This window comes from Nocardia sp. NBC_01499, from assembly GCF_045040275.1.
GTDB lineage: Bacteria > Actinomycetota > Actinomycetes > Mycobacteriales > Mycobacteriaceae > Nocardia.
The window spans coordinates 1,666,852-1,723,318 of the sequence record NZ_CP109426.1 but is presented as its reverse complement, the minus strand read 5'-3'; the positions used below and the strand labels follow the sequence as shown (position 1 = coordinate 1,723,318).

The following is a 56,467-nucleotide window of genomic DNA, read 5'->3' as shown; positions in this document are numbered from 1 at the left end:
TCGTGATTCCGCGAGCGAGCATCCGAATCTTGTCCGCGTCATAGCAGCCCGGCTTTCCGGTGATCTGCTCATACGCGGCGTTGACCCGCTCGGCCACCTCCGGCCGCTTCCAATCCCGCTGCCGTATCAACTGTTCGAACTGGTGGTTCTCACTAGCCGGTTCGCGCATTGGATGCCCTCCCCACATCTACTCAAAAGGTATCGCGAATCACCCACCCGCGACTTCGTTCGAACAACTTGCGGGGCGAAGTTGCGGTTCCGAGACCAACGTCTGCCGACCAGGCTCGATCTTGCACGCGCCGCCGGGATGACACCGCGCCAATGCCCCGGCGGCAGGTGCAACCAAAGAATCTACCTAGGGGCCGCCGTGAACGCCGAAGGAACCTGCCACCCCTTTTCCCCACATGGCGTTTGTTTGCGTGGGACGAGCCGGATGAGCCGGAACAAAGGAATCGCTACTAGATATGAGGAAACATCATGTTGCACAACATTATTCGGGCCATCCTGCTCGCCCTCGCCGTGATCGTAGCCGTCGTGGTGAGTACCGGCCCAGCCGCTGCCGTCACTCCCGAACAATGTGAGAAGGAAGGCGGGGGCAAGGTGCATGTCGTCATCGACCCACACAACAGCGCCAAGGCCGTATGTACGTGTGAGGGCGGCTTCTACAAGGACTTGGAGGTGTTCGGGCCGCACGTGCTCATTGTCGGCTCAACCCCGCTGGCGATTCAGTGCGTCGGTCTTGACATCCCGGCTTAGGCTCACGTCATGACGAGCGAACACGACGAATGCCGGGTGACGATTGACGGTGTAGCGCCCGCGCTGGTCACCCTGTTTCGCCGAGCAGTGCAAATAGCCTCTGAACACGGCCGCAACTGGGTCGGTGTGGAGGACCTGCATGCGGCGCTGGCCAACAGTGACGAACACGCCCCGATCTGGTGGCCCCGCGTCGGTAAACCACGTCACACCCGCGACACGCAAGGTGGCATCACGCCCGACGACCTCGAAGGTGAAGTAATCCCGTTGTCGTACAAAGAGTTCCGAGATCTAGTGACCGCGTGGGTGCCCGGACCGACGCCAAGTGTCGGACCCGCGCAACCTGCGACAGTCACATACGAGATCAGCGGCCCACATGCTGAGGAATTCCGGAAGGTACTCGAACGATCCTGATACCCCTAAGCGCAAAAGAGTTGCCCCACTCAGGATTCCGGTCCTTTGTCGTGGTCGAACTGTCTACGCTTTGTGGTTGAACTCTCCAGTGTTGGTTCGCGCGATCGTCGCCGCGACGCCGTCGAGCACGACCTCCAGACCGAACTCGAAATCATCCTGGGCCGGGTCGGTTGTCGACGGTGGTGGCGCCGATTCGAACAGACCGGAGTGGAAGAGTTCGGCGGCGTCCGGAAAGCGCTCCGGATCGACCAGGCGAGCCATGTGTCGACCGTAGTCGTGGTTGGTCGCGGATTCATCTCTGGCTGCTCGCGGTGAGCGTCACCCTGCTGCGCACACCGACGGTCCGGACTACTTGAACGGCAGTGCCTGATTCATCCCGCCGACCTCGGTGATCTGCCACTCGGAATGCTGGTCGACCGTCACGGTGTAGGTGGCGGTCACCTGGCCGGTCTGCGGGTTCTGCACATTCGAGATGGTCAGGTTCACGAACACATCCACCGTGTACACACCGTTGTTTCGCGCGGTGACCTTGGCCGCCACCGGGGTCGCGGTCGAGGTCCACTTCAGCGGGGTGAGCAGGTCGCCCATCTTCGGGCCGACGGCATCGAACTTGCTCGCCAGCGCGGGCGCGGTGTTGGCCTTCAACTTGGTGATCCACGCGTTGATGTCGGCGTAGTTGATGGTCGAGGCGCCGACGGCGTAGTCGGCGGCGACCTGCTCGGCGTGCCGGTCGTCGGCCGCCGCGGCCCGGCCGTCGGCCAGGTCGCGGCGAGCGAGCACGAGGAGGACCGACAGCGTGCCGACGGCAAGCACGAGCAGTGCGATGACCGCACCACGGATGAGCGTCGGGATCTCGATCCGCACCGATCGATCGCTGATCGGCGGACGGTGAGCGGCGACGCCGGATGTCGCTGGCGCGGTGTCGGATTCGATCGTCTTCGTCAGCTGTGGCATGGCGTGGCAACTCCGTCTGGTCTATTTGACAGTGATCTGCAGGTTCAACGCGCCGTCCGGACTGGTGGCGTGCAGTGCCTGCGTGATGAGGGCGCCGAGGTCGATCCGGTTCGTCACGCCGGTGGCCGCCGCGACCACCGGCTGGAACACGGGAAGCAGGGTCTGCAGGTCCGGCCCGAGCAGTGTGATCTTCGCGGCGAGCTGCTTCAACAACGGGATCAGGCCGATGGACTCGTCGGTGTCGGTCAGGTAGTCGGCCGGGACGTCGCCTTTCCGTGCGATGCGCGCGACGGCGGCGGCGACTTCGGCGACCCGTGGCCCGAATTCGGCCCACGGCCCGGCCGCCTTCGTCAATTCCGGCCCGGCCCATGACATCTCGGTGGCCCGCGACTGCATGGCCACCAGCATCTGACGGATCACGTCGGTGCGACTGAGCAGCGTGGCCGCGAGCAGATCGGTGGACCGGGACAGCTGCGGAATGACGGCTTCGGTTCCCGCTAAACCCTTTTCGAACGTCTCGATGATGCTCGCGATGGCCTTCGGATCGAACTGCTCGAGCAGCTGCGTCGCGGTGCGCGCGACCTCGGGGATCGAGACGGGCTTGGCAACAGTGGTCGCGTCGACCCGCTGGCCGTTCTGTAGATACGGGCCACCTGCCGCGGTCGGCCGGAATTCGAGATAGGGCTCCCCGAGACCCGAAAGGGCCTCGATCCGTGCAGAACTCGCGATCGGCACCCGATACTCGGCATCGAACCGGAACGCCACCTCGACCGACTGCCCCTGATGCGCCACCGACGTCACCTGGCCGATCTCGATGCCCGACAGCAGCACCTTGGACCGTGGGATGAGCCCGCCGGAGTCCGCGAGCAGCATGGTCGCGCTGGTGCTTTCGGCGAACCAGTCGACCTTCACCACGCTGAAGGTGAGATACGAGCTGAAGAGAACCAGGATGGCGCCGATGGAGCCGAGCGACGCGATCGTTCCCGCGTTTCTGCGTGCGAAGCTCATCGAACGACTCCAATCATGCGCAGCGCGGCGATCATTCGCGCGACCTGCTCGTCGGTATCCAGCGGGCTCGGCGCGCCCTGGACATCGACATGCGTGACATTGACCTTCGGGCCGCGCTCGCCGAACGGGATGATCTTGTCCCGCAGCAGCGTGACCACCCGATTGAGGTTGGACGGCGCGTTCAGGTCGAGCGCACGGTTCGCGAGCAGCAGCGGCACCAGCGCTTTCGCCGTCGCGTCGCCGGCCGCGAGCAGCGGCGCCAACCACTGCACCGCGTGACCGACCACGCCGAGTCCGCCGACCACGCCGAGCGTCAACACCAGCGACTGCGCGTCCGCGGGGATCTCCACCGACCCGCGTTCGCTCAGTAGCGCGTCCAGCTGGGTCGGATTGTCCAGCACCGCACCGAGATCCTGCTCGATCGCGTCGAGCATCCGGTCGACCGAGCCGGTGTCGGCGGCCACGTCCTGTGCGTCGCGGCCGAGCGTCTGAAAGATCCGCGCGGTGTCGGTCGGCTGCGCAGGGAGCACCGCGTTCACGTGATCGATGATGTCCTTGGCTTGTTGGATCGCGCCGCCGCCGACGAAGGTCGACATGCCCGCCAGCAGATCCTCCACCTGCAACGCGGCCTTGGTCTGCCGCAGCGGGATGGTGCCGCCATCGGGGATCATGTCGGCGAAACCCGTTGCCGGAGTGGTGAGTCCGATGTAGACATCGCCGAGGAAGGTGTTCTGCCGCAGCTGGGCGGTGGTGCTCGCGGGCAACCTCACCGAGTTCGAGATCTCGACGATGGCATCGACGCGGCCGCTGTTCGACGCGGTCGGATCGACCACGTGCACCGAGCGCAGGCTGCCGATCTGCGCGCCATTGGCCACCACCTTCGCCTGGGTGGGGAGGTTGAGCGCGCTGGCGAGCTCGATGCGCACCTGATAGGTCGGGCCGGACACCGACGCGCCGGGTACCGGCACCGTGGCCGGGTCGAACGCGCAGCCCGACGCCGTCAGCAGCACCGCCGCGACAACGCCGGACGCGAGCCATGATCGTCGCCTGCTCATCGCACCCCCACCGATCCCAGGATCATCGGCACGAGATTCGCTGTGGCAAGCCCGTTCTCGGCCGAGCGGCACCCACCGGGGTTCAGCGCGTTGATTCCCGCGCAGATCTGATCCGCTTGTTCTTGTGGCAGCGCGACTTTCGGTGCCGCGTAGGTAATGCGCGGCCAGCCGGTCGCCGGGTCGATCGTTTGCTGGAAGGCGTCCATGATCGACGGGATCATGGACACGACCTGTTGCAGGGAACCGACATTCGCGGCCAACAGGCGCAACCCCGGCACCGCGCCGTCGAGCGCGCCGAGCAGTGGCCTGCCGTAGTCGTGGGCCAGGCGGTTGAGCCAGGGCAGCAGCACGAGCAGCGAATCGATGATCTGCACAACGCGTGACCAGATGCCGTTGATGAACGCGATGCCGGTATTCGCCCGTACCAATACCGTGGCGATATCGTCCCAGTTCATCGAGATGCTCGAGGTGATCGAGGCGAACGCATCGATGAGATGCCCGATATTGCCGATCGCGGCATCCGGTTGCCGCAACGCGGTGGCGAGATCCTTGATCAGGGCATTGAGCCGCGGTCCGGTGTTGGCGGTGGCAGCCTGAAAAGCGTTGACGCCGTCTTTGATTCGGGTCTGCTCCGCGGGGTTGCCGTCCCCGCCGAGCTGGGATGCGAGCTGCGAGAAGCCTTCCAACGTTTGGCTGATGCTCTTCGGCGTGAATGTCTTGGTGAGACAACGGCTCCGGTCCCATTCGGCGGGTGCGTTCGGCTCACCGAAGACGGCGAGCGTGCGGTCGGCGACCAGGCTGTCCGAGAGGGTGGTCGCGGTGGGCTGCCCACGCAGCGGGTGATCGGCTGCCACCTCGAAGTCGACCCGGACGGCGGTGCCCTCCGGCCGGATCCCGGTCACCTTGCCGACCGAAATGCCAAGGGTGGTCACCTGATTGCCGGTATACAGGCCGACCGCGTCCGGCATCAGCGCGCAGTAGTTCAGCATCTTCTTGGCCGGATCGACCACGATGACGTAGCCAACGACCGCGATCACGGCGAGCAGCAGCGCGCCGACGACGGTGACGAAACCCGGTGCGGCAAGCAGACGTTTCATCAGCAGGACCGCCCCGGCACCGGAACGCACACCTGGGGCGTCAACGCGGACTGATCGATCGCGATCCCGTCCTGTCCCGCGGTGGCGGCGACCAGCCGGTCGCGCAGTTCACGCCACGCCGGAATCGCGACGTCCAGCTGCGCACCCAGTTCCTTCAGCTGCGGCAACGTTTCGCGCAACTTCCCGGCCAGCGGCTCCAGGATCTCCCGCGAGGCGGGCTCGAGCGCGGCGATCCTGGACAGCAGCTGCGCGGCGATGGTCAACGCCTCTTCGATCTCCGCGCGCTTGTCCAGCCCGGTGACCAGCAGCATCCCGATCTGGCGGACGAACTCCCCGACGAGGCCCTTGTTGTGATCGATGGTGCCGAGGTATTCGGTCATCACCGTCAGTGCCCGCGACACCTCGGTGTTCTGCCGATTCAGGAGGTCGACGAAGGACTGCACGGCCCCGCCCATCTGGCGCAGTGCGTCCGGACTCTGATCCAGCGAATTCTCCAGGGCCGCCAGGTTTTTCCGCAGCGTCTCGCCGTCGACGTCGCGGGCGGGCTGCGCCGCGTCCTGCAGTGTGCGGATCAGACTGTAGGGCAGCCGAGCCCGATCGACCGGAATGACCTTGTCGCCGAGCGGCTTCGCGCCCGCGGGGAACAGCGCGACGTAGTGGCCGCCGACCGCGGTGAGCATGCGCAGCTCCAGCGATGTCGCGTCGCCGAGGAATACGCCACGCTTGACGGTGAACCGCATGCGCACCCGGTCCGGCTTCAGCTCGAGCGCGGTGACGGCGCCGACGGTGATCCCCGCGACGCGCACCTGATCGCCCACCTTCACCGACTGCGCCTCGGCCAGCTCGGCGGTGTAGCCGGACTTGCCGATCGGCGCGACATAGATGGCCGCGGTGACCAACAGCAACACCGCGACGAACCCGGCGCCGAGCAGGCCGAGCCGCAGTTCGCGCCGGTTCTTCGCCGCCTCGTGCCGGTCGTGGTCGGGAATCAGCTTGTGCAGCAGTCTCATCCGTTGCATATCGTGACCCGCTGTCCGCCAACGAGCACCTTCAGCACCTCGGGCAGTTCGGCGGCGCCCTTGGCGCACGTCAGGTTGACCTCGCCCGCCGCGGCACCGGCGGGCGGCAGCACGGCGCTCAGCGCCTGCAGCAGCCCAGGTAGCCTGCCGAGCGCGGCCAGCGCCGCCTGCGGGTCGGGGAACAGCCGCCGCAGATCCGTCATCAGGTCCGGGTTGGCGTTCTCGGTGAAGCCGAGGGTGTCCATGAGGCTGTTGAGCGGGCCGAGCGCAGACGGCGCCACGGCGGCGAAATCGAGGAGACCGTCGAGCTTTTCGCGGAATGCGGTGAACACGTCGGCGATCCCGCGCAGCAGTGTGACCAGATGCGGTGAGCGGCCACCGATTTGGCCGGAGATGGTGTTCAGGTTGGCCACGATCGTGCTGATCACCGCCTGGCGGTCGGTGGCGAAACGACTGAGCTTGTCCAGGGACTCCAGCGCGGGTCCGATGCCGGAGCCGTTGCCGTCGATCACCGCGAGAACGTTCTCGGTGAACTGGTTGAGCGCGCCGGGGGAGAACTGGGCGATGACCGGCTGTAGTCCGTTGAACAGCTGGGTGACATCGAACGAGGGAATCGTATTCGTCTCGGCGATAGTCGATTCCGGCCGCAGTCGAGTCGTCGGCCGGTCCGGCTGTTTGATATCGACGTAGCGCTGCCCGGTCAGCGACTGGTAGCGGATGGCGAGCACACTGGCGTCGTAGACCGGCCGAGCCCGCTGCACGGAGAAGCCGACCACCGCCGTCGCGCCGTCGAGGTCGATCGCGGTGACCTTGCCGACCTGCACGCCGAACACTCGAACGTCATCGCCGGTTTTGAGGCCGCTCGCGTCGGTGAATCGCGCACGGAAAGCATCGGTATCGCCGCCGATCGGGCGCGTGATCGCCTGCGCGACCACCACGAGCAGCACCACCATCGCGACAGTGAAAACACTGAGCCGCAACACAATCGAGCGGATAGGCAACTGCTTCACCGGCCACCTCCGAGTCCCTGTTGGCCGAACAGCGGCCCCGCGATCCCCGGCATGCCGCGCAGCACCACCGCCACGTTCACCGCGGGCCCGTCGGGGGTGTCGGTGAACATCCGGTTCAGCCGGTCGAGCAGTTCGGTGCTCTCGGCACCGCTGCGTTTCGGGTCGGACACCGTCGCGGCCATGGCTTGTAGTAGCGGCGTGAGCATTTGGGTGTAACCGAGGAGCTGGCCGCGTGCCGCGTCGCCCACCTGGCCGATCGCCGGGAACGCGTCGTTGACGACCATGCCGATGAACGCGTCGTACTTCGGCCGGTCGTTGACGAGCACCTCGATGTTCATGAGGGCGTCGAGCAGTCGGAAGGTCGACGAGGCGAACGTCCCGAGCCCGCCGAACAGGGAGGAGTACTGATCGAGCAGGTACGGCGTCGGATACCGCTGGGTGTCGGCGACCGCGCGGCTGAGCGTGACGATGGCCTCCAGCAGCGGTGTGAACGCGTGTAGATCGCCGTTGAACTGGGTGATCAGTTCGGTGAGCTTCGGGGTGAGCACCTCGGTGGAGGTGTCGGTGAGCGAGCGCAGCAGGCTGCCCATCGTCACATCGGTGACCTTGTTCGCGTTCTTGCCAGCCAGGTCGATGACCGCACCCGCGCGCAACGGCGTGCCGCCTGCCGACCGACGCAGGGTCAGCGCACTGATCCCGAAGAGGTTGTCGGGTGCGTAGTCGACGGTGAAAGTGTCGGTGAGGGAGGCGGTTTCGGTGCGATCGAGGTCAAGGGTGATCAGTTGGCGGCCCTGCTCGGCGCTGGCGATCGTCGCGATCTCGCCGACCGTCACGCCGTCCATGCGCACCTTGGTGCCCGGGATGACCCCTTCACCGATCTCTTCGGTATGCAACTGAATACGCACCTGTCTCGCGTCGGCGTCATCGAAGACACCACGCCAGCCGAAAGCGACGACGGAGGCGGTGACGACGACCAGCGCGCCGACCAGGAGGGAGCCGCGGCGGGTCATCGAGACGCCGGGCATGCTGTAGTTCGGCATCAGCTCACCCTGGGAATTCGATGGCGGAGTTGACGCCCCACAGCAGGATCGACAACACCATGTCCAGCGCGACGATCGCGACGAAGCTCGCCCGCACCGCGCGACCCGACGCGATACCGACGCCTTCGGGCCCGCCGGAGGCGAAAAAGCCGTAGTAGCAATGGATCAGGATCACCGCGACACCGAAGATCAGGATCTTCACCACGGCGGCGAGCACGTCGTAGCCGCTGGTGAACTGAAAGAAATAGTGGTCGTAGACCCCGCCCGCCTGGCCGTGCAGCAGCACAACCACCGTCGAGCACGCGACATAGCTGAGTACCAGCGCGATCAAGAAGGTCGGCACGATCGCCACCGCACCGGCGATCACCCGTGTGGTGACCACGAACGGAATCGACCGGAGCCCAAGGGATTCCAGCGCGTCGATCTCCTCGGAGATGCGCATCGAGCCGATCTCCGCGGTCATCCGGCAGCCCGCCTGCGCGGCGAACCCGACCGCCGCCGCGATCGGCGCCAGCTCACGGGTGTTCGCGAACGCCGACACCACGCCGGTCACCGGGCCGAGGCCGAGCAGATCCAGTGCCGCGAAGGATTGGATGCCGACGCCCGCGCCCATCGCGATGCCGAGCACGACCAGCATCGGCACGGTACCGCCGCCGACCAGGACCGACCCACGGCCCCAGGTCATATCGGTGATGGTGCGCATAGTCTGCGCGCGGTAGCGGCGCAGCGTGAGCGGGATCGCCCAGAGGGCCTGGCAGACGAAGCCGAGCATGAACCCGGTGGTCTCGATCGGCGCGAACAACCGATTACGTTGCCGGACAAGGCGATACGCCCAGGCGAGGCCTTTCGGAGCATACGGTGTCGCGGTCATCACGCCACCCGTAGCGGTAAGAACATCGCCACCACCTGGGTGATCACCAGGTTCACCAGGATGATCCCCGCGACGGACACGACAACGGCGGCATTCACCCCGTCGGCCACCCCGCGCGGCCCGCCCTTGGCCTCCAGCCCGCGCTGGCAGGCGACGATCACCACGATGAAGCCGAACAGCATCGCCTTTGCCAGGGAGATCCACACGTCGGCGAGCACGGCGAACGATCCGAACGTCGCCCAGTAGCTGCCCGGTGTCACGTGCTGCGCGCCGATCGCGACCGCGTAGCCGGAGACGATGCCGACGAAGATGATCAGGATGTTCAGCAGTGGCGCTACGAAGAGCATGGCCGTCACCCGCGGAATGACCAGCCGATGCACCGGACTGATCCCCATCGTGCGCAACGCGTCGATCTCCTCGCGGACGGTGCGCGCGCCGAGATCCGCGGCGATCGCGGAAGCGCCGGCGCCGCCGAGCAACAGCCCGGTGGCGATCGGCGCCCCCTGCTGGATCACCCCGAGCCCGCCGGCGGCGCCGATCATCGAGTCGGCGCCGAGCTGGTGAATCAGATTGCCAACCTGCACCGATACGACAACGCCGAACGGAATCGCCATCAGCACCGCCGGTATCGCGGTCACGGTGATCAGATACCAAGCCTGGCGCAGCATTTCCGCCCATGGGAACCGCAGCCCGAGCACGTCGGTCACCGTGCCGCGCACCGATTCGATGCCGAGGTCCACCGCGCGCCCGAAGGTGCGCAGGCTGGAAAGCGCGGTGCCGGTGAGGTTCTCGCGCACGATCTGTCCGGCTGAGGCGGAGCCTGCCTGCTCCGTGAGCGGTGGGGCGCCCTTCATTAATCCTCCTACCGCCTCGTGCACGGATCTCGGTGATCCGCGGCTGAGGTCTCTCCGCACGGTAGGTGGCACCGGTGGAGTTGCTCGTGGCTCAGCTGGCCAAGGTGTTGACAGTTCTCGACAACCGCTTCGGTGAGGTCGCGTGCTAGCGCGTCGGAGTGATCGGCTGATCGTCCAACTGTGATCCGCCCCACCAACACTCGGCACACGGTAACACCGGTTCGGCCCGAGAACAACAGTGTCAATTTCACTACCGAGGCCGTGCTCAGCACGTACTATCCGACCTTTGATCAACAACCGAAGTCCCCCGATGCGGCCGCCGCAGTTATAGCCGATGCGTACACTGGCGCCACCGGATCACCGGTCGACAGGGCTGATGATCACCGATCGAGCAGCACAGGAGGAGACCGTGTCGGCGCGACGCGAGCGCATCCTCGATGCGGCGCGGGGAGTCATCGTCCGGGAGGGGTACGTCGGCGTCAGCATGCACGCGATCGCGCGCGCGGCCGGTGTCACCCGGCCCGCGCTCTACGCCGAATTCGGAGACCGCGACGAGGTTTTCGCGGCGCTGCTCGACCGGGAGAAGGCGCGGGTGGTGGCGATGGCGGCCACCGCGGCGCCGATTCTCTCGCCGGACACCGATCCGGCCGATATCGCCGTCGGTATGGCGATGGACGGGGTCGACATCTACCTGGACCTGGTGCTGTCCGCGCCGGAGACCTGGCAGCTTGTCTTGATGTCCGGCGACGGTCTGCCCGCGGCGGCACGCGACCGAATCGAGCACGGCAGGGCCGAGATTCGCCAGCAGATCGAAGCGGCGATCGCTGCGGTGGCGGCGCTGCGCGCTCGCGAAATCGACGCGGAGCTGCTGAGCTACGCGGTGATCAGCGCCAGCGAAACGGGCGCGCGATTGGCGCTGGCCGACGGCGGCGCGCAGCGGGACGCGGTATCGCGCACCCTGCGCTGGATGGTGCGCAGGATGACCGAGGCCGCGCTCGCGATGGAGGCGGAGTAGTCGTGCCGAAGCCGGAACCCGAAGGTGGCCAGCAGCGACGCCGCTACGCCAAACGGCTCGCACCCGCCGACCGCAGAGAGCAATTGCTCGACGCCGCACTGGACATCATCACCGCGAGCGGCTTCACCGACGTCAGCATTGCCGCGGTCGCCGAGCGCGGCGGCGTCACCCGCCCGGTGGTCTACGACTCCTTCGCCAGCCGCGACGAACTGCTGCACGAGCTGATCGAACGCGAGACCGCGCGCATGCGCGCGGCGGTCGATCGATCGATGTCCGGCATCGAATCGACTGCGCCGCACGAGGATCGAGCCGAGGTGCTGGCGGCGGCACTGGCCCGCTTCCTCGCCGAGGTGCGCGCCATGCCCGACAGCTGGCGGCTGGTCTACTTCCCGATCGACGGCGTGCCGCCGGTCCTGCGCGACCGCATCGAGAAGTCCCGCGACGAACTGCGCACACCACTGAGTCGCAGTCTCGGCGAATGGCTCTCCGGCAAACGCGGTGCCGCCGACGTCGATATCGACATCCTGGTCCGCGTCGTCCAGGGCATCGTGCACACCGCCGCCCGGCTGGTCCTCGACGATCCGGATCGATTCGACAGCGACCGACTCATCACCATGCTGAACGAAGTATTGCTGCGCGCACCCTGAACAGTTCGTCATTTCGCACCACTGACCGGTCCGGCATTGCTAGATTTCGCCAAGCCGTCTGGTACGGCGAATTCGATGAGGAATGCGAGTACATGTTCGACCGGGAATTTCGCCGCAGCACTTCCAGCGTTCGCGTGCTGATCACGCTCGCCGGAGAACGCGGAATGCCCGGTGCCGACTGCCTGTCCGGCACGATGCTGTCGCCGACGGATATCGCGTGCACCGCACATCAGGAACTGCTCGTCGTGCGTAATGTGCTCGAACGCTTCGGTGCCGAGCCGGGATTCGGCGCGGAAGCGGGCGGCCGGGCCGATATTCCGTTATCCGATCCATGGGGCCTCGCGCTTCTCAGCAGTCGCACGCCGCGTGACGCGATCGACGTGATGGTTCGCTACCTCGACCGCACCGTCGTTTCCGGTCGGCTCACGGTCGAGGAAACCGTGGGCGCGACGCGGGTGCGCTTCGATGACGCCGAGAGCCCGCCGGACCTGCGCGTCTTTCTTGCCGAGCGAATCCTCGCCGGTATCAAGGCAATCGGCAACGGGGTGTTCGACACCGGAATCCCTTACGCGCGAGTCGAATTCCGGCAACGGGCACCCGTGAACATCGGCCGGTACCGCGAGATCTACGGAGTGGAGCCCGTTTTCGACGCCGAGGCCGATGCGGTGTCGTTCGACGGTCGCTCCCTCGATCTCGCGGTGCTGAAAACCAGCGAACCGGCGCGCGGCACCTGCGCCCAGTTCTGCCGCGAACTGCTCGATCGGCATCGCACCCGCTCCGGCGTCGCGGGGGCGGTCCGCGAACTACTCGCCCGCAACCCCGGCGATATCCCCGATCAGATCGCGGTCGCCAACGAGATGTTCATGAGCCCGCGCACCCTGTCGCGGCGGCTCAACGAGGAGGACACCTCGTTCCGCGCATTGCTCGACGAGGTCAGGCAGCTGCTGTCGGAGCAGCTGCTCGGGCACACCGATCTGACCACCGAGCAGGTCGCCGCCCGCCTCGGCTACGCCGAAGCCGCCTCCTTCATCCGCGCCTTCCGGCGCTGGAAAGGATGCCCGCCGCAGGAGTTCCGGCTGCGCGGTGGCCGGTCGCCCGCGCCGACGCGCGCGCCGGTCCCGGCGGGGGCCCACTAAGTTCGCCCAGAGTTCCAAGTGGAACGAGTCAGACCGAACGGTGTGTTGGGCAGGGCAGACCGGCGGGATGCTGCAAGTATGCTGGCATGTCGATCAGCGCTCCTGTCGCGCCGAGTGTTCCGAAGACGATCCGGCAGGCCACCGTGTTGGCCGTCTGCTGCACCGCCGTGGTGATGGCGAATGTCGACACCACCGCTGTCAACGTCGCGCTACCGGCCATCAGTCGCGGACTCGACGGATCGCTCTCCGGCGCGCAGTGGGTGGTCGCCGCCTACACGCTGACCTTGGCCTGCCTGTTGACGCTGTCCGGCTCACTGGCCGACCGGATCGGCCGAAGAACCCTCTTCCAGATCGGCCTCGCGGTATTCGCCATAAGTTCGCTGGCGTGTAGTCTCGCGCCCTCGATCGGCTGGCTCGTCGCGTTCAGGGTGCTGCAGGCGGTCGGCGGGTCGATGCTCACTCCGGTCGCGATGGCGATCATTTCGGCGGTATTCACCGCACCGGGGCAGCGGCTCAGGGCGATCGGGATCTGGAGCGGGTCGATCGGCATCGGCATGGCGGCCGGTCCGGTGGTCGGCGGCTTCCTGGTCGACGCGATCGGCTGGGCGGCGGTGTTCTGGATCAACGTGCCGATCGCGGTGGTGGCGTTAGCGCTCACCTTCCTGGTCGTGCCGCAGTCGAAATCGGATCGGCCGCGCGGGCTCGACCCGCTCGGACAGCTGCTGGTGATCGGCTTGCTCGGACTGCTGGTGTTCGCGATTATCGAAGGGCCGCATCGGGGTTGGCTCTCGCCGGTGACAATCGGCTGCTTCGCCGGGTCCGCGGCCTGCCTCGCCGCGATACTGCGGTACGCGCCGCGGCACCCGCACCCGCTGATCGATCTGCGGGTGTTTCGCTCGGCCCCGTTCACCGGCGCGTTCGTGATCGCGATCCTCGCGTTCGCCGCGATGGGTGGGTTCCTGTTCCTGAATACGTTCTACCTCCAGGAGATTCGGCACGACTCACCGCTGATGGCCGGGCTCGCGCTGGTGCCGATGGCGGTCGCCATGTTCGTATTCGGCCCGATGTCGGGGCGGGTGGTCGCCCAGCGCGGCGCCCGCAGCGCGCTGACCGCGGGTGCGGTGGTGGCGACCGCCGCGGCGGCGGTACTGACGGCGACCTTCGACGGCAGCGCAAACCTGTTGCTGCTCATCGGTTACGCGATGTTCGGCGCCGGCATCGGCCTGATCTACACGCCCATCACGGCGACGGCGGTGGCCGGTCTGCCGTCCGCGCAGGCCGGGGTCGCGGCCAGCATGGCGACCACCTCGCGGCAGATCGGCCAGTCGCTCGGCGTCGCCGTCATCGGCTCGCTGATCGCCAGCCATCCCGGCGCACTGACCTCGGCGGCGGACTTCCGGCCACCGGCGCATCTCGGCTGGCTGACCATCACCGGACTGTGCGCCGCCGCGCTGCTCGTCGCCCGAATCAGCACGGCCCCCAAGCTGGTTCGCGACCGCCTCTGAAACTCTGATTGTCCACTACCTGGGCAATCGGTCGGCACACCGAATCCTCCTCCCGTACTATCGCGATCGAATGCACCGGCCGGGGAGATGTTAGGAGGACGGTGTGGGACCTCGCATCCGCAACGGGACCCTGTGGTTGCGACGCTTCGCCGGAACGACGCCGGGGGTGATCGCCGTTGTTGTCGTCGTTTCCGTCGTGCTGTGCCTGCTCGCGGGTTTCGCCTGCGCGAACCAGATGAGCGACAAGGGCGCGCGCCGCGACGCCGCGCTCGCGCACACCGAGCCGCTCGCCTTCGCCGCGCAACGGCTGTACGTGGCGCTCTCGGCCGCCGACGCCTCGGCCGCCGCCGAGTTCCTGTCCACCGGCAGCGCGGCCGTCGCGCCGCGCCAGCGGTATCAGCAATCGCTGGCCGACGCCGCCGCCGCGCTGTCGGAGGCCACCGCGGGCGCGTCCGACGAGCAGACCAGGCAGATCGTGGCCAGGGTCGCCGCCGACCTGCCCGCCTACACCGGCCTCGTCGAGACGGCACGGGCGAACAATCGGCAGGGCTTCCCGGTTGGCTCGTCGTATCTGAGCGAGGCGTCGGAGGTGATGCAGAAGTCCTTGCTGCCCAACGCCGAACGGCTCACCGCCGACAGATTCGCCGCCGTGCGCGACGACCAGCGGGCCATCGCGACGATGCCGGTGCTCAGCATCGTGCTGGTCGTGCTTGTGCTGATCGTCTGTGCGGTGGGGTCGTGGATCCTCCTGCGCCGCACCAACCGCCTGGCCAACCTCGGCGTCGCGGCGGCGGCGGTCGCGGCGGTGCTCGCGCTGCTGTGGCTGATCGCCGCGACGGGCGTGGCGTCGAATGCCCTCGACACCGGCGCGTCCGGCGCGAGCAACCGCTTCGAAACCCTGGCGAAGGCGCGCATCGCGGCCCAGCAGGCGCGCACCGACGAGACGCTGCAACTGATCACCCGCGGCGATATCGCGGCGGGTGAGGATCAATACACCAAGCACGCCGCCGATCTGCGCGACCGCCTCGCCACCGTGGTCGGCCCGGATTCGGTTGCCGTGCAAGAGCTCGCCACATGGTCGGCCGGACACCAGGCGCAGGTGGAGGCGTACCAGGCGGCGAACTATCCGGCGGCGGTCGCGCAGGCGATCGGCGCCGCGCCCACCTCGTCGGCCACCCAGTTCGCCGCGCTGGACCGTTCGTTGAACGACAACCTCGCCCAGGCTCGCCGAGATCTCCGCGATGGTCTCGACACCGCGGGCAGCGCGCTGATCCTGAGCCCGTCCGGCACGCTGGTGCTGCTTGTGTTCGCCGCGGCCGCCGTGGTCGCCGGGGTGTGGCCGCGGCTGAAGGAGTTCCTGTGAACACACGCCTGGTGCTCGCCGCGCTGCTCGTCGCGGCGACGGCCCTGATGACGGGCTGCGGATCGGGCGACCTGCCCGCGCCGAACACCCTGGACGCGGTGAACCCGCAACCCGCCGGCGCTGGCGAGATCACCGACCCGCCGCCGATCGAGGGCAGCTGCGACACCGAGGCGAGCCTGCGGCCCGGCCCGCTGCCAAGACCCGGTGCGATGCCGCAGAATTCGGCGATGGCGGCGATCGTCGCCAACGGCAGGCTGAAGGTCGGCGTCGATCAGAACACCTATCTGTTCGGCTTCCGCAATCCGGGCACCGGCGAACTCGAGGGCTTCGACATCGACATCGCCCACGAGATCGCGAACGCGCTGTTCGGCGACCCGAGCAAGATCGAGCTACGCTCGGTGACCGCCGCCGAACGCCTCTCCGCGCTGCACGACAAGAAGGTCGACATGATCGTGCGCACCTTCTCGGCGACCTGTGAACGGCGCAAGGAGGTCGACTTCTCCTCGGTCTATTACGGTGCGGCACAACGGATTCTGGCCCCGCGCGACTCCGGCATCAACTCCGGCACCGACCTGGCTGGCAAGCGGGTGTGCGTCGCGCGCGGCACAACGGCGTCGACGCCGCTGTTCGCGATGGCCAAGCGTCCCACCGTCATCGGCGTCACCAACTGGACCGATTGCCTCGTCGCGCTGCAGCAGGGACTGGTCGACGCGATCAGCGGGGACGCGCCGATCCTGTTCGGTCTGGTCGAGCAGGACCGCAACCTCCAGGTGGTCGGCGATCCCATCGGCATCGGCGGCTACGCGGTCGGCGTCCCCAAAGGCAGCGACGATCTGGTTCGTTTCGTCAACGGCGTGCTCGAGCGGATGCGCACCGACGGCACCTGGGAGCGGATCTACGCGGCGCGGCTCAGTGCGCTCGGCCCGTCGCCGGGCCAGCCGACACCACGGTATGTGGGATGAGCCGGTCCATCATGCAGCCGCTCACCCTGCTCGAGATCGATCGCGAATTGGCCAGTCGCGCAACCGAAGTCGATTCGATCGTGGCCACCCTGCTCGAGCTCGACAAACATCCTGGGCTCACCCTGGTGCGCCGCTACCCGCCGGCCGGGGTGACCGAGGCGCGCTGGCTGCCCGTCCGGGACGCGCTCGCGCTGATGTGGGAGGACTTCGGCCGGATGCGCGCCATCCTGGATTCGGCGCGCGCGGTGCGCGGCAACCGCGCCAAGCTCGACGACGGACAGCGCGCCGAGCTGACCGAGCTGCTGCGCGGCCGACCCTATGCGGCCTCGCGCACGCCGATCCCGTTCGCCGAGCGCTCGCTCACCGGTCCGAGCGAATACGTGCTGTTCGTCGGCCTCGCCGATACCCTTGATCGCATGCGGGCGACCTTCCCGATGATCGCCGAATTCCTCGACGCGGTGGACAAGGTGAACACCCGCGTGATGTCCGGCCTCGCGCCACTACAGGACAAACTGGATAAAGCTGGGGGAGCGACCCCCGCGCTGCGCGCCATCGGCGACGGCATCACCGACCTGCTCAGCCGCTCGGCCACCGACCCGCTCGCGCTGACCACCGCCGACATCGACGCCCGGCTCGCCGAACTCGGCGAGGCCATGCGCCGGGAGGCGGCCGTGCTCGCCGAACTCGGTGCGATCGTGGCGAACTGGCCCGCCGCGATCGCGGGCGGGCACAAGCGGCTCGACGCATTACGCGAAGTCCGGGAGCGGGCCGCGCAGGCCAAGGCGAAGGTCGAAAGCACCATCGTGTCGGGTCCGCTGCCGGTGCTCGCGGACGATATCGGCCTGCTGCGCGCGCAACTGGACGCCATCCCCGCCAATCCGCGTGCGGCAGCGGCACTGCTCGACCTCGGCCGCCGCATCGACGCGGCGATCGCGACCGCGGCCTCGGCGGAGAATCTGGCACAGGGCCTGCTGGATCGGCGCGGTGAACTGCGCGGCAGGCTGGCCGCCTACCAGGCCAAGGCGGCCCGCCTCGGCGTAGGCGAGGACCGCGACCTGCTCGCCTCCCATCAGATCGCGGCCGGGCTGCTCGCCCGCACACCGTGCGATCTGGCGGCGGTCACCCGCGCCGTCGCCGACTATCAGCAACTCATCGCGGAGAAATCGGGGAGGCGACCGTGAGGACATGCACCGAGCCCGGCTGCACGGGCACCATCGAGGACGGCTACTGCGCGGTGTGCGGGACCGCACCTTCCGAGGCGACGACGGTTCAGTCGACGGCACACCAGACGCAAGCGAAGGCCGAGGCGACGACCGAGTCGGCCGCGCATCAGCACTGCACCGAACCCGGTTGCGGCGGAACGATTATCGACGGCTACTGCGAGGTCTGTGGCACCGCGCCCGCGCCGCAGGCGGCCGCGACGGTGTCCGGCAGCACGCGCAGCACCCGGAGCAGCTCGCGTTCGGTGCGCACCGGCCGGTCCTCGTCCAGGTCGAGCCGCCGCGGCCGACTAGGCGCAGGCATGGTCGAGGTGCCCCGGGTGCCGCGCATCGATCCGACCACGGCGATCATGACCGACCCCGAGGTGCCGGAGAACAAGAGGTTCTGCGGCAAATGCGAGAAGCCGGTCGGCCGGGGCCGGGACGGAAAGCCAGGCCGCAGCGAGGGATTCTGTGCCAACTGCGGCACCCGGTTCTCCTTCGCCCCCAAGCTGGCCAAGGGCGATCTGGTCGCCGGTCAGTACGAGGTCGCGGGCTGCCTCGCGCACGGCGGGCTCGGCTGGATCTACCTGGCGACCGACCGCAACGTCAGCGACCGCTGGGTGGTGCTGAAGGGCCTGCTCAACGCGGGTGACGCCGATGCGATGCTGGCCGCGGTGGCGGAGAAGCGATTCCTCGCCGAGGTGGAACATCCGAGCATCGTCAAGATCCACAACTTCGTCGAGCACGCTGGGGCGGACGGGGTCGCGGTCGGCTACATCGTCATGGAGTACGTCGGCGGGACGTCGCTCAAGCAGATCCTGCGTAGCCACCGCGACACCGTCGGCGGATTCCTGCCCCCGGCCCAGGCGATCGCCTACGTGCTGGAGATGTTGCCCGCGCTCGGCTATCTGCATTCTCTTGGCCTCGCCTACTGTGATTTCAAGCCGGACAACGTGATGCAGACCGACGAGCAGCTCAAGCTCATCGACCTGGGCGCGGTGATCGCCATGGACGATCAGGACAGCCCCATCTACGGCACCATCGGCTACCAGGCGCCCGAGATCGCCGAGACCGGGCCGACCATCGCCACCGAGGTCTACACCGTCGGCCGCACGCTGGCCGTGCTGCTGATGGACGTGCCGCAGCGCGGCGGTCATTTCGCCGAGCTGCCCGGACCGGACACCGAACCGCTGCTGGTCACCTACGATTCGCTCCATCGATTCCTGCTCCGCGCCACCGACGACGACCCGGACGTGCGGTTCGCCTCGATGGAGGAGATGACCGATCAGCTCACCGGGGTGCTGCGCGAGGTCCTGTCCACCGACGACGGGGTGCCGCGTCCCGGGATGTCGACCTACTTCGGCCCGCCCCGTGGCGTCTTCGGTGTCGACGCGCCGGTGGACGCGGCGAATATCATTGCCGCCCTGCCGGTTCCGCTGGTCGACCCGACCGACAGCGCGGCCGCCCTGCTCGCCACGACCAGCGGCACCACCCCGGCGGAGCTGGAGCACGCGTTCGAGGCCGGGCTCCGCTCGGTCGTCACCGGGCGTGGCGCGTCGACCGAGATTCCGTTGCGGCTCATCCGGGCCGCGCTCGAGGTCGGCGACACCGCTGCGGCCGATCGACGGCTGACGGAGGTCGCCGCCACACTGCCCGGTGATTGGCGGCTCGCCTGGTATCGCGGCGAAAGTCGGCTGCTTGCCGGTGATTTCGCGGCGGCGGCGAACGAATTCGACGCGGTGTACGCCGCGCTGCCCGGCGAAGGCGCGCCCAAGCTCGCGCTCGCCGCCGTCGCCGAGCTGTCCGCTGCCCCCGACTCCGCGGGATTCAATGCCGCGCAGGAAAAACGCAGGGCGGCAAGTTATTACGAGACAGTGTGGCGCACCGATCGCACGTACCTCAGCGCGGTGTTCGGGTTGGCCAGGCTGCGCGTGACGGCCGGTGATCGCGATGGCGCGGTCGGTGTCCTCGATCAGGTCGACGCGGGCTCGTCCCTGTTCACCGAGGCGAGAATCGCGGCGGTCGAGACCATTTTGGCGGACCGGTCGGCCGTCGACCTGACCGAGCCGGTGCTGCGCGACGCGGGCGAGCGGGTCGCCCGGTTGCGGCTGGACTCCAAACGCCGTGGCGCACAGGTGCGTTTGCGGGTGCTGTCGGCCGCATTGGACTGGCTTGGCGCGGGCCGCGTGCCCGACCGGCCCGATCCGCTGCTCGGCGCGAATCTGGATCAAGCCGGTGTGCGCACCGGATTGGAGCGTTGCTATCGAGACCTGGCCCGGGAGACCGACGACATGTGGGAGCGATTCGCATTGGTAGAGCAGGCCAATACCGTCCGGCCGAGGACGAGGTTATGAGTACCGAGATCGGTCTGCGCTGCCCTGGGTGCGATGCCGAGGTGCAGCAGCAGGACCGTTTCTGCGAGAACTGCGGACAAGAGTTGGGCGGCAAGCGAATCGCGTTGCCGAACCTCGCGCCAGGCCCACTGACCGCCTGCGACGGGTGCGGCGGCCTGCGCTACGACCCCGACGGTTACTGCGTGGGCTGTGGGCAATTGCGCGGCGCACCGGACCGATTCGACGCCGACCTGGGTGTCGTCGCGGTGGTCACCGATCGCGGAATCTCGCACGCGCGCAACGAAGATGCCGTCGCCGCAGCGGTGCTGAACGGCAGCGGCGGCGTGCCGGCGACGGCGATTATCGCTGTCGCGGACGGGGTTTCGTCGTCGGAGGATCCTCAGGTCGCCTCGGGAACGGCGGCAAGGACCGGTGTCGATGCCTGCCGCACCGCGCTGCTGGACGGACTGCCCGCGGCCGAGGCGGCGATGGCCGGACTCGCGGCGGCGGCACAGGCGGTGCGCGATATCGCGGTGGCCGACGGCCACGCGCCGTCGTGCACCTACGTGTCGGCCGTGGTGCGGACCGATGCCGACGGCGTCGAGATCACTATCGCGAATGTCGGTGACAGCAGGGCCTATTGGCTGCACGCCGACGCACCAGACGAGCCGGGCAACCCGCCGTCACAGCGGCTGACCGTGGACGACTCCTGGGCGCAAGCACTGATCGACGCGGGTGCGATGGACGAGCACGCCGCGATGAAAGACCCGAGGGCGCACACCCTGATCCGCTGGCTCGGCGCGGACGGTCCGGCGAAACCGTGGTCGGACAGCTGCATTCGCACGCTGCGCACCACCGGACCCGGTGTACTGCTGCTGTGCAGCGACGGACTGTGGAACTACCTGTCCGACGCGACCGCGCTCGCCGAGGTGGCCACCGCGACCGCCCCCGCCGTGGCCGCGCGCGAACTCGTCGAGTTCGCCCTGCGCTGCGGCGGCAGCGACAACATCACCGTCGCGATCGTCCCCGTTCCGTGGTCCGTAGGAGAAGTTCAGTGAGTTCCGTTGCAGACAATGGCATTTCGGTAGCCATCGATCAGAACGAGTATCTGGCCGACGGCGTCGGCACGGTCGACGCGGTGGTGACCGTCGAGACCGCCGCCGACCTGGTGGTGGCCGCGGCGCCGCAGGAACGGCTGGAGATCCTCATTCTGGACTGCTCCGGTTCCATGGCCACCGGTCGCAAGTTTCCCGGCGCCAGGCAGGCCGCGCTCGCCGCGCTCGACGTGCTGGCCGACGGCACCAAGTTCGCGATCATCGAGGGCACCGCGATGGCACGGCTCGCCTTCCCTGCGAATGTGCCGTCCGTGCCGGTGAATCGGGACTCGCGCGCGGCCGCGCGGCGCGCGCTCGACAAGCTGACGCCCGGCGGCGGCACCGCCATGGGCACCTGGCTCGGCCTGACCAGGCAGCTGGCCAAGAAGCATCCAGGCGCCATGGTGCACGCCATCCTGCTCACCGACGGCAAGAACGAGCACGAGGAACCCGCGGCGCTTTTCGCGGAGATCAAACAGTCCGAGGGCGTGTTCACCTGTGACTGTCGCGGCGTCGGAACCGATTGGCGGGTCGATGAATTGCGCGCCATCGCCTCGGCGCTGCACGGCACCGTCGACATCGTCGCCGACCCGGCCAAGCTGGCCGCCGACTTCGCCGCCATGATGCAGGGCTCGATGGCCAAGGCGATTCCGGAACTGATGCTGCGGGTGTGGACCCCGGCGGGCGCGAAGGTCCGGTTCGTCAAACAGGTCGCCCCGGCCATCGAGGATCTCACCGCGCGGCGGGTGGAGACCGCGGCGCAGGTGGGGGAGTACCCGCTCGGTGCGTGGGGCGCGGAGGACAGGGACTACCACGTGCAGGTCGAGGTGGAACCCGCCGCGCCAGGCCGGGAGAAGCTCGCCGCGCGCGTCAGCGTGGTCAGTGGTGACGAGGTGCTCGGGCAGGGACTGGTGAAGGCGGTGTGGACCACCGACACCGAGCTGTCGGCCCGAATCAGCAGGCGCGTAGCGCATTACACCGGCCAGGCGGAACTGGCGCAGGTGGTGCAGGAGGGGTTGGCCGCGCGCAAGAGCGGTGACACCGATACCGCGACGGCCAAACTGCGGCGCGCGGTCGAACTCGCGGCGGAGTCGGGTAACGAGAGCACGGCGAAGCTGTTGCGCGGTGTGGTCGAGGTCGATGAGCGCAACGGGACGGTGCGGTTGCGGGCGAGTGTCGCGGCCGCCGACGAGATGGCCCTCGACGCTCGCTCGACCAAGACCGCCAGGGTGCGGAAGGAAAGCTAGTGTCCGTTACCTGTCCTGAGGGGCACCCGTCGGGCGCGACCGACTACTGCGACGTGTGCGGGGCGCCGATCGGGGAGGCCGCGCCGACGGTCGCCGCCGGTCCGATCCCGCTGTGCCCGTCCTGTGGTGCGCCGAGCAGTGGGCGGTTCTGTGAAGTGTGCGGGCATGATTCGGCGCTGCCGCCTCCTGCCGCACGGTCCGAGCCTGTCGCATCGGTTGCCGTAGCGCCGTCGGTCACCTGGGTGGCCACCATTACCGCGGACCGTGAGTTCTATGACCGGGTGATCGCTCGTAAGGGGCCCGACGCCGATCAGGTCGGCTTTCCCGCGTTTTATCCAGAACGTCGAATCATTCTGCGCGGCAACGATATTCTGATCGGCAAGCGTAGCGTCTCGCAGGGGCTGACGCCTGATATCGATCTCGGGATCGCACCCGCCGACGTGGGTGTTTCCCGGACGCACGCGATGATTCACCTCGACGACGACGCGCTCACCGTCACCGACCTTGGTTCCACCAACGGCACCAGTGTCAACGGCAGCGACGAGCTGATTCCCGCGAAGGTGCCGGTCCCGCTGCGCAGTGGTGACCGTATCCATCTCGGCGGCTGGACAACCATCGTGTTCGCCATGGGGGAGCCTGAACCCGCCTGAGCGCCAGCCGATTTGCGTCTGGGACAGTATCCGTCGATCGGTAGACAACAGTGTTCATTTGCGCCTATCGTCGTGGACGGGCGCGTGAACCACAGACATAGCGCACGACGGGCGCTAGTGAGGCGGAGTCGGGAGCTATGACGACGTTCAAGGGCAAGAGCTGCTTGATCACCGGGGCGGCCAGCGGTCTCGGCCGCAGCATCGCATTCGCGGTCGCGGCCGAGGGGGCCTCGCTGATCCTGACCGATATCGACGCGGAGGGTCTGCAGGAGACCGCGACGCTCGCGCGCGCGATGGGCGCGAATGTACACCTCGCGGCGACCGCCGATGTCAGCGAGCACGACCAGGTGGTCGCCCTGGCGGCCAGGGCGCACGACGAGGTGGACAGCGTCGACATCGTCATGAACGTGGCCGGGATCGCGACCTGGGGCACCGTCGACCGGCTGACCCACACGCAGTGGCGCCGCACCATCGACGTCGACCTGATGGGCCCGATCCACATCATCGAGGAATTCCTGCCACCGATGATCGCGGCGGGCCGCGGCGGGCACCTGGTGAACGTGTCCTCGGCCGCCGGGCTGTTCGGGCTGCCGTGGCACGCGCCGTACAGCGCGGGCAAATTCGGCCTGCGCGGGGTGTCGGAGGTGCTGCGATTCGATCTGCGCCAGCACGGTATTCGGGTGAGCCTGGTCTGTCCTGGCGCGATGGCGACCCCGATGGCCGACAGCCTGGACATCGCGGGCATCGACCGCACCGCCGAGACGGTGCAGCGCGCCATGGCGTTGTTCCTGCGGCGCGCGGTGACCCCGGAGGCCGCGGCGCGCTCGATCGTGCGCGGGGTCGAGCGCAACACCTATCTGGTCTACACCTCGAACGACATTCGCATCGGGCACCTGGCACAACGGTATTTCCCGCCGTCCTACGAGCTGGTCATGCGCGGCCTGAACTGGGCGATGAGTCGCTATATCGATCAACAGGCCACGACGACCACCGTGCGCTGAGAGGACCCAACCATGGCACAGCCGCTGACCACCACCGCGGCGACGGTGCCGCCGAATCATCGATTCGATATCGGGCCCGTCCGGTATTCGAAGTTGTTCGGCGCCAACACCGTTCCCCTCTCGATGTCGGATGGCGCGATCCTCACCGCCGACATTCTCCGGCCCGGGGATGGCGCGGGGCCCGCGCGCGAGCCGCTGCCGGCCATCATCAACTTCACCCCGTACAACAAGATGATCAACCGTCGCGGCATGCGCTGGCACAACACGCTGCGTGCGCTGGCTCAGCGGGTTGGTTCCTCGGATCGGCAGCGGTTCACCGCGCGCGACGTGTTGCACACGCCAGCGGGCGGGATCCTGGAACCGTTCGCGATCAACCGCACCGCGGTGCGCCGCGGGTACGTCGGGCTGATGATCGATGTGCGCGGCACCGGCACCTCCACCGGAAGCTGGGACTTCTTCCAGCCGCGTGAGCAGCAGGACTATCTGGAGGCGGTCGCGTGGGTGCGCGAACAGCCCTGGTGCAACGGTGAATTCGCGGTGACCGGGGTGTCCTACGGCGCCATCTCCGCGCTGATCACCGCGGGCCTGCGGCCGGAGGGCCTGCGCGCCGTGTTCGCCATCGAGGCGGGCGAGGACCCGGTGCGCGAACTCGGCCTGACCGGTGGCGTGCCGACGCCGGGGATGCTGCTGTGGATCCTCGCCGTCACCGGCTTCAAATGGCTACCCTCGGTGTCCGGTCTGCTGCGCGCCGGAATGACCAAGCAGTTCCTGCGCGATCGCATCGCCGACCCGGCCGGTTGGGTGCGGCACGCGATCGACATCGGGCTCACCGAGAATCATCCCGACAGTTTCCTCAACCCGATGTGGGCGAGCAAGCTGGCGCGCTTCGAGGACATCACGGCACCGACCTGGATCCACGGCGGCTGGCACGACGTCTACAACCGCTCCAACTTCCGCATGTTCGATCGAATCCCGTTGTCCGGCGGGCAAAAACAGGTATTCGTCGATGACTCCTACCACCTCACCGTCGGCTCGGGTCTCGGTGCTCCGGACAGTCCGCAGGCCCTCGACGAGCTGCAATGCGCGTTTTTCGACAGGTGGGTCAAGGGCATCGATAACGGCATCGACCGCTACGGTCCGATCACCGTGCGCAGGCAAGGTGGCGGACAGTGGTTGCGGCACAGCGAGTTTCCGGATCCCGAGGCGTCCGTGGGGCGGCTCTATCTGAACTCCGAAATCACCGGCACGGCAACGCATGCCGGTACCGACGCTGGCCTGTCCGTCGAGCCGGACGAGATCGAGTCGCGACTACCGCTGCCGTTCGGACGAATCCGCATGGCGTCCAACAACACCGGCATACTGAGCATGGGCGCGACCGTGCTCTTCAGCCGCCGCTTCGCCACCGATGACCGGCACGCCGAGGCCGGTGCCGTCACATTCACCAGCGAGCCATTCGCCGAAGACACCATCCTGTCCGGCCCGATGAACCTGCACCTGAACGCGGAAGCCGAAGGCCAGGACGCATTTTGGTCGATCACCATCTGCGACGTCGAACCGAACGGCGCCTCGGTCCCGATCACCCGCGGCGCCCTACTGTCCACCCTCCGCGCCATCGACACCGCGGCCAGCGGATACCTCGACGGCGAACTCCTGTTCCCCCTGCACACCCTCACCGCCGAATCCGTCCTGCCGGTAACCCCCGGCGAACCGTTCGCCATCGACATAGAGATCAACCCCACCGAAGCCCTCCTCCGCGCAGGCCACCGACTACGAATCGCCGTGAGCCGCACCAGCTTCCCCCGCCACTTGATCCCCCCATGGAAACAACGCACAATCACCGGCCAAACCATCGTCCTAGACCCCGCCCACCCCAGCTACCTCACCCTGCGGACAGGGCGTGCCGACTAGAGCTTGCGCAGATGATCGGCGTGCCCGCAACACCTTTCGGCTGTGTCGTTCGGCACCGGTCGCCGGGATTGTCCCTTTGGCGTATATCGCTACCATGTACTACAAGTCGTAGTAGAGCATGGAGGGGAAGTCATGAACAAGCTGCAGGGCAAGGTCGCCCTGGTCACCGGATCCAGCCGCGGGATCGGCCGCGGTATCGCCCGTCGCCTCGCGCGGGACGGGGCACTCGTCGCAGTGCACTATTCGACCAATGAGCAGGCGGGCAAGGAGACCGTCCGGCGGATCGAGGAGGAGGGCGGTCAGGCATTCCTTGTGCACGCCGAACTCGGTGCGCCAGAGGCGATCTCGGAACTGTTCACTCAACTGGAGCCGGAACTGCTCACCCGCACCGGCACCACACGCCTGGACATCCTGGTCAACAACGCGGCCCACGCGGGATTCACCGGCGCGATGCCCGAGGACGTCACCCCGGAAATGTTCGACCGCCACATAGCGGTGAACGCGAAGGCTCCCTACTACCTGACTCTGCGCGCCCTGACCTCGATGCCGTCCGGCGGGCGCATCATCAACATCTCCTCTGGTATGACCAGAACGTCCCTACCGTCGCAAATCTGCTACGCGATGAGCAAAGGCGCCATGGAACAAATCACCCTGCAACTGGCCCTGCACATCGCTCCCCGCGGCATCACCATCAACACCGTCGCCCCGGGAGTCACCAACAATGGCGACCCGGTTTTCGATGATTCCGCCACCGTCGCCCAAATGTCCGAGTGGTCCGCTTTCAACCGAGTGGGCGAGGTCTCCGACATAGCCGACGTCGTAGCCTTCATCGCCTCTGAAGACTCCCGCTGGATCACCGGCTCCTACATCGACGCCAGCGGCGGCACGCTCCTCTGATCTACCAGTTCTTCGCACCGAGCGACGCGTGCTCCGGCCACCCGAACAGCCCGAAATGCTGCTTGCGCCGAAACATATCGATACCCGCGCGGGTACTGAGAATTGTCTCCTCTGGAATATCGTCGAATCCGAACCACCGCAGATCCGAGCAGCGTTCAGGCTCCCGATTATGCGGTTCGCCCGACCAGGTATCGGCGTGAAAGATGAACACAACCAACGCCTGCCCCGGCGGCGACTGGATATGCATCGACGCAACCATCCGCACGTCATCGCGCTCCAGCCGTATCCCGATCTCCTCGTCGGCCTCCCGAATCACAGCCGAAAGAACATCCTCCCCTTCATCGAGCCGCCCGCCGGGAGCATTCCACTCCCCATCCCCGAATTCGGTGTTCCTGCGCCGCGCGAGCAGCACCTTCTCCCCGCTGCTCAACAACAACTGCACCCCGACAACACTCCGAAAGATCGTCAACGGCCCTCCTGATCGGATCCCAACAGACGGCCGCTGATGAAGGCCAGTTCGATGGCTCGATCGTAGCCAATCCCACCCCCACACGCCCACGGCCGCGGCCCTGCTGGTCAACCGATCATGGGGAACTGGTGGCGGCATTGTTCGAGAAGCCGACGCCGCCAGTTCCCCGTGATCACTCGTCCAGTAGTGCACCCGTCCTCGCGGGCGAGATTGTCGGGATTGCGCGATCCTCGTCGGGCCGATTTCGGGACTATCTCGCTAACGGTGTTTCCGGCGGTTTCTCTCAGTAGGTTTGGGCGTTGGGCCAGCGGTCGGCGAAGGTGATCGCGAAGGCGTTGACCGCGGGTTTCCAGCGTTGTGTCCATCGTGCCTGACCGCGCCCGGTTGGGTCCAGGGACCTGGTGACCAGGTAGAGGCATTTCAACGCGGCTTGCTCGTTCGGGAAATGACCTCGGGCCTTGATCGCTCGCCGGTAGCGCGCGTTCAAGGACTCGATCGCGTTGGTAGAGCAGATCACCCGCCGGATCTCGACGTCGTAGTCGAGGAACGGAATGAACTCCTCCCACGCGTTGTCCCAAAGACGAACTATCGCAGCATATTTCGTGCCCCACTTCTCGGTGAGGTCATCGAGCGCGGTACGGGCCGCAGCGGCATTGACTGCGGTATAGATCGGTTTCACGTCGTGGCGCAACCCATCCCAGTCCTTGCGGGAAGCCAGGCGGAAAGTGTTGCGGATCAGGTGGATGATGCAGGTCTGCACGATCGCCAACGGCCAGATATTGCCGACGACCTCGGGGAGCCCTTTGAGCCCGTCACAGACGACGAAGAAGGTGTCTTTGACACCGCGATTGCGCAGGTCGGTGAGCACGCTCATCCAGAACTTCGCGCCTTCGCCACCGGTGCCGGCCCATAACCCGAGCACGTCTTTGCCGCCCTCGACCGTGACCCCGATCGCGGCATAGATCGGCCGGTTGGCGACTTGACCGTCGCGGACCTTCACCACGATGGCATCGATGAAGACCGCGGCGTAGACCGCATCAAGGGGCCGATGGGCCCAATCCTGCATTTCCTCGATCACCTTGTCAGTGATCCTCGAGACCGTTTCCTTCGACACCGAGGCGCCATAGATTTCAGCGAAGTGCGCCGAAATCTCGCCTGTGGTAAGGCCTTTGGCATACAACGACAACACGATCTCATCGACCCCGGTCAACCGACGCTGGCGTTTCTTGACGATCTGCGGCTCGAAGGAGCCCTCCCGGTCACGGGGAACCTCGATCGGCACATGACCGGTCGCTTCGGTCAGCACCGTCTTGGACCGAGTCCCGTTACGGATGTTGGCTGATTCCCGATCGACCGGTGCTGAGTTCTTGTCATAGCCGAGGTGTTCGGTCATCTCCTCGTTCAACGCCGTTTCCAGCACGGCCTTGGTGAACTGCTTGAGCAGCCCATCCGGGCCGGTCAGCGACAAACCCTGTTCCTTGGCCATCCGGACCAGCTCCGCCGCTGCCACGGCCTCCGGCGAGGACTCACGAGCCTTCTTCTTCGATGCCACGACATCCAGTGTCGTCATCACAGCACCCTTCCCGCTGAACTTCACTCAGCGCGTTAGGCCGGAAACCACCGTTAAATCCACAGTCCCCCGATTTCCCGCCGGCACACTGGAACGTGTTCTAGTTTGGAGGGAACGGATCAGTGGAAGGGATGGGATGGTTGTGGGGCAGGTTTTGGAGCGGATCGAGGGGTTTGCGGAGGAGATTCGGGTGGCGGGGGGTGAGGGGGAGAAGTTGATGCGGCTGGCCGAGGGGTCGGTGCTGCGGTTGCGGGATGCGGGGGCGATTCGGATGTTGCAGCCGAAGGGGTATGGGGGGCTCGAGGTGCATCCGCGAGAGTTCGCGGAGACGACGATGGCGATCGGGGCGATGGACGGGGCGACCGGGTGGGTTACCGGGATCGTCGGTGTACATCCCTGGGAGTTGGCGTTTTTCGATACCAAGGCGCAGGACGAGGTGTGGGGGCAGGATCCGGATACCTGGATGGCTTCGCCCTATGCGCCGATGGGGGTTGCGCGGCCGGTGGATGGTGGGTATCTGCTCAGCGGACGGTGGTCGTTTTCCACGGGGACCGATCATTGTCAGTGGGTGATGATCGGGGCGGCGGTCGGCGATGAGCAGGGCAAGCGGTTGATGCCGCCGCGGACGTTGCATGTGTTGTTGCCGCGCAGCGACTATGAGATCGATCAGCAGAGTTGGGATGTTGTTGGACTCCGCGGTACGGGGAGTAAGGATCTGATCGTCAAGGACGCGTTCGTTCCGGCGTATCGCACCATTGATGCGGCGAAGGTGTTCGATGGCACCGCGCCGAAGGAGGCGGGGCGCGGCGAGACGCTCTACAACTTTCCATTCTCGTGCATTTTCCCGCTCGGCATCACCTCGTCGCTGATCGGTATTGCCGAGGGCGCGTTGGCATGTCATATCGCCGCGCAGAAATCGCGGGTGGCGATCACCGGCGTCGCGATCAAAGACGACCCATATGTGCTGTTCGCGATCGGGGAGGCGGCTGCCGAGATCGCGGCGTCGCGGGCCGCGATCCTCGAAACGGTGGATCGGTTCTGGGACATGGTCGAGAAGGGGCAGGAAGTCAGCTTCGAGATGCGCGCGATCGGCCGTCGCACCCAAACCGCGGCCGCGTGGCGGGTGGTCCGGGCCGTTGACGAGATCTTCGCGCGGTCGGGTGGCGGTGCACTGCAAATGAAGACGCCGCTGCAACGCTTCTGGCGGGACGCGCACGCGGGACTGTCCCACGCGATCCACGTGCCCGGCTCGATTTTCCACTCGTCCGCGCTGATTCAGCTCGGCGGTGAGCCGCAGGGAATCCACCGCTCGATGATCTGATCGTCGCCATGTCGTATTACTCCTTGGTGGCGAGATCCTTCGCGCAGGCGTCGAGGATTCGCCCGAACACGTGGCCGACAACGGTTCTGGCGATCTTGCCTACGATCGGGCCGACATCGATGGCGCTGGTCCAGACCACCCGTGTACCGCCCGGCACCGTCGAGCGCTCCAGCAGGGTCCTATGCCAGGTAGCTCGAGGACTCCTCCCACAGCCGTTCGGCGTTCGCGTGGTCGAGGGCGTATGGCGCAACGCTGTTCATGAATACGGCGGTGAGCGGCGTCATGGACGGTCGTCGATCGACCGGCAATGCCTCGGCGCAGTCCGCGAAGTAGCGCCCGCTGACACCCTCCATCAGTGCCGACACCGCCAGCAGCACGGGGGTGGCCGCGCCCTGCTCCACCGTTTTGCGCAGCTCGTCGCCGACGGTGAAGCCGCCCGTCCCGCTCAGGTGTCTACGCAGATTGGTCGGCACGGAACCGGGGGCGACGGCATTGACCGCGATGCCGTCGTCGGCCCAGCGGGCGGCCGCGGCGACGGCGAACAGGATGTTGGCGGTCTTCGACTGGCCATAGGCGGGAAAGGGTTCGTACGGCCGGAAGTTGAAGTGGATATCGTCGAAGACGATCGGGGAGAACAGATGTCCGGAGGAAGCGACCGAAACAACCCGGGCGCCATCGGCTTCCGCGAGCGCCCGGTGCAGCGCGACCGTTAAGGCGAAGTGCCCCAGGTGATTCACCGCGAACTGCGTCTCCCAGCCCTGCGGCGTGCGCCGCAACTCCGGCAACGCCATCACGCCGGCGTTGTTGACCAGCAGGTGCAGCGGCCCTGCCCAGTCCGCGGCGAATTTCGCCACCGACGCCGGGTCGGCCAGTTCCAGTCGTGCCACCCGAACGTTCCGGTTACCGGTGGACTCGGTGATGGCGGCGGCCACCGCCGCACCTGCCGCCTCGTCGCGCACCGCAAGCACGACCTCGGCCCCTCGGTCCGCCAGCACTCGGGCGGTTTCGGTGCCGAGTCCGGAAGACGCCCCGGTGACGATCGCTCGCTTGCCGGACAAATCAACCCCGTCGGCCACCTCGGCAGCGGTCGACCGGGGTCCGAAAGGTGTCGTAATGAGTGTCATGCCTGCCACGTTGCCGCCTCGGGCACGGCATACCCAGAGCCCTGTCGACACTGGTAGTGACAGGAACAGGCACAACCGCGCCCGCGGTCGTACGTGGTCACATGGTGAGCGACAATCGCACGGGCACCCCGCTCGGCAAATACCTGCGAGCCCGCCGCGAACTGGTCCGCCCCGAAGACATCGGCCTGACTTCTACCGGGCGGCGTCGGGTCCCGGGTCTGCGCCGTGAGGAATTGGCGTTGCTAGCCGGGGTCACATCTTGGTTACGCACTACATAACTGATTGACTCAGCGGAGGTCGGCCGTCCGTCGGACTAGGGTGCTCGTATGCTGCCGGACCGCATGGGGGTAAAGGGATTCGTTGCCGCTCATCGCTTTTCGCTGTCCAGCTAACGAAGAGCCCCTTACCCAGTTCGCAGCGGACCGGGCAGGGGGCTCTTTTCGTGCGTCTCAGGTTCGGTCGAACTGTCCGGTCTGAGCACCGACGATGAAGGCGTCCCACGCCGAGGACGTGAACACCAGCGCAGGCCCGGTCGGATTTTTGCTGTCACGCACACCAACCATGCCCTCCGCGATGTGGGCAATCTCCACACAGTCCCCGCCCTGGTTGCTGTAGCTGCTCTTGAACCAGTTGGCTCCGGAAACGTCGGTCACCTGGAGTGAACCGTCCCCACTTTCCGGCCGGCTTCATGGTTGAGTCATCACCGGCTGGGATGGCTGTTGTTGAGCGTAATAGGCGGCTTCGTACTCGACGGGTGGGATATGGCCGAGCAGGCTGTGCAGCCGCTGGTTGTTGTACCAGTCGACCCATTCCATCGTCGCGTACTCGACATCGTCGAGCGCCCGCAGTGGCCCGGTGAGAAACGGGCTGTCACGGGCGAGGGCTTCGGTCTTGAACAGCCCGATCGTCGACTCCGCCAGGGCGTTGTCGTAGGCATCGCCGATACTGCCGATCGAGGCCGCAATCTGTTCTGCGGCAAGGGTTTCTGCGAATCTTATCGAGGTGTATTGCGATCCCGCGTCGCTGTGATGGATCAATCCATCCTCAACGGCGTGACCATCGTGATCGCGCCGCCACAGCGCCATTCTCAGTGCGGTGGTGACCATGGCAGTGTCCTTGATCGTGGCGGCCTGCCAGCCCACGATGGAACGGGAGAAGCAGTCGATCACGAACGCCACATACACGAACCCCGACCAGGTGGGCACGTAAGTAAAGTCGGTGACCCACTTGCGATTTGGCTCGGTTGCGGTGAAGTCGCGGTCGAGAAGGTCCGGGGCGCGGCGATGACCGGCGCCTTTCCCGCCGATCGTGGTGCGGTGTTTGCCGCCGCGGACCACGCCCGACAGACCTTCGTCACGCATGAGTCGGTCGACGGTGCCGATCCCTACCTGGAGGCCCTGGCGGCGCAGATACGGGGTCATCTTGCGGCGCCCATACATTCCCTCGGGCGTGCCGATGGTGGCCAGCAATGCGTCGGTCAGGCGCGCGTCGGTCACTGTCCGCGCCGAAGCCGGCGCGGTTTTCCAGTTCCGATAGGTTCGTCCGGCGACCTGCACGCCCTGCTCGGTGAGCACGCGACAGATCGGATCGACCCGGAAACCCAGCCCCCGCATCTGATCGATGAACGCACAGATCACCGGCGGCGCGGGTCGATCTCCCGCGCGAAGAAAATCGAGGCAGCTTTCAGAATCTCGTTGGCCTCCTTCAGATCTCGGACTTCGCGTTCGAGTTCTTTGATCCGCGCCTGCTCCGCACTCGTCACACCGGGAGCCTTCCCGGTGTCAATCTGGGCCTGCTTCACCCAGACCCGCAACGACTCCGGGTGGACACCGAGCTTCGGGGCGAGCGCCTGGCAGGCGGCATACGCCGACGGATACCCGTCGAGGCGGTCCAGCACCATCTTCACCGCACGCTCACGCTGCTCGATCGGATAACGCTTGGGCATGGCCCACATCCTTCACAAGGAAAGAAGCGGCCGAAAAGCCGGGGCGGTTCAGAGTGCTCCTCTGCGATCTGCTGGACTAGCGCCCTACTACTGTGTTGATCTAACGCTACCCGGTCCAGGTCCCTGATGGCCTGTCGGTGGTACTCGATGGCGCTGGTGTCCTCCAGGGATAGCAGCGACTTGAACCCCTCTACGAAAACCACTGGCGGCATGGTCATTCGACCGTCGCGGAGGGCTGGCAACTCGAACAGGGTGAACGACTGAACCACCAAGCCAAGATGACCTTCCGCGTCGAACGGGACAACTCGGATCGAAGCCTTCGTGATGTCCAGGTGTCTCAGTTGCTCACGCATCACTCCAGGCCCCCCGACCCGGTAGCGCAACACGCTTTCCGACAAGAAGACCTCGGGGACAAACCCGAGATCATCTGTCAGCCGTCGTTGCCTGCGCGCGGTTAGTTCCAGTTCACGTTCGACATCGACAGCGGTCATCGCCGGGTTGGCTGCGGTAACGATCCATCGCCGGTACTCCGGCGTCTGCAACAACCCCGGAAGCAAGGTCAACTGAAACGCGATCATGCGCTGACAAGCCTGCTCCAGGGCTGCGAAATGATCGAAGTTTGAATTCACGAGGTCCGAGTAGCCCCGCCACCAACCACTGGCGGGATCGCCCTTGGCCTCTTTCGCCTCCGCGAACAGCTCCAGGGCTTCTTCGCGTTCCTCCGGGCTGGCGTCGTACAGGCTAAGAAGCTCTTCGAGCTGGCTGGTTCGGATGCGGGTTGGTGTTCCCGCTTCGAGCCGCAGAACCGTCTGTTTGGACTCCTCGATGTGCAGACCTGCTGCTAGGGCTTGTTTCATAAGTCGGGGCATCGGAGCCACTGGTTGATGGCGGCGATGTGGATCGTGGCCAGGTAGCGGACGGCGAGTTTGTCGTATCTGGTTGCGACAGCACGGTGTTGCTTGAGCTGGTTGATGCCGCGTTCGACAGCGTTGCGGTTTCGGTAAGCCTCGGAGTCGAAGGCCGGTGCCCGACCGCCGGCCGAGCCGCGGTTACGGCGGTGAGCCACCTGGTCACCCGGGATTGCGATGGTGGCTTTGATCCCGCGTTGGCGCAGGTAGGCGCGGTTGGCGCGGGAGGAGTAGGCCTTATCGGCCAGGACCCGATCTGGTCGGACCCGCGCCCTGCCCAGTCCGAGGCGTGGCACTCGGATCGAGGCGAGCACGGCGGCGAAATGCGGGCTGTCACCGGCTTGGCCGCCGGTCAGTAGCAACGCCAGAGGCCGTAGGCCCTGCTCACAGGCCAGGTGCAGTTTCGTGGTCCATCCGCCACGCGAGCGACCCAGCGCGTGGTCGGCGGGTTCGACTTCGACCCCGCCGGGTGGATGTTTCTGCCCGTCGCCGTCGCGGCGGGCGCCAGCGGCGTGCTGGTGGGCCCGCATGATGGTGGAGTCCACACTGATCTGCCAGATGATCGCGCCGACAGCATCAGCGAAGGCCTGCAACATTTTCAGGATCAAGGCCCACCTCCCGCCACGCTGCCAGCGCCGGAACAGCCCATAGATCGTCTGCCACTGCCCATACCGCACCGGCACATCCCGCCACGGCGTGCCGGTGCGGGTCCGCCACCGGATCCCGTCGATGAGCTGCCGTTTCGTCCACTTCGGCGGACGGCCCGCCTTCACACCACGGGGCAGCAACGGCTCCAACCGCGCCCACTGGGCATCGGTCAGATCCGCACGCCCCGCGACCGATACGCTGGTCACGAGGTCTCCGGTATTCAAGGTTTTGCTTGGTCGCTAAACCCCTTTACCGGAGACCTCCCTCGCATCAGGTCACCAACACGCCAACCACCGCAACAACTTTCAGCTCATCTGCGCTGCCCCAGCACTTATGAAACAGGCCCTAGCTGACTCTTTTTAGCGCGCTCGCGCATAGCCTTCATGCGCTGCCCTAGAGCCCATCGGGGGAGCATGGACCCGGCCATTGCTTAGCCTCCCTTACCTAATTCGGTCCAGTAAGCACCGGGTTTTATTGGAACGGTACGTACTGGACTGATCCGGAGTGGACCTAATTCCGATTGTATTGGAATGTACGTGTTGGACGGTCCTGTTGGCGATTTTGGGTGTCTACTGGGATCTGCATCTGGTGAACGGAAAGTCTCGCGCCACTGTTCGCGAGAGCACCGTGATCGGCATGGCGATTTTCTGATCGACGGTGGCCAGCGTTAGATCCTCGAGGGCCGTTCGCCAGGTGCTTCCAAACCCGAACCTCTGGGGAGGAATCCCAATGGAGCTGAACCACAACGAGAATCCGGACTTGTCCGACCAGGCCACTGCCGAAGCGCAGCTTGATGAACATACGTTTTGCCCCATCACTGCGTGCCCGGCGAAGCTTCAGGCTAAGACGTTTCTGCTGTCGATAGGAGCACTCCGGCTTCGGAAGACCGCGCATAACCGGCTGGGGTACTGACCGTGAGCGACCTCGAAGACGCAGAGTTGCGTGCCTTGGAAGACGTGATCAACGCCGTTAGCGCCCGGATGCTCGAACTTGCCGCCAACGGCAACCCGATCAAGGCAAGCCCCGCTCGGGTGTACGCGGCCGTGCTGCACGCGGTGCTGAAGAGCGCGCGGGCATCGGGACACTTCGGTGCCGGAAGCCTGGTGAAAGCGTCCCTGCTGGATTCGATCCTGGACGGAGTCGAGGGGTCCGCCCGGGATGACGCAGTATTCGCCTCGCTGATCAACCAGTTCGCCCACAACTAAAGAGGCTTCCCCGCGCAACCAGGCATCCGACACGGCTCCGGCCATCGGAGGTTGTTACGGGGGTCGGGGAACCCCGGGTGTTTGCGGACCCAGCGCCCCGACGAACGACTATACGAGGAGCCGTGATGAAGAGGCCGACAGCTCTGGGCTATCTCCGTAAAGACGTGTCCGGCGTAGCCCAAACATGGCATGAGTCCCAGATGCGGAGTCTTGCAAAGAGGCTCGGCTACAACCTTGCGAAGACAGTCGTGTTCGGCGCTGGTACGGAACGCCCGATCGATGCTCTGCTCAATGTGGCGCGACGGATAGCCGCTGAGGCCGTGATCGTGCCCAGCGCAGCGCACTTCGAGGGCGACACCATTCCCGGCGATCTGCTGAAGGTGGTCGACGTGATCACTGTCATGCCCGAAGCCACCCATGCCCGCTGGTCGCTGCACCCCTCACGGTGGAGTAGCGGACCAAAGGGCCGTTCCTAATGAGGTGGAATCAGGTAAATCCACTGCGGTACATAGTTTCTCGCATCGCGCTTATCGTTCTCGAACGCGCGTGGCGGGGCGAAACACTAACCGAGCTATACGCAGTCGAGATGATCCCAGACCCACCCGTCGACGGCCGGGAGCGCGGCACGGACCTAGTAAAGGGCACCTTGGCCGAATGCCTGAAGGCATTAGAGGCGGGGGCGGCAGTGGAGGGAGTGACGTTGATGAACGAGTACAGCTATCGGGTAGAACGCGCAGACGGACACCACATCATCCGGGTCTCTCGAGTTCAAAAACAGACATCATGATCGGCGTAGGTTAGTTCCTCGACGCCGACCAGCCTCTCACAAGAAGCGAACCTCGAATTATGACCCAGACACCTGACCCACCACACGAAACTGGCGTTCCGGCGCAGCAACGTGAGGGTCCGGAGCTTACCCGGTTGAGTGTCAACGTGACTCAATCCACGCTGAACGCGTTGCGCGAATACTCCATAACCCACGGCGTCACAGTTACCGAATCCGTGAGACGCCTCGTCGCATATGGGAATGTCATATATCAGGCCAACCGTGCGGGTAAGAATATTCTATTCGAGAGCGACGGTCAGGTTGAACGGGTACTGATCATCGACTAATCGACCTCCTCTGCCCCAGATATTTACTCGCACGCCCCACCACGGGTGAACGAGATCCGGTCGGGATATCTATGTCAGCGGCTTCGACGGCTTGGGTCGCGAGCCGCCGTGCCAAAGAAGCCAGTATCCCTGCAACCACAACCCAAATAGAAGGTAGAAGTGGAGCGGTAAGAGTGCGATGGCAGCCGTGACAAACCCGGCTATGATCAAGCCGATGACCGCAAGACTGGCCGCCAAGAATGCCGAACATACGGCAATCCGCGACTTACCGGCCGGTACCGTATTCCAGCCAGCAACTGTACCCCACACCTGTACCACGAATACTGAGATCATTATCGTCGCCAAGACTGCGGATTCGGCTCCATCCATAATGCGGATAGCAATAAAGGCCATGAGTATGCTTGGAATCATGCAGGTGAACGGCAGAATTCTTCGGTCACGTCGATTGAGTTTGGCCTGACGATCCAGCGCGTAGGAGTGTTCGCTCAATTCAGTCGCCACTTCGACTCTTTGTCTCCGTCGACGGATGCGTCACTGAAGGAATTCGCGAACGATTCTGGCCAATGCCGTTTACCATCCGCGCCCTGAGGGAAGCCGCTGTTGTCTGAAACGGCTGAGTCTATGTTGCCAAACGCGGTCGCTTGACCTGCCACGAGTCCCGCGATTCCGCTCACTGCGGCCCAGATTGCCGCTGTAGTAATCCCGGCATCAGCTAGAAAGGCCGCCAAGCTTGCCGGAGCGCCGAATCCCGTGCATAAAAGTCCGATCTCGGCGACGCATGCCGCAATGAATTGGTAGGTAATTAAAGCGATTCCAGAATAGAAAAGGAGCCCCGATCCGGCTGCCGTCATTAAAACCAATCCAGTTTTATCCCCAGCGTCGGCAACTTTTCCCGCAGCTGCGGACTGCGTGGTGGCTGTTCGCGTGTACGACACCTGAGCCGCACCTTTCCACAAACGGATCGCGGCAAGGTTGTTCGGATCAAGTGTGCTCTGCACACCGGAGGCGGTTCCTTTGACGTCGTACCAGTCGAGGGCACGCGTGAACATCGTCACCGGCGCCCAAGCGGATTTCAAGATATCAACAATCTTATCCCATAGCCATTTGCATCCCTCGATCATCTTTTCGGCACATTTTTTGATGACGCTTACCAAGCCGGGAACCCAGTCAACCCAGTCAACATCCAATGCTGTACTTCGAGCATTCGGTATGCCGGAGCCGATTTGTTTCCCGATATCATCTACATAGCCTTCGAGCTTCTTTATAATCTCATTGAAGGATGAGACATCAAAATCCATTGCAAAACCTCATTCCACTCACCATAAAGTTTCGAAATTATGTTTACCGGCGACGTCTTCGGCATCGTACGTATCCGCGCACACCTGTAGTGTGCTGCCGACCTCCTCGAAACGCTGCGAGCCTTCGTGGCAGAATCCTGAAAGCTTATGAACCAACTCGGTATGCTTGTCGACAATAGTCTGAAAAATTCCACCGTCGACTCGCCCGAATTCCAGGCCATCTATTTTGGTCTTCAGGCCCTCCATCGTGTCGGCTTCTGTTGTCCAGGTGCGTGCTTCGTTACGGAGAGCGCCGGTAGCTACTTGCAGTTCCTGTGGTGTGGGACTCACCGGAATCCTCCTGTTGGCGTATCGCGAGATGTGACCAGTGTGCCTAAAGCGTCCGTGATCAGGGTTGATATTCGGTGGCTGGAATCCGTGGTACTCATTGTGTGGAGAGCAGCGTCATAGGACTGTTTCAGTGCCCCAGCAATAGTCCTGCCGGAAACATTTCGACCCCAAGCCAACGAGACGCTGCAATTTACGATTGTGCTGCGGGCATCAATTTCGACTCGAGTATCCACTTCATCATCGATTTCGTGCACGCCGACGAATCGGCTCGGCGAATCCGCAGCACCGCTCTCCATCATGTGGAGTGCTTCGTTGGCGAGTTGGCTTGCGCTGAGGTGGGGGCCGCCTGTCGGTTGCGGTAGCTCTAATCGAGTAGGTTCCATGTCTTCGATTCGCAACTTGTCCATCTTGGACATGACGTCGCTCGCGACGACATCGCGCATTGTTGCCTCGACGCGTTCAGCGTTGGCATTCTTAATTGCGGTCATTATTCCTGCCGCAATCTGTCCGGCTTCTAGATGCTCCGGCCAGTCGTCCGAAATATTGATATCGACTGCCTTACCCGAGCGATCGAGAGTTATCTCGATTGTCCCGGTGTCATCACATCCAGAAACGCACTCGGGGCCTGCTGCCTGCGCCTGTTTCAATAATTTTCCCATTTCCTGCGTATAGGCATGGAATCTTGCCAGATCATCAAGCATATCTTCGAGCATCAGAGTCGATCCTCCCATCGTGTACGTCTCTCATCATTCATATATGTTCCATTCTCGGGTTCGTAGCAGCCGTTACCACGCATCGGCGGCGTCTTCCTGGAGGTACTGGGCGGCTTTGTCGATCCATGCCGCGAATAGTGTGGACAAGGCAGCGGGTGTAGATGGCCGGACGGTGATGTGTTCGAGGGTCCGTTGCTCGGTGTAGCGTCCGTCGTCGGTGATGTCGTACCAGCGGATCGTGGTCACGGCAGGTGGGCGACCGAGTATCGAGCCGACCAGCAGACCGGCACTGCCGCCGCCGTCGGCGAGGCGGCCGAGTAGGCGCTGATACTGCTCGCGTGGGGTGTTGTGGGAAACGTCTTCAAAGTAGTTGTCGTCGCGTTGATCGACATCGCCGGAATGGAATGTCGCAGGCGCGCCGCCGCCCGGAGTACACGGCGGGATGAGGCGGACGATCTGGGCAGGCAGAGTCTCGGTGCGGCACAGGGATAGTCGGATTGGCCCATCTTCGCCGTCGGTTGCGGTTTGACGAAGCACCACGGCGTGGTAAAGGTTACGAGCGCCGACGATCCGGTACTCCTTCATCCTGTTGTGATTGTCGCTGTGTCTGGTGGTTCCGCCGAGGATTTCGATCCGAATGTCGGAAGTCGTCAGGGTATGCACCGCGAGCTCGATTTTCTCCATCTCTTCAGCGCTGCTGCGCTCCCGAACGCTGACGCGGTGGGTGTGGAACGCCTCCGCCGTGGTGAAGCGGCTACGGAAATGCAGCGGCCGGGGAAACCGGTCGACCGCAGCGCTAAACCAGAAAGCCGCGAAATCGTCAGGCTCCCAAGTCCATTCAATACTCATTCGTCCCTAAGCTCACCCTTGCGGCGAGCGACTGTCGCTATCCGGTGCTCGGTCGCGGTCGCGGTCGGGGTCGAGGACCGGGTGGTTCGCTGGTCGCCTCACGTGGCGCTGGTTTGTCCTCATTCTTCGCCGTCGAGGCGGCTGGTACCCCGTCACCAATCACTGGGCTTATGACCGTGTGCGAAACTCCTAAAAGTTCCTCGGTGTTCTGGCGGTTGATCAGGTAGTCGGGAGTTTCGTGCTCTGACTCCTCGTCTTTGCCGCGTCCGCCACCCGTTCCTGGTGCCATCATCCCCGGCGTTCCGGGCGCGCCCCGGCCCGCCGCTGAAGCGGCAGCCGCCGCAGGCACGGTGCCGGGGACTGCGCGCACGCCCGGAATGCTGCGCCCGGGGCCAGGCGGGGCCGAGGGCTTCGCGCCAGGAATACCGGGACTCCCGGGGCGAGAGGTTCTACTCGGAGATCCGGTGACTGTGTCCGGGGTTGCGGAGGTTGGTGTGACGCTTGCTGGGACGGTGGGTGGTGAGGGCTGGCTCGTCGACGGGTTGTAGCCGGTGGGCGTGGTCGAGGTGCTAGCGGGCGTCGTTGTGGTGCTGGCAGGCGTGGTCGACTCCGGCTGTCCGGTGGATGTGGATGGCTCGGCCGGTGTCTGTGACGGGCTCGGCGTGTTTTGGTCTCCGGGCTCGGGCGTGCTGGACGTGCCAGAGTTGTTGGGAGCGGGCGGTTTACCGCCGGTGTCGATGCTGGTGCCGGTATCGACTGAAGGGGTTGGGGATATGTCGAGCGGGTGATCGACACTCGTCGGGTGTGGCAGAACAGGGAGCGTGGAGTGGATCTGCGAGAACGGGGCGACGTAGCGTTGGGCCATCACGTCGCGGGCCTCGGCTTCGGCGTCGTTGCGGCGGCCTTCCAATACCGCTCTGTTCCACGGATATCCGTCGAGGTCATACCACGGGGGATCGCCGATCAATTCCGGAACACCGTTTTTGGTGTCGGTGGCTGCGGTCGCCGCACTATTCACGTGCGAACTCATCGCCGAGAAGGTGCCGGTCAGCTTGTCCGCCTCGCCGGTGTAGCGCTTGATCGCCTCCACCGACGCCGACGCGGCGGCCCCTTCCCAAGCGGAGGCGATGGTCGCCTGCATACGCTGCCGGAAGGTCTCCAGTCCTTGACTCCATTTGGTCCCGGCCTCGGCGTATCGGGTTGCCGCACCGTGGGCGGAGTCGGCGGCGACCTTGTCGAAGGTCTGCTTGATGCCGGGATGTATCCAGCAACTCGGCCAGTCGCCAAAAGGCACGGCGCTGGGCGGCTCGTTCGGCGTCACCGGCCCTGCTCCTGTTCCAGAGATGCGAGCGTATTGCGGAACCGGGCGGCCCATGCGTCGTCGTGCTCCATCAACCGATTACGCACTTCCTCGTGCAGCCGCCGGATGTCCTCCACCACTCCGAAATGCTCCTCGAGAACCGCGAAGTGAGAATCGGGTCCGCCGTTGGCTTTGTCCCGGAACTGTTGCCCCAGCGCAGGCGCGCCCATCAATCCTGAACCAGGATGGTCACCGAACCCCCACGTCTGAATCTGTGAGATGGCGAGCATGTCCTGCTGAACTGCTGCGATGACTTCCTTGAAGCGGGTGCACTCATGGTCGATGGCGGCGAACTCTTCGGGCTCCATCCGCACGACCAACCGGCCCTCACGGGCTTCGGTGATCAGGTTCGCCAACGGGGTCGGCTTCGGGTCATCTGCCATGTTCATCCCTCCCGTGAACGTACGGTCAGCTCTGTCACGCACCAGCCGGGACGCTGGGCATGACCTTCTCCGCCAGCGCCCGGGCCAGCTGACATGAGTCGAGATTTCCGGTTTCTTTCCTCGACGGCGGATTGTTCAGGTTGACCTCGAGGCTGCCGTCGCGCATCTCCACATTCACCGCGCACACCGCCATGACATAGGGGCCTTCGAACTGATGCGTCGAGATCGCTTGGCGGCCAGCGATAGTGAACTCGCGGGTGTCGGTGAAATTGCGGGCGCGGACCATCGGCACGGTCAGGTTCGTGGTGCGGATGCTTACCGAGTAGCTGTCCCCGCCGCGCACCACCCATGCGCAGCCACGCCACATCACCCCGTTCGGCGAATCCGCGTCGTCCCGGCCGGTGGGCTTGAGCTTCTCTGCCTCCAGCACGGATGCGGGAATACCGGTACACGGGTCGAAGCCTCGCGGTACGTCTGTAGCCGTAGCGGTAGTCGTCGTTGACGTGCTGGGCGAGCCGGTACCGCCACTCGATCCACACCCCGCCACCACCAGCCCAGCGGCGAAGAGCATCACCGCTACTCGTACCCCTGCGGTGGTCCTGGCGCGTCCGGCGACAGTCCAAGTTGACGGTTGCTCAGTGAGCCACCGTGCATAGGAAACCATCGCAACCCCTCGCCCCTCGGATGTAACTGCCGCCCCCAGAGATTGAGCGACATCACAACGTGTGGATCAAATGTACACGGAGGGGGTGCCGGGCACGTACGGCGTCAGGATCTCCGGGTGGGCCGGACTCGCCCTCGCTGTGTCAGGTGATGCTGCCCGGCGGTGTCGTGCTCGATGGCTGTTACCGGCGAGTAGCTACCACCTCGGGGCCATCACGCAAGAGCTCCGTCCAAACTTTTTTCGAGAAACTTCCGCATCCGACCGAAATGGACTCTTACCGGGGGATCGTTCGATTCGCGGCACGGCGGCGAATGCGTTTGGAAGTCATTTGGTGGACTTTTGGTGGACTTTTGGTGGCGCTCGGGGCGTATCACTGGTCCTCCCGATCGCGAATCGCCCCCGCCCTCTAGCCCCACAAATTTTTACACCGAATTTCATCACCGATGTCGAAAACAGCACCTGACGATGCCACTCCTTGAGTGCAGGGAAAAAAATGCCCCGAGCCGGACTAGCCAGGAAGGGAGGAACGAACACGGTTCGCTACAGCTTTTTGTGTTGAAAAGGGGCTTGTTTCACGGCGTCACTTAGTTACCGGGGTGTTCGTGCCTCGGGGGCGTTCGTTTCGAACGTCTGTATCTACAACCACAGGAGAAACAATGACCAAACAACACCCTCCCCACCCGAGCTTCGGCACCGATGACCAGGGGCACCCTGAGCGGGTGTCGTGGCTCGAGTCTGCGGAGTTGCGGTTGCGGGAACTGGTCGAGTTGCAGGACGGCCCGCCGCCGCGTGAGTTGGCGGTGTTGCTGGGTGGCTCGATCGATGAGTTGCATACGGCGTTGCGGGCGGTGTTGCGTCCGGCGATGGTGAAGGCGCGGGCGGGCCGGTGCGGGCTGCCGTGGCTGGGTTGTCCCCGTCACGGTGATCTGTTGGCCTATCGCGGTTCGGGCTGGGGTTGCACGGTCGAGGGCTGCCGGTTCGAGATCGCCGACACCTTGGCCCGGTTGCGGCATTGCCGCCGCCGCACGGTGGCTGTGCTCGGCGAACCGCATCCCGGCCCCAACCCCTACACCCTGGCCGTGTGCGAGGGCCACCTGTTCTCGGAGTGGCACAACGGTGAGTGCGGGATGCCGTTCACGGTGCGCCGCGTCGGCACCCAGGGGCTCGCCGCGTAACCCCTCGTCCGGTGGCGGGCAGCCGCTAGGGCTGCCCGCCACCTTTCGGGTGCGTCAGCCACATCGGCCACACCCTGTTGCGGCCGGTGACGGAATCGGGTGGTTCCAGTCGGTAGTCCCCCTCACACAAAATCCGGCTTCTGAGCGGGCTTGACCAAATCGTTTCGTAAGCAAGTGACGGAATCGGGTGGTTTCCGCGCCTATATCACCAATAGAGGGGACTTTTTCTGAGCCTTCATGGCTGAGAGGAGAAAAAAGTTGCGCTCGCCCCGTCACAAGACCGGTGATCGGCGGATCTGTGTACCTATAGAAGGCCATTTTCACTCACGGAACTACAGGAGGAACACCCGATGACTATCCACTCCACTCCCTTGCGCGGCGGTTACTCGCGTGCGGTCGTTCCCCGGATTCCGGGCGGGGCAGGTGATTGGCGTTCGATTTTTCGCGGGCGGACTGTCACACGCGCTGCCGCCGGGCACCTTGTTCTGTTCAGAGGCCGAGTGATGGTGCCCGGCCGATTGTCGGCACTACCGGGAGGTTTGTCATGACCATCGTTCATCTTTTCGATTCGGTGACCGGGTTTATCGCGCTCGTGCCGTGGCGGGTGCGGCTGTGTGTCGGGGTGGGGGCGATCGCGGCGATGCTGTGGGGGGTGGGTTTGCAGGTGGTGCGCGAGTCCGACAGTGAGAAAGCGGTGTGGGTGCGGATCACCCCGCCCGCGCATCTGCCGCCGGACGCGGGGGTGCGGTTCGCGCGGTCGCTGGCCGGGGTGCTGCACCGCACGCGGCGCTATGGGTGGCGGCTGCGGTATGTGGCGTGTGAGTTCGTCGCCGTCGATTCCGTGATGGGGCTCGGGGTGTGGGTGCCTCCGGCGATATCGCCACAGGCGGTGATCGCGGCCGTGACGGGGGCGTGGCCGGGCGCGCGGGCCATAGTGACCGTGGTGCCGGATGTGTCGACCTTGGGCGGGGTCCGCGGGCGTGAAGTAGTGCCCCGCGGTGGGGAGTGGTCTCCGGTGGTGGACCCGTCGAGTCCCACGGCCGTGCGGGCGGGTGCGGACACGGTCGAGCCGTTGGGGCAGGTGTTGACGATGCTGACCGGGCGCGGCCGGGGTGAGGGTGGGTGTGTGCAGGTGATCGTGTCCGCCCAGCGCGGCACCCGGTCCGTGCGTCCGGCTATGCGGGCACTCGATGCGGTGTTGGCGTTCGGGCAGGAGCTGGGCGAGGAGTTCACGCGCATGAACCGCAGTTCCTCAGCCGGCGCCCCGCCTCGCGTGACGCCGGCGGCGGTGGACCCGGTAGAGGCGGTGCGGTCGCGGGCGGTCGTGGCCAAGAAAGCGGCCGGGCCGCATCTGCGGGTGACAGTGCGGGTCGCGGTGGCGGGTCCGGCCCCGGCCCGCCAACACCGCTCGCAGGTGGTGTTGATCGCCGCTGGCTACGACGCGGTAGCCACCGCCGGGGACGGGTTGATCACCCGCCGCGTGCACCGCGCGGCGGTCAAGGTCGGCGCGCGGCGGCCCGGGGCCGGGTTCGCCGTCACCGTGGCCGAGTTGGGCGCGTTGTGGCACATCCCCGCCGACGCTGCCGTCTATGGCATCCGCACTACCGACGCGCGTACCCGCGCCCCGCACCACGACCTGCCCCGCCTGCCCTCTCCCTTCGGTGCGCTGCGGCCGACGAAAGACCAGGACAGCGGCGAGGCTTCCGGGACCGGTCACGGTGATCGCTGGGACCGCAGTCTCAGAGACGAGACGTGGTACAACCCGGCACCCGAGGAGGGCCAGTGATGAACCAGCACACACCGAAACCGAAATTGCGTCTGACACAACAGGATTGGCCGGGGCGGGCGCGACCCAAACCCCTAGGCGTCGCCGCCGACGGCCGCATGGTCGGGCTGTCGGTGCAAGGCGCGCGTCATCACCTGCATGTACCCGGGGTGACCGGTGCGGGTAAATCGACCTGGCTTGCGAATCTGGCGCTTGCTGAAGCCACGGCCGGGCGCGGGGTGGTGGTGATCGACCCGCAAGGCGATCTGGCCGCGAACGTGCTCGACCGGTTACCGGCAGCGGTGGCCCGGCGGCTGGTGATCCTCGACCCGGCCGAACGCGACGCGCCCCCGGCATGGAATGTGTTCGCCCCACCCGGGATCGATGACCTCGAGGGCCGTGAGTTCGCCGCCGAGATGGTCATCGGCACGTTCCGCAAGGTGTATGCGCAGTGGTGGGGACCACGTATGGATGAGGTATTCCGGGCGGCGTGTTTGACCCTGGCGCGTCGGCCGGGCTCGACGCTGGCCGATGTGGTGGCGATCCTGACCCGTCCGGGCTACCACCGCGCGATCACCCGCCGCTACGGCACCCCGGGCGGGTTCGAGGGATTCTGGGACGACTACGACACCCTGACCCCGGCCGCGCGGCAACAGGCGTACGGGGCGGTGGTCTCACGGTTGCGGGCGGTGCTCTCGCACCGCTTCGCCCGTGACCTGTTCGCCGCTCCCGAGACCACGATCGATCTGACCGAAATCTTGGATGGTGGGGTGCTGATCGCCCGGCTACCCAAAGGCGAGATCGGCGAACACGGCTGCCAACTGGTCGGGTCACTACTGTTGTCGGGATTGTGGGCGGTGATCACCCGCCGCGCCGCTCTCGCACCGGAACAACGCTGTGATGCGACGATCATCGTGGATGAATGCCACAATTTCCTGAATCTGCCCATCGGCATCGATACCGTATTGGCCGAAGCACGCGGTTACCGGGTCTCGCTGGTGTTGGCGCATCAAAACCTGCACCAATTATCCGGCGATATCGCGGCAGCGGTGGACGCCAACGCCCGTAACAAGATTGTGTTCACCGTGTCTCCCGACGACGGGCGTAAACTCGCCGGGCATTTCGCGCCGTTCTTCGATCACACCGACTTGGCGAATCGGTCCGGTTACGCGGTCAGCGCGCGTATCGTCCACGATGGGCACACCACACCACCGTTCAGCGTGGACACCGTGGGATTACCCCCGCCGGTGCCGGGCAGGGCCGAGGAGTTGCGGGCCGCCGCACGGGCCACCACCGGACTGTCTCGCCAACGCCGCGACGCCAGCGCCCGCCACCGCGAACTAGCCACCGGAAAACTCGCCACCGATCCGCCGGAACCGGATTCAGTGATTGCGGATTCGGTGGTTGCGGATGCGGTTGCGGATGCGATTGCCAGGCATGGTTTTTCACTACCCCGCTCTGCACCCCATTCACTACCCCGTTCACCCGCCCAGCTAGAACGGGGTAGTGAGCGGGGTACCCCCGGCGGCGCATCGCCGCAGGCCAAAGGGGGTGAGCGGTGATGACACGCCCACCCCGACAGGCTGTAAAAGCCTGCCGGGCGGGTAGTCCTTCGATCGCGGACGCGATTGCCGCACAGCGGCAACTCACGCCCCGCGATCTCGAACTACTCGCCCTGCTGGCAGCCCATCGCGCGCTCACAGCACACCAGATCACCCGCGTGCTGTTCACCGACACCAACACCGCGCGTAAACGCCTTGTCCTGCTCACCGGCCGGGGCGTGCTGGCACGGTTTCGTGGCTGTATCCGCCCCGGCTCGCAGCAATACCGCTACACCCTCGGCCCGCTCGGTGCGATGATCCATGCCGCCACCACCGACAAACCCATTCCGACCCCGCGCACCGTGGCCGAGAAAACCCTGAAACTGTCCCGCAATCCCCAACTCGAGCACCTGCTAGGCATCAACGAATTCTTTACGGACTTGTACCACCACGGGCGGACCAATCCCGGATGCGAATTACTGGAATGGTGGAACGAACGCGACGCCACCCAAGCATGCGCGAATATAGCCCGCCCGGATGGTTACGGTGAGTGGTCCGAGAACGGTCATACCGTGCGTTTCTTCCTCGAATACGACACCGGCACCGAAGAATTATCCAGGCTGGTCGATAAACTGCACGGATACCGTGATCTACGCGACGGGGGGATAGCAATCCCTGTCCTGTTCGTGCTCCCGGGAGCGAAACGCCAAACCAACTTCCACCGGCTACTCGCCGGGCAACCCGCCACCCTTTCCGGACTCACCGTGGCCACCACCACCGGTGCCGACCTCGCCGCCGCCGATCCCGCCGCGCCGGTGTGGTGGCTGGCCGGGCACACCACCCGCTGCCGCCTCGCCGCCCTGCCCACCCCGCCCCCGGCCACCCACGCCGCCTGACACCGACGAGGGAGCCTCTCATGTCCGCCGATCATGCCCCCCGCAAGACCCGCCGCCCCGAACAACCGGCCTTCGATGCCGATCGCCCCTGCGACCCAGCACCACCCGTCAGGCGGTACCGGCGCAAACCGTACCGAAGCGCTGCCACGAGACAACCTGACCACCGCCCGCCGGAGCAGACACCGGAGACACGTGGTCTCGACCAGTGCCGCTCCCATCAATCGCGGGGGTCGATGTGGGTCGGCCCGACCAGTGAGCAGACCCGCCGCAGGCTGGCCCAGAGCCGACTACGGCAAGGGCTGCCCGCCCGCATCGAGAATCCAGCGGTGATCGAATCGCTGGCGCTGTTCCTGCGCCACACCTTCGACACCCTCGACACCAAACCCGGCCACCCTGGTGAGCGTGGCCGGTAACAGCGGTGCTGTGCTCACAGTTCGCGCCACGCGATCTCGACCGAGGACTCATCGAAACGCCAGGTTTTGCCGTTCTGGTCTTCCCACTGGGCGGCATAGATTCTCGCCGGTTTCACGATCACCTTGTCCACCAGCCGCGCGGTGGCTTCGTGCCGCCACCGCGAACCCTTACCCGCCCACGCCGCCCGCAACTCCCCAGGGGTGGAGCCGATATCGGCCAGCACCGCCAACGCTTGCGCGCCACGCAACGAATCCTGTTCGCTACGAAGGGATTTCAACGTGTGTTTCAACCCGGCGATTGTGCGGTCGATCACCCGCAAGTCGTACTCATCTCCTGCCCCGGACAAGACCTGCGTGCGTTTGTCGGTCTCGGCGTCCAAATTCCCGGCCGTGACCTCGATACGTTTCTGCAACGCCGCGATCTGCTCGGTGTTGTCGTTGCCCCGATCGAACCGCGCCAGAATCTCCGGATTCTCATAGGCGGCAATCACCTGCTCGGCGACGAACATTTCCAGGGCTCCGGCGTCGCGGAACACCTTGCCGCACCCACAGACCTGCTTGCGTGCACCCTTGGCCCGGCACAGGTAGCGGCGCTGCTCAACACTGGCCCCATTCTTGCGGGCACGGATCAGTTTCGACCCGATCAGCCCCGCCCCGCACGGTTGCCCGGCCCGCTCGCTGCCCTGCGGCCAGACCCCGCCACACTCGGCCAAACCGGTCAGCCAATACTCGCCGTTACGCTGGCGGGGCCGCTCGGGGTGCTTGGCGCGGCTATGGGATTGCAACGCCGCGCGCATCGCATCGTGCTCGTCACGGGTGAAGATCGCGGGCCACTGCGCACGGTGGCGGGTTCCGGTGCGCTCATGCACCCGGATACCGTTGCCCTCGGGATTGTTCAAGCATTCACAGCGTGCCCCGGTCGCATCGCTGTGCTCGCCCAGGTCATAGGCGACATAGGCTTCCAGCAACAACAGGTGCGAGAGCTTGCCCACCGCCCACAACCCACCTTCGGAAGTCGTGATACCGCGCGCGTTCCAATCGGTGATGATCGCGGTTTGGGACTCGCCGTTGATCACCCGATCCCGGCCCTCGCACAACACCGCCACCTCACTAGCACGCAACGCGTACCGATCCAAGATGTCATCGCCCGAAAGTGGGTGCGCGCCAACAACTTTGCCGTACCCGAACCGACGCGAACCGCCCTGCATCACACCCTTGGCGGCTTCCTCGCTCATCCGGTCAAGGAGGTTCTCGGTGTTGGTCTCGCGGTACTCCACCGCTTCGGCCACCTTCACCATGAAGTTCTTGCGCCCCGCACCGGTGCTCAGGTCGTAATCGGAGTCCTTGACGAACACATATCGCACCCCCTCATCGCGGCCCAGTTTCATCAACTCGTTGCCCAAGTCGTAGTCACGGGTCAACCGCGCCACATCACGCGCGAGCACCGTTTTCGACGGGCCAGCGGCCACCAGCGGCAGCAACATGCAATCCGGGCCGGTCGGTGTCGGCACCGGACATGTCGTTGTCGCAGAAGATTTGCGCCAACGCCAAGCCCTTACGTTTGGCGTGGGCCACCTGATTCTTGGCCTGCAACTGGGTGCCCTCGGCACGATCCTTCTCGTCCCGGGAAATCCGCACATACCCATACACCCACAACGCAGGGTCCACACCAGCCACCGCAGCGGCCAGCATCGCATTGATCTCCACCAGCCACGCCAGGTCATCCTGCTGCTTCGTCCGAGTCATAACCCCAGCATACGCCGATGTAGTGCCTAAGCAGAGACTCGCTGGGATCAGCGCCGAGTACTACCTGCGTCTGGAACAAGGCCGTGATCGGAACCCCTCCGCCCAGGTCCTCGACGCCCTGGCCACCGTGCTGCGCCTCGACGCCGACGCGACCGCCCACCTGCACAGCCTCGCCACGCCCGACCGTCCCCGCCGCCGACGCCCGCGCCCGCCCGAGCGCGCGCCCGAGGGGATCGAGCAACTCATCGCGACCTGGCCGCACACACCCGCCTACGTGCTCGGCCGCCTCTTGGACGTGCTCGCCGCAAACCCCCTCGCCCAAGCCCTTTCTCCGCTTTTCGCACCGGGCGCCAACATGGTCCGGACCCTGTTCCTCGACCCGGCTTCCGGTGTCGCCCACGGACATTGGGACGCCAGCACCGAAGGCGCGGTGGCCGCCCTGCGCGCATTGGTCGGCCCCGACGTCGACGACCCGGCGCTGGTCGAACTCGTCGGTGAGTTGTCCGTGCGCAGTGACCGCTTCCGGCAGCTGTGGGCCCGGCACGACGCGCGCCCCAAACGCAGTGGCGCCAACACGATTACCCACCCGCAGGTCGGCCCCCTGGAACTGCGCCACGAAAAGCTGCCGATCCCGGACACCGACCGCCAGATCCTGGTCATCTACCACGCCGAGCCCGCAAGCCCCACCGCCGAACGCCTCGCCCTACTGGCCTCCCTCATCGCCGACCCCGCACCAGGTGGTCTCCGGAACGCCCCAACCGGCAGCACCTCGACATGAGCGCCGCTGCCTCTTAGGAAGCAGCGAGGCCGAGGTGATCGTCACCGGGCCGTCGGCTCGCGGTTGTTCAGCCATCGGAAAGGGTCGCGCGGGTGCGGGTTTCGCGTTACCGTCGGTGGATTATCGAGGGGGAGTCAATGAATCAGATCCGGGTACGGACCTTGTCCGAACGGCGCGAGGCCGCGCTGGAGTGTTTGCGTTCGAACACCGACAACCTCTGGCTTGCGACGGCCAGCGATGGGCGGGGGCCGCACCTCATCCCTGTGTCCTACTGGTGGGATGGCACTCGTCTGTTGACAGCAACGTTCGAGAACAGTCGCACAGTGCGCAATGTCCAGGCTCAGCCGCGGGTCCGTGTTTCCCTCGGAAGCACGGCCGATGTCCTCATGATCGACGCCAGAGCAGCTCTCGCGGCCGCGGCCGACATCGATGACACGGCGGCCGAAGGGTACGCACGCGCGTCGGGAGTCCCGCGTTCGACACCGGGTTTCGTCTACGTCCACCTGGTACCGGAGCGGATTCAGGTGTGGCGGGGCCGTGCGGAATTCGCCGGTCGGACCGTGATGCGCGCGGGCGTGTGGCTCGATGAGCCGGTCGACTGAGCCGAAACACATCATCGAAAACCCGTAGCGCGCAACCAGTTTTCGAAGGTCAGCAGCTCGGGATGGAGTTCGCGCAGGTGCGCGAGGTCACGATCGAGGGTGATGATGTCGCGTGTCTGGAAGAACCGGAACATTGCCGCGTAGTCGTGGCCGACGCCCGGCATCGATGAGCGCAGCGTGTCCGGGGGAATCGAGCGGTACTGGCACGGGGTCCCCGTCACCCGCTCGACCGCGGCGGCTATCTCGTCGCCGGTCAGGCTGTCCGCTGTGACGGCGAGGTCGCGGGCGCCCCAGCTCTGCCAGTTCCGGAACATGAAATCACCGAACCAGGCGATGTCGTCCAGGCCGATCAGCGGATACCTCCCCGTTCCCAAGGGCAGGGAGAACAGCAGCCCGGACCGTCCGTCGGGGAGCGGGCCGCGCTGTGGTGCGAGCCGCGCTCGCAGGTTCTCGAAGTAGGGCGATGTCGTCAGGATCGACACATGCTCGCTGTACCAGCCGTCGTCGACCTCGCGCATCATCTCATCGGATCGGAGCATGTTGATGTGTGCCGCGACCGCGGCCTTCGCGTCGAAGTGCGGTACCGGGATGGATCCGCCGGTGAGGGTCACGGCGCTGTCGAGCGAGGACCAGACGAATCGTTCGACCCGCGCCGCTCGCGCGGCCTCCAGCACGCTGATCCCCCTCCGGTATTCACCGAGAACGCCTGCGCCGGACCAGAAATCGGTGTTGCAGAACACCTGGTCCATACCGGTGACGGCCGCGCGGACGCTATCCGGATCGTCCAGGTCACCCTGGAGAACGCGAACCCGGCCATCGCCGCGCGCCAGCACACCCTGGGCGTTGTCCGAGTGGGGATTACGGGTGAGCACGGCGACGGTGTCGCCGGGAGATCGGAGCAGTCGGTGGACAACCGCGCTGCCCATCGCGCCCGTGCCTCCGATGACGAGCGTCTCAACCATGATCGGAGCTCCTTGGTGAATTCTTCTGGGTAAGAACGTGTTCGGCGATCTCCAGGTGCGTGGCGATCCATACGTTTTCGCGCACTGTCTCGATATGCGCGAGGATCCGGTCGACCATGCCGGACAGCAGCGGTCTTGCGCCGACATGTGCGTGCACGGTCAGGTTGTAGATCCCCGGGCCGGGGGCGTCGAGTACGTCGTTCAGCAGGCCGACGTGACTGTCGAGGTAGTCCTGGGGTCCGGCGCCGCCGCGAATGTCGGACAGCTCACTGTGCATGATCGCGACGAGCGGGCCTCGCTGAGTCGCCAGTACCTGTGGTAGCTCGTGGTCGTTGTAATCGCCGGACCACAGGTAACCGGCCTCGGCCAGCAAATCGGGGGTGTTCGTCGTGCCCGAGGCCCGGGGACTCATCCAGCCGGTGGGGCGCACCCCGGTCCGGTCCGCGAGGATCGCGGTGCATCGGCGGATGTTCGCGCGTTCGGCGCTCACGTCGAGTAATGCGGGGATGACATCCTGCGCGTAGGAGTGCGCGGCGATCTCGTGCCCGGCGTCGTGCACGGCCCGTACCGCTTGCGGAAACCGTTCGGCGACAAGGCCATTGACACCGAAGGTCGCGGGCATGCGATGAGATCGCAGCATATCGAGCAACCGCCACACCCCAGTGGTTGCGCCGTATTCGGACCAGGAGACACTGTGCGTATCGGGCACTCCCGGCAGCGGCCACGCCGTGGCCATCGGGGCATAGACCGGCCAGTGGCCCGGTGACCACAGCTCCACGGCCACGGTGATCATGACCGCCGCCTTCTTGCCGCCCGGCCACCGCAGCGGTGTGTCCGGCATCTCGAATGCTTCCTTGCTCATAGGTCGGCCGTCTCTGCGTGACCATCGGCCGCGACGTCGCGCCTGGCACGGACGAAAGCCTCGACACAGCAGGCGATCTCGGCGTCCGAGTGCGCGGCCGAGACCTGGATGCGAATGCGCGCCGCACCCCGGGGCACGACCGGGTGAGTGAAGGCGACCGCGTGGATGCCGTGCACGAACAAGGCCTCCGACATCCGGGCGGCGACAGCGGAGTCACCGAACACGACCGGGATGATCGGATGATCGCCGGGCAGCGGGTCGAAACCGGCCTCGATCATCGAGTGGCGGAACAACTTCGCGTTGTCCCGGAGGCGTTGCCGTTGGGTCCCATCGGCTTTCACCAATTCGAGCGCGGCGAGCGACCCCGCGACGACGACGGGCGGCACCGCGTTCGAGAAGACATACGGGCGAGAGCGACCACGCAGCAGTTCGACGATCTCCGATCGGCCACTGACAAACCCCCCGGACGCACCGCCAAGGGCTTTCCCGAGCGTGCCGGCGATGATGTCGACTCGGTCCGCTACTCCGGCCGCTTCGGTGATACCGGCGCCCGTCGCGCCCAGGACGCCTACCCCGTGGGAGTCGTCGACCATGACCATCGCGTCGTGGCGTTCGGCGAGATCGCAGATCGCAGACAGGGGTGCTTGGGAGCCGTCCATGGAGAACACTCCATCGGTCACGATGAGACGGCGGCGGAACCCGGCGGCTTGGTGCAGCTGCCCCTCGAGATCGTCCATATCCCTTGTGCGATAACGAAACCGAGCCGCCTTGCAGAGCCGGATGCCGTCGATGATGGAGGCATGGTTCAGCTCGTCGCTGATCACCGCGTCCCGCTCGTCGAGCAGCGCCTCGAAAATCCCGCCGTTGGCGTCGAAACACGAACCCTGCAGCAGGGTCGCCTCGGTGCGCAGCAGGCCGGAGATCGCGCGCTCGAGTTCGAGGTGCGGCGGCTGGGTCCCGCAGATGAAACGCACACTGGCCATGCCGAATCCGTGGGTGTCCAGTGCCGACTTCGCCGCGGCGATCACCCGCGGATGGTTGGCCAGCCCCAGATAGTCGTTGGCGCAGAAGTTCAGCAGTTCGTGCCCGGCGACCGAAATCCGTGTCGACTGAGGCGTATCGATCGGCCGTTCGCGCGTGCTATCGCGTAGCACGGTGCGAAGTTCGTTGCGGATCGTGAACACTCGTGTACTCCTCACTGGACATCGCCCGGCGGCTGTCTTCAGCGTGTGACCGGTGCGGGCGAGCGTCCAATGCCCAGTCCGGAATCGGACATGCCCGGGAGGCATCGTCCGAGGTGCGCGGCGCGGGGAACAGGTGCGCCCGGTCGGTGGCTACGGTGGGGACATGACCGAAGTCGTGCCGCCGCTGGATCTGGACCTACGGGTGGTCCGTTACTTCTTGGCGGTTGCGGACCATGCGAATTTCGGCCGGGCCGCGGCCGCCCTGCATGTGGGACAACCATCGCTCAGCCGGCAGATCCGCGGCCTCGAACGGCAATTGGGGGTACGGCTGTTCCACCGGACACCACAGGGCACCCGGCTGAGCGAGGCCGGGCAGGCCTTCGCGCCCAAGGCCAGGATATTGCTGTGCGCCGCAGGCGAGGCCGCGGCCGCGGCGCGGGCAACGGCCGGACCCGGCAGCATTTCGATCGGATACACCTCGGGTCTGGTGATCACCGCGGCGACCAGGGAACTACGTCGCCGGCATCGGGAGGCGACCGTACGGACAACGTATCTCGGGTGGCGTCGTCCCGCCGAGGCACTACTCGACCGCGAGGTCGACGCTGTCGTCGCCCGCGCGCCATTCTCAGGCGATCGGCTGCACGTCACGCACCTCTACGATGAACCGCGCGTCCTCGTCGTCGCCCGCGACCACCGGCTGGCGGGGCGACCGTTCGCCGACCTCGCGGACATCGCCGACGAACCCTTGCAATGGGTACCCGGCCTCGACCCCGCCTGCAACGCCTTCTGGCGTCTGGAACCGAGGCCGGACGGTCGGCCCGTCCCCGTCGGCCCCGCGATGAACACCCTCGACGACACGTGGGAATTCGTCGCCTCCGGTGACACGCTCGCCGTCGCTACCCGCAGCCACGTCAACACCACTCGAACGGACCTCACGCTGATTCCGCTACGCGGTGTCGCACCGAGCCGGGTCGTCCTGGCGACCCGCACCGAGGATTCCGGTCTGGTCGCGGCCTTTCGGGAGTGCGCCAGAGAACATCTGACTGCCTGAGGCACGTGCTGCGCGCCCGACGAGCGCGGCTCCGTTCGGCAACATCTATTGGCGGGTGTGAGATCGCCACGGGTCGCTCCGAACGCCGAAAACCCCTGGCGGACAGGCGTTCACCAGGGGTTTGCGTGCGGTGCCCGGCTATCGGTGGCGGGTGATCACCACGGGCTTGATGTCGGTCGGGACATTGGCGAAGGCGGAGACGGGGATGCCGAAGGAAGCGGCAAGGACTTCGCGGGGGAGGGAGTTGAGGGTGCCGACGATGCCGATGTCGTCGTTGGGTTCCCCGGCGCTGGTGTTGAAGACGGCAAGGACGTCCAAAGGCCGGTCGGCCCTGGCATTTTCGAAGTAGTGGAAGTATCCCTGCGGAGCGAAGACGAGATCGCCCTGTTCGGCTTCGAAGACATCGTTGTGGTAGGTCCCGTCCGGATGGGTGCCGAGAATGGTCCACTTCGCGGTGCCGGAGATGATGAAGTTCAGCTCCCATGCCGTGGGATGCCAGTGCGGCTCACGGATGCCGCCGACGTCGAGATGGATGAAGACCACCGACCCCTTCTGGC

General features: G+C 65.7%; 60 protein-coding genes and 1 pseudogene (2 of these 61 running past the window's edge). 28 read left to right on the top strand and 33 right to left on the bottom strand.

The annotated features are described in order from the left end of the window. On the bottom strand, positions 1-169 hold the beginning of the coding sequence (locus OG203_RS07880; RefSeq protein WP_405165017.1) for a hypothetical protein. The gene continues 1,184 nt to the left of window position 1, outside the view; only the first 169 of its 1,353 coding nucleotides appear in the window; the start codon lies at positions 167-169; its stop codon lies off the left edge, out of view. A 308-nt stretch (positions 170-477) separates the two neighbouring features. Here OG203_RS07880 and OG203_RS07875 point away from each other — a divergent pair, with 308 nt between their 5' ends. Both OG203_RS07875 and OG203_RS07870 read left to right on the top strand, forming a co-directional pair. Next, positions 478-756 (top strand): hypothetical protein, encoded by a 279-nt coding sequence (locus OG203_RS07875; protein WP_405165016.1) that lies wholly within the window; start codon positions 478-480, stop codon positions 754-756. A gap of 9 nt (positions 757-765) precedes the next feature. Continuing rightward, positions 766-1,167, top strand: coding sequence for a hypothetical protein (locus OG203_RS07870; protein ID WP_405165015.1), 402 nt, complete (start codon positions 766-768; stop codon positions 1,165-1,167). Between the two features lie 63 nt (positions 1,168-1,230). Here OG203_RS07870 and OG203_RS07865 read toward each other — a convergent pair whose 3' ends face one another. The 10 genes from OG203_RS07865 to OG203_RS07820 form a co-directional block, all read right to left on the bottom strand. Then, complete coding sequence (locus OG203_RS07865; RefSeq protein WP_405165014.1) at positions 1,231-1,428, bottom strand: hypothetical protein; 198 nt, start codon at positions 1,426-1,428, stop codon at positions 1,231-1,233. Positions 1,429-1,515: 87 nt separating this feature from the next. Then, positions 1,516-2,121 carry a hypothetical protein gene (locus OG203_RS07860; RefSeq protein ID WP_405165013.1) on the bottom strand — a complete coding sequence of 202 codons (606 nt, stop codon included), beginning with the start codon at positions 2,119-2,121 and terminating at the stop codon, positions 1,516-1,518. Between the two features lie 21 nt (positions 2,122-2,142). Beyond that, positions 2,143-3,129, bottom strand: coding sequence for an MlaD family protein (locus OG203_RS07855; RefSeq protein WP_405165012.1), 987 nt, complete (start codon positions 3,127-3,129; stop codon positions 2,143-2,145). After that, positions 3,126-4,184, bottom strand: a complete 1,059-nt coding sequence (locus tag OG203_RS07850) for an MlaD family protein (protein WP_405165011.1) — start codon at positions 4,182-4,184, stop codon at positions 3,126-3,128. The genes OG203_RS07855 and OG203_RS07850 overlap by 4 nt, the downstream gene beginning before the upstream one ends. Next, positions 4,181-5,281, bottom strand: a complete 1,101-nt coding sequence (locus OG203_RS07845) for an MlaD family protein (RefSeq protein WP_405165010.1) — start codon at positions 5,279-5,281, stop codon at positions 4,181-4,183. Before OG203_RS07845 ends, OG203_RS07850 begins: the two co-directional genes overlap by 4 nt. Beyond that, a complete protein-coding gene (locus OG203_RS07840; protein ID WP_405165009.1) occupies positions 5,281-6,291 on the bottom strand; it encodes an MlaD family protein in 1,011 nt (336 codons plus the stop codon). The genes OG203_RS07845 and OG203_RS07840 overlap by 1 nt, the downstream gene beginning before the upstream one ends. Next, entirely contained in the window at positions 6,288-7,310 is a 1,023-nt protein-coding gene (locus OG203_RS07835) for an MCE family protein (RefSeq protein ID WP_405165008.1), read from the bottom strand. Before OG203_RS07835 ends, OG203_RS07840 begins: the two co-directional genes overlap by 4 nt. Continuing rightward, positions 7,307-8,350 (bottom strand): MlaD family protein, encoded by a 1,044-nt coding sequence (locus OG203_RS07830; protein WP_405165007.1) that lies wholly within the window; start codon positions 8,348-8,350, stop codon positions 7,307-7,309. Before OG203_RS07830 ends, OG203_RS07835 begins: the two co-directional genes overlap by 4 nt. A 4-nt stretch (positions 8,351-8,354) precedes the next feature. Beyond that, positions 8,355-9,221: an ABC transporter permease gene (locus OG203_RS07825; RefSeq protein ID WP_405165006.1), complete on the bottom strand. Its 867-nt coding sequence runs from the start codon at positions 9,219-9,221 to the stop codon at positions 8,355-8,357. Beyond that, complete coding sequence (locus OG203_RS07820; protein WP_405165005.1) at positions 9,221-10,075, bottom strand: MlaE family ABC transporter permease; 855 nt, start codon at positions 10,073-10,075, stop codon at positions 9,221-9,223. Before OG203_RS07820 ends, OG203_RS07825 begins: the two co-directional genes overlap by 1 nt. A gap of 376 nt (positions 10,076-10,451) precedes the next feature. Between OG203_RS07820 and OG203_RS07815 the strand changes: the two genes are divergently transcribed. The 14 genes from OG203_RS07815 to OG203_RS07750 all read left to right on the top strand — a co-directional run bounded on the left by OG203_RS07815 (position 10,452) and on the right by OG203_RS07750 (position 27,035). Beyond that, the gene (locus OG203_RS07815) at positions 10,452-11,090 is read left to right on the top strand and encodes a TetR/AcrR family transcriptional regulator (RefSeq protein ID WP_405165004.1); all 639 of its coding nucleotides are present in this window, start codon (positions 10,452-10,454) and stop codon (positions 11,088-11,090) included. Between the two features lie 2 nt (positions 11,091-11,092). Then, positions 11,093-11,737, top strand: coding sequence for a TetR/AcrR family transcriptional regulator (locus tag OG203_RS07810; protein ID WP_405165003.1), 645 nt, complete (start codon positions 11,093-11,095; stop codon positions 11,735-11,737). Positions 11,738-11,829: 92 nt separating this feature from the next. Continuing rightward, positions 11,830-12,873: an AraC family transcriptional regulator ligand-binding domain-containing protein gene (locus OG203_RS07805; RefSeq protein WP_405165002.1), complete on the top strand. Its 1,044-nt coding sequence runs from the start codon at positions 11,830-11,832 to the stop codon at positions 12,871-12,873. Positions 12,874-12,959: 86 nt separating this feature from the next. Next, positions 12,960-14,378, top strand: a complete 1,419-nt coding sequence (locus OG203_RS07800; protein WP_405165001.1) for an MFS transporter — start codon at positions 12,960-12,962, stop codon at positions 14,376-14,378. Between the two features lie 103 nt (positions 14,379-14,481). Continuing rightward, positions 14,482-15,741 carry a hypothetical protein gene (locus OG203_RS07795; protein WP_405165000.1) on the top strand — a complete coding sequence of 420 codons (1,260 nt, stop codon included), beginning with the start codon at positions 14,482-14,484 and terminating at the stop codon, positions 15,739-15,741. After that, complete coding sequence (locus tag OG203_RS07790) at positions 15,738-16,703, top strand: glutamate ABC transporter substrate-binding protein (protein WP_405164999.1); 966 nt, start codon at positions 15,738-15,740, stop codon at positions 16,701-16,703. Before OG203_RS07795 ends, OG203_RS07790 begins: the two co-directional genes overlap by 4 nt. After that, positions 16,700-17,884 carry a hypothetical protein gene (locus OG203_RS07785; RefSeq protein WP_405164998.1) on the top strand — a complete coding sequence of 395 codons (1,185 nt, stop codon included), beginning with the start codon at positions 16,700-16,702 and terminating at the stop codon, positions 17,882-17,884. Before OG203_RS07790 ends, OG203_RS07785 begins: the two co-directional genes overlap by 4 nt. Next, positions 17,881-20,259 carry a tetratricopeptide repeat protein gene (locus OG203_RS07780; RefSeq protein WP_405164997.1) on the top strand — a complete coding sequence of 793 codons (2,379 nt, stop codon included), beginning with the start codon at positions 17,881-17,883 and terminating at the stop codon, positions 20,257-20,259. Before OG203_RS07785 ends, OG203_RS07780 begins: the two co-directional genes overlap by 4 nt. Beyond that, a complete protein-coding gene (locus OG203_RS07775; protein ID WP_405164996.1) occupies positions 20,256-21,296 on the top strand; it encodes a protein phosphatase 2C domain-containing protein in 1,041 nt (346 codons plus the stop codon). The genes OG203_RS07780 and OG203_RS07775 overlap by 4 nt, the downstream gene beginning before the upstream one ends. Next, positions 21,293-22,579, top strand: coding sequence for a VWA domain-containing protein (locus OG203_RS07770; protein ID WP_405164995.1), 1,287 nt, complete (start codon positions 21,293-21,295; stop codon positions 22,577-22,579). The genes OG203_RS07775 and OG203_RS07770 overlap by 4 nt, the downstream gene beginning before the upstream one ends. After that, positions 22,579-23,229: an FHA domain-containing protein gene (locus OG203_RS07765; protein ID WP_405164994.1), complete on the top strand. Its 651-nt coding sequence runs from the start codon at positions 22,579-22,581 to the stop codon at positions 23,227-23,229. Before OG203_RS07770 ends, OG203_RS07765 begins: the two co-directional genes overlap by 1 nt. A 137-nt stretch (positions 23,230-23,366) precedes the next feature. Then, entirely contained in the window at positions 23,367-24,230 is an 864-nt protein-coding gene (locus tag OG203_RS07760) for an SDR family oxidoreductase (RefSeq protein ID WP_405164993.1), read from the top strand. A gap of 12 nt (positions 24,231-24,242) precedes the next feature. After that, the gene (locus OG203_RS07755; RefSeq protein WP_405164992.1) at positions 24,243-26,138 is read left to right on the top strand and encodes a CocE/NonD family hydrolase; all 1,896 of its coding nucleotides are present in this window, start codon (positions 24,243-24,245) and stop codon (positions 26,136-26,138) included. 132 nt (positions 26,139-26,270) lie between these two features. Next, a complete protein-coding gene (locus OG203_RS07750) occupies positions 26,271-27,035 on the top strand; it encodes an SDR family oxidoreductase (RefSeq protein ID WP_405164991.1) in 765 nt (254 codons plus the stop codon). A gap of 1 nt (position 27,036) precedes the next feature. Here OG203_RS07750 and OG203_RS07745 read toward each other — a convergent pair whose 3' ends face one another. After that, complete coding sequence (locus OG203_RS07745) at positions 27,037-27,504, bottom strand: NUDIX domain-containing protein (RefSeq protein ID WP_405164990.1); 468 nt, start codon at positions 27,502-27,504, stop codon at positions 27,037-27,039. 283 nt (positions 27,505-27,787) lie between these two features. Further along, positions 27,788-29,074 (bottom strand): IS256 family transposase, encoded by a 1,287-nt coding sequence (locus tag OG203_RS07740; RefSeq protein WP_405164989.1) that lies wholly within the window; start codon positions 29,072-29,074, stop codon positions 27,788-27,790. 142 nt (positions 29,075-29,216) lie between these two features. Between OG203_RS07740 and OG203_RS07735 the strand changes: the two genes are divergently transcribed. After that, on the top strand, positions 29,217-30,395 hold the full coding sequence (locus tag OG203_RS07735; RefSeq protein ID WP_405164988.1) for a hydroxylase: 1,179 nt from the start codon (positions 29,217-29,219) through the stop codon (positions 30,393-30,395). Positions 30,396-30,411: 16 nt separating this feature from the next. Here OG203_RS07735 and OG203_RS07730 read toward each other — a convergent pair whose 3' ends face one another. Together OG203_RS07730 and OG203_RS07725 are read right to left on the bottom strand one after the other, a co-directional pair. Next, complete coding sequence (locus OG203_RS07730; protein WP_405164987.1) at positions 30,412-30,552, bottom strand: hypothetical protein; 141 nt, start codon at positions 30,550-30,552, stop codon at positions 30,412-30,414. Positions 30,553-30,574: 22 nt separating this feature from the next. Then, positions 30,575-31,519 (bottom strand): SDR family NAD(P)-dependent oxidoreductase, encoded by a 945-nt coding sequence (locus tag OG203_RS07725; RefSeq protein WP_405164986.1) that lies wholly within the window; start codon positions 31,517-31,519, stop codon positions 30,575-30,577. A 101-nt stretch (positions 31,520-31,620) separates the two neighbouring features. On the opposite strand from OG203_RS07725, the pseudogene OG203_RS07720 reads away from it, so the two are divergent. Beyond that, positions 31,621-31,779: pseudogene (locus tag OG203_RS07720) on the top strand (transcriptional regulator); the annotation flags it as partial. A 189-nt stretch (positions 31,780-31,968) separates the two neighbouring features. Here OG203_RS07720 and OG203_RS07715 read toward each other — a convergent pair. From OG203_RS07715 to OG203_RS07700, 4 genes are all read right to left on the bottom strand, one after another. Further along, positions 31,969-32,172, bottom strand: coding sequence for a DUF397 domain-containing protein (locus OG203_RS07715; RefSeq protein WP_405164985.1), 204 nt, complete (start codon positions 32,170-32,172; stop codon positions 31,969-31,971). 33 nt (positions 32,173-32,205) lie between these two features. Further along, positions 32,206-33,464 (bottom strand): IS3 family transposase gene (locus tag OG203_RS07710; protein ID WP_405162070.1). Its coding sequence is split into 2 segments (ribosomal slippage): positions 32,206-33,191 and positions 33,191-33,464, totalling 1,260 coding nucleotides; the frame shifts between segments, so codons are not numbered across the junction. After that, on the bottom strand, positions 33,422-34,321 hold the full coding sequence (locus OG203_RS07705) for a helix-turn-helix domain-containing protein (RefSeq protein ID WP_405164984.1): 900 nt from the start codon (positions 34,319-34,321) through the stop codon (positions 33,422-33,424). Before OG203_RS07705 ends, OG203_RS07710 begins: the two co-directional genes overlap by 43 nt. Beyond that, positions 34,318-35,226 carry an IS5 family transposase gene (locus tag OG203_RS07700; RefSeq protein WP_405162543.1) on the bottom strand — a complete coding sequence of 303 codons (909 nt, stop codon included), beginning with the start codon at positions 35,224-35,226 and terminating at the stop codon, positions 34,318-34,320. Before OG203_RS07700 ends, OG203_RS07705 begins: the two co-directional genes overlap by 4 nt. Before the next feature lie 708 nt (positions 35,227-35,934). Between OG203_RS07700 and OG203_RS07695 the strand changes: the two genes are divergently transcribed. Both OG203_RS07695 and OG203_RS07690 read left to right on the top strand, forming a co-directional pair. Beyond that, a complete protein-coding gene (locus OG203_RS07695; RefSeq protein ID WP_405164983.1) occupies positions 35,935-36,225 on the top strand; it encodes a hypothetical protein in 291 nt (96 codons plus the stop codon). Between the two features lie 200 nt (positions 36,226-36,425). Further along, the gene (locus OG203_RS07690) at positions 36,426-36,701 is read left to right on the top strand and encodes a hypothetical protein (RefSeq protein ID WP_405164982.1); all 276 of its coding nucleotides are present in this window, start codon (positions 36,426-36,428) and stop codon (positions 36,699-36,701) included. A 706-nt stretch (positions 36,702-37,407) separates the two neighbouring features. Here the strand turns inward: OG203_RS07690 and OG203_RS07685 are convergent. The 8 genes from OG203_RS07685 to OG203_RS07650 all read right to left on the bottom strand — a co-directional run bounded on the left by OG203_RS07685 (position 37,408) and on the right by OG203_RS07650 (position 42,842). Then, the gene (locus OG203_RS07685; RefSeq protein WP_405164981.1) at positions 37,408-37,839 is read right to left on the bottom strand and encodes a hypothetical protein; all 432 of its coding nucleotides are present in this window, start codon (positions 37,837-37,839) and stop codon (positions 37,408-37,410) included. Then, a complete protein-coding gene (locus OG203_RS07680; RefSeq protein ID WP_405164980.1) occupies positions 37,824-38,636 on the bottom strand; it encodes a hypothetical protein in 813 nt (270 codons plus the stop codon). Before OG203_RS07680 ends, OG203_RS07685 begins: the two co-directional genes overlap by 16 nt. An 18-nt stretch (positions 38,637-38,654) precedes the next feature. Beyond that, on the bottom strand, positions 38,655-38,966 hold the full coding sequence (locus OG203_RS07675; RefSeq protein WP_405164979.1) for a hypothetical protein: 312 nt from the start codon (positions 38,964-38,966) through the stop codon (positions 38,655-38,657). Next, positions 38,963-39,679 carry a hypothetical protein gene (locus OG203_RS07670; protein WP_405164978.1) on the bottom strand — a complete coding sequence of 239 codons (717 nt, stop codon included), beginning with the start codon at positions 39,677-39,679 and terminating at the stop codon, positions 38,963-38,965. Before OG203_RS07670 ends, OG203_RS07675 begins: the two co-directional genes overlap by 4 nt. Positions 39,680-39,751: 72 nt before the next feature. Beyond that, complete coding sequence (locus OG203_RS07665; RefSeq protein ID WP_405164977.1) at positions 39,752-40,528, bottom strand: ESX secretion-associated protein EspG; 777 nt, start codon at positions 40,526-40,528, stop codon at positions 39,752-39,754. 37 nt (positions 40,529-40,565) lie between these two features. Next, the gene (locus OG203_RS07660; RefSeq protein WP_405164976.1) at positions 40,566-41,849 is read right to left on the bottom strand and encodes a hypothetical protein; all 1,284 of its coding nucleotides are present in this window, start codon (positions 41,847-41,849) and stop codon (positions 40,566-40,568) included. Continuing rightward, on the bottom strand, positions 41,846-42,271 hold the full coding sequence (locus tag OG203_RS07655; protein WP_405164975.1) for a hypothetical protein: 426 nt from the start codon (positions 42,269-42,271) through the stop codon (positions 41,846-41,848). Before OG203_RS07655 ends, OG203_RS07660 begins: the two co-directional genes overlap by 4 nt. Before the next feature lie 34 nt (positions 42,272-42,305). Continuing rightward, on the bottom strand, positions 42,306-42,842 hold the full coding sequence (locus OG203_RS07650) for a DUF3558 domain-containing protein (RefSeq protein ID WP_405164974.1): 537 nt from the start codon (positions 42,840-42,842) through the stop codon (positions 42,306-42,308). Between the two features lie 749 nt (positions 42,843-43,591). Between OG203_RS07650 and OG203_RS07645 the strand changes: the two genes are divergently transcribed. The 5 genes from OG203_RS07645 to OG203_RS07625 all read left to right on the top strand — a co-directional run bounded on the left by OG203_RS07645 (position 43,592) and on the right by OG203_RS07625 (position 48,725). After that, complete coding sequence (locus tag OG203_RS07645; RefSeq protein WP_405164973.1) at positions 43,592-44,110, top strand: hypothetical protein; 519 nt, start codon at positions 43,592-43,594, stop codon at positions 44,108-44,110. A gap of 544 nt (positions 44,111-44,654) precedes the next feature. Continuing rightward, entirely contained in the window at positions 44,655-45,896 is a 1,242-nt protein-coding gene (locus tag OG203_RS07640; protein WP_405164972.1) for a hypothetical protein, read from the top strand. Beyond that, entirely contained in the window at positions 45,896-47,437 is a 1,542-nt protein-coding gene (locus OG203_RS07635) for a type IV secretory system conjugative DNA transfer family protein (RefSeq protein WP_405164971.1), read from the top strand. Before OG203_RS07640 ends, OG203_RS07635 begins: the two co-directional genes overlap by 1 nt. Continuing rightward, entirely contained in the window at positions 47,437-48,312 is an 876-nt protein-coding gene (locus tag OG203_RS07630) for a replication-relaxation family protein (protein ID WP_405164970.1), read from the top strand. Before OG203_RS07635 ends, OG203_RS07630 begins: the two co-directional genes overlap by 1 nt. 233 nt (positions 48,313-48,545) lie before the next feature. Continuing rightward, positions 48,546-48,725 carry a hypothetical protein gene (locus OG203_RS07625; RefSeq protein ID WP_405164969.1) on the top strand — a complete coding sequence of 60 codons (180 nt, stop codon included), beginning with the start codon at positions 48,546-48,548 and terminating at the stop codon, positions 48,723-48,725. 14 nt (positions 48,726-48,739) lie between these two features. Here OG203_RS07625 and OG203_RS07620 read toward each other — a convergent pair whose 3' ends face one another. Both OG203_RS07620 and OG203_RS07615 read right to left on the bottom strand, forming a co-directional pair. Continuing rightward, entirely contained in the window at positions 48,740-50,209 is a 1,470-nt protein-coding gene (locus OG203_RS07620; RefSeq protein ID WP_405164968.1) for a recombinase family protein, read from the bottom strand. Further along, positions 50,157-50,471, bottom strand: coding sequence for a recombinase family protein (locus OG203_RS07615; protein ID WP_405164967.1), 315 nt, complete (start codon positions 50,469-50,471; stop codon positions 50,157-50,159). Before OG203_RS07615 ends, OG203_RS07620 begins: the two co-directional genes overlap by 53 nt. 22 nt (positions 50,472-50,493) lie before the next feature. Here OG203_RS07615 and OG203_RS07610 point away from each other — a divergent pair, with 22 nt between their 5' ends. Continuing rightward, a complete protein-coding gene (locus OG203_RS07610; protein ID WP_405164966.1) occupies positions 50,494-51,249 on the top strand; it encodes a helix-turn-helix transcriptional regulator in 756 nt (251 codons plus the stop codon). A 137-nt stretch (positions 51,250-51,386) separates the two neighbouring features. Continuing rightward, on the top strand, positions 51,387-51,851 hold the full coding sequence (locus tag OG203_RS07605; protein ID WP_405164965.1) for a pyridoxamine 5'-phosphate oxidase family protein: 465 nt from the start codon (positions 51,387-51,389) through the stop codon (positions 51,849-51,851). A gap of 11 nt (positions 51,852-51,862) precedes the next feature. On the opposite strand, the gene OG203_RS07600 is transcribed toward OG203_RS07605, so the two are convergent. Genes OG203_RS07600 through OG203_RS07590 form a run of 3 tightly spaced genes read right to left on the bottom strand, consistent with a single transcriptional unit; the run spans position 51,863 to position 54,859 of the window. Then, positions 51,863-52,813, bottom strand: a complete 951-nt coding sequence (locus tag OG203_RS07600; RefSeq protein ID WP_405164964.1) for an NmrA/HSCARG family protein — start codon at positions 52,811-52,813, stop codon at positions 51,863-51,865. After that, a complete protein-coding gene (locus OG203_RS07595; protein WP_405164963.1) occupies positions 52,806-53,675 on the bottom strand; it encodes a polysaccharide deacetylase family protein in 870 nt (289 codons plus the stop codon). The genes OG203_RS07600 and OG203_RS07595 overlap by 8 nt, the downstream gene beginning before the upstream one ends. After that, a complete protein-coding gene (locus OG203_RS07590; RefSeq protein ID WP_405164962.1) occupies positions 53,672-54,859 on the bottom strand; it encodes a glycine C-acetyltransferase in 1,188 nt (395 codons plus the stop codon). Before OG203_RS07590 ends, OG203_RS07595 begins: the two co-directional genes overlap by 4 nt. 163 nt (positions 54,860-55,022) lie before the next feature. Between OG203_RS07590 and OG203_RS07585 the strand changes: the two genes are divergently transcribed. Next, entirely contained in the window at positions 55,023-55,910 is an 888-nt protein-coding gene (locus tag OG203_RS07585) for a LysR family transcriptional regulator (protein ID WP_405164961.1), read from the top strand. A gap of 138 nt (positions 55,911-56,048) precedes the next feature. Here OG203_RS07585 and OG203_RS07580 read toward each other — a convergent pair whose 3' ends face one another. Next, positions 56,049-56,467, bottom strand: the 3' portion of a protein-coding gene (locus OG203_RS07580) for a cupin domain-containing protein (protein WP_405164960.1). It continues 292 nt past the right edge of the window; the window shows 419 of its 711 coding nt (coding positions 293-711); the start codon falls outside the window, past its right edge — the gene reads right to left on this strand; it ends in the stop codon at positions 56,049-56,051.

Coding starts and splice junctions, on each gene's coding strand:
- OG203_RS07850 (WP_405165011.1), bottom strand. CDS start 4,184: ATGAGCAGGCGACGATCATGGCTCGCGTCCGGCGTTGTCGCGGCGGTG.
- OG203_RS07615 (WP_405164967.1), bottom strand. CDS start 50,471: ATGACTCGGACGAAGCAGCAGGATGACCTGGCGTGGCTGGTGGAGATC.
- OG203_RS07640 (WP_405164972.1), top strand. CDS start 44,655: ATGACCATCGTTCATCTTTTCGATTCGGTGACCGGGTTTATCGCGCTC.
- OG203_RS07620 (WP_405164968.1), bottom strand. CDS start 50,209: ATGTTGCTGCCGCTGGTGGCCGCTGGCCCGTCGAAAACGGTGCTCGCG.
- OG203_RS07605 (WP_405164965.1), top strand. CDS start 51,387: ATGAATCAGATCCGGGTACGGACCTTGTCCGAACGGCGCGAGGCCGCG.
- OG203_RS07625 (WP_405164969.1), top strand. CDS start 48,546: ATGTGGGTCGGCCCGACCAGTGAGCAGACCCGCCGCAGGCTGGCCCAG.
- OG203_RS07670 (WP_405164978.1), bottom strand. CDS start 39,679: ATGCTCGAAGATATGCTTGATGATCTGGCAAGATTCCATGCCTATACG.
- OG203_RS07705 (WP_405164984.1), bottom strand. CDS start 34,321: ATGAAACAAGCCCTAGCAGCAGGTCTGCACATCGAGGAGTCCAAACAG.
- OG203_RS07635 (WP_405164971.1), top strand. CDS start 45,896: ATGAACCAGCACACACCGAAACCGAAATTGCGTCTGACACAACAGGAT.
- OG203_RS07585 (WP_405164961.1), top strand. CDS start 55,023: ATGACCGAAGTCGTGCCGCCGCTGGATCTGGACCTACGGGTGGTCCGT.
- OG203_RS07820 (WP_405165005.1), bottom strand. CDS start 10,075: ATGAAGGGCGCCCCACCGCTCACGGAGCAGGCAGGCTCCGCCTCAGCC.
- OG203_RS07760 (WP_405164993.1), top strand. CDS start 23,367: ATGACGACGTTCAAGGGCAAGAGCTGCTTGATCACCGGGGCGGCCAGC.
- OG203_RS07815 (WP_405165004.1), top strand. CDS start 10,452: ATGATCACCGATCGAGCAGCACAGGAGGAGACCGTGTCGGCGCGACGC.
- OG203_RS07775 (WP_405164996.1), top strand. CDS start 20,256: ATGAGTACCGAGATCGGTCTGCGCTGCCCTGGGTGCGATGCCGAGGTG.
- OG203_RS07785 (WP_405164998.1), top strand. CDS start 16,700: ATGAGCCGGTCCATCATGCAGCCGCTCACCCTGCTCGAGATCGATCGC.
- OG203_RS07680 (WP_405164980.1), bottom strand. CDS start 38,636: ATGGATTTTGATGTCTCATCCTTCAATGAGATTATAAAGAAGCTCGAA.
- OG203_RS07595 (WP_405164963.1), bottom strand. CDS start 53,675: ATGAGCAAGGAAGCATTCGAGATGCCGGACACACCGCTGCGGTGGCCG.
- OG203_RS07740 (WP_405164989.1), bottom strand. CDS start 29,074: ATGACGACACTGGATGTCGTGGCATCGAAGAAGAAGGCTCGTGAGTCC.
- OG203_RS07865 (WP_405165014.1), bottom strand. CDS start 1,428: ATGGCTCGCCTGGTCGATCCGGAGCGCTTTCCGGACGCCGCCGAACTC.
- OG203_RS07600 (WP_405164964.1), bottom strand. CDS start 52,813: ATGGTTGAGACGCTCGTCATCGGAGGCACGGGCGCGATGGGCAGCGCG.
- OG203_RS07845 (WP_405165010.1), bottom strand. CDS start 5,281: ATGAAACGTCTGCTTGCCGCACCGGGTTTCGTCACCGTCGTCGGCGCG.
- OG203_RS07690 (WP_405164982.1), top strand. CDS start 36,426: ATGCGGAGTCTTGCAAAGAGGCTCGGCTACAACCTTGCGAAGACAGTC.
- OG203_RS07800 (WP_405165001.1), top strand. CDS start 12,960: ATGTCGATCAGCGCTCCTGTCGCGCCGAGTGTTCCGAAGACGATCCGG.
- OG203_RS07840 (WP_405165009.1), bottom strand. CDS start 6,291: ATGAGACTGCTGCACAAGCTGATTCCCGACCACGACCGGCACGAGGCG.
- OG203_RS07655 (WP_405164975.1), bottom strand. CDS start 42,271: ATGGCAGATGACCCGAAGCCGACCCCGTTGGCGAACCTGATCACCGAA.
- OG203_RS07650 (WP_405164974.1), bottom strand. CDS start 42,842: ATGCTCTTCGCCGCTGGGCTGGTGGTGGCGGGGTGTGGATCGAGTGGC.
- OG203_RS07860 (WP_405165013.1), bottom strand. CDS start 2,121: ATGCCACAGCTGACGAAGACGATCGAATCCGACACCGCGCCAGCGACA.
- OG203_RS07665 (WP_405164977.1), bottom strand. CDS start 40,528: ATGAGTATTGAATGGACTTGGGAGCCTGACGATTTCGCGGCTTTCTGG.
- OG203_RS07630 (WP_405164970.1), top strand. CDS start 47,437: ATGACACGCCCACCCCGACAGGCTGTAAAAGCCTGCCGGGCGGGTAGT.
- OG203_RS07750 (WP_405164991.1), top strand. CDS start 26,271: ATGAACAAGCTGCAGGGCAAGGTCGCCCTGGTCACCGGATCCAGCCGC.
- OG203_RS07645 (WP_405164973.1), top strand. CDS start 43,592: ATGACCAAACAACACCCTCCCCACCCGAGCTTCGGCACCGATGACCAG.
- OG203_RS07825 (WP_405165006.1), bottom strand. CDS start 9,221: ATGACCGCGACACCGTATGCTCCGAAAGGCCTCGCCTGGGCGTATCGC.
- OG203_RS07755 (WP_405164992.1), top strand. CDS start 24,243: ATGGCACAGCCGCTGACCACCACCGCGGCGACGGTGCCGCCGAATCAT.
- OG203_RS07830 (WP_405165007.1), bottom strand. CDS start 8,350: ATGCCGAACTACAGCATGCCCGGCGTCTCGATGACCCGCCGCGGCTCC.
- OG203_RS07725 (WP_405164986.1), bottom strand. CDS start 31,519: ATGACACTCATTACGACACCTTTCGGACCCCGGTCGACCGCTGCCGAG.
- OG203_RS07855 (WP_405165012.1), bottom strand. CDS start 3,129: ATGAGCTTCGCACGCAGAAACGCGGGAACGATCGCGTCGCTCGGCTCC.
- OG203_RS07805 (WP_405165002.1), top strand. CDS start 11,830: ATGTTCGACCGGGAATTTCGCCGCAGCACTTCCAGCGTTCGCGTGCTG.
- OG203_RS07870 (WP_405165015.1), top strand. CDS start 766: ATGACGAGCGAACACGACGAATGCCGGGTGACGATTGACGGTGTAGCG.
- OG203_RS07875 (WP_405165016.1), top strand. CDS start 478: ATGTTGCACAACATTATTCGGGCCATCCTGCTCGCCCTCGCCGTGATC.